This is a genomic window from Legionella moravica DSM 19234, from assembly GCF_000423305.1.
In the GTDB taxonomy this organism is placed as follows: domain Bacteria; phylum Pseudomonadota; class Gammaproteobacteria; order Legionellales; family Legionellaceae; genus Legionella; species Legionella moravica.
This window is the reverse complement of record NZ_AUHS01000014.1, coordinates 1-57,671: the sequence shown is the minus strand read 5'-3', so window position 1 is coordinate 57,671 and position 57,671 is coordinate 1. Positions and strand designations below refer to the sequence as shown.

The window sequence follows — 57,671 nt, the reverse complement described above, 5'->3', positions numbered from 1 at the left end:
AGAATATCGATACGAACCTTGGCTAATCGAGATTCTGCCCTGGCTAATGCCACTTGATAAGAAGAAGGATCAAGACGATATAAAAGTTGATCTTTAACTACATGCTGGTTCTCATGAGTGAGTGTTTCTTTAACCACTCCTGAAACCTGGGCACTGATTGGAATCTTATCTGCCTTGACGTATGCATTTTCTGTTTCGACATAACGTCCGCTCATGAAATATAAAATCATGGCAATCAGCACTATTAACGAAGGAACCAACACTAAAAGAATAACTCTTTTGGAAAGAACGTGTTCAACGGGTTTTCTTACAGCTGGCAGAGCCGAGTCTTCTTTCTGGGTGTCTTGCAGTTCATTCATAGGTGGTGATCCTTTATTTCGCAGTAGTTCTATATTCCTGACTCACAGTAATCAGCAGTTAAATCTATGGTGAATCTGAGGTATCATTTATGGATTTTATAATAACAGGTTTTTTATGCAATTCATTGATAAATTAAATACCCCGGGCGAGCATTCTTTGGCTCTTGAGGGATTGGCTGGTCAAATTGAAGCAGTATTAACCGTTCCTGAGAACATTAATACCCCTTATGTTGCCTTTTTAGGACATCCCCATTCCTTGCAAGGGGGTACTATGAATAATAAGGTAGTGACTACTTTGGCCCGGGTTTTTAAGGAACTGGGAATACCTTCATTACGTTTTAACTTCCGGGGGGTAGGGCAGTCGGGTGGCGTTTATGATAATGGTTTGGGTGAGAGTAATGACTTGCTTGAATTGGTTCGCTCGTGGCAAAAAGAGCAACCTGAGATGAAATTGATTTTTGCCGGTTTTTCTTTTGGGTCTTATGTTTGTTATCGAGCGGCAGCTCAGTCGAAACCCAATATATTAATTACGATTGCCCCTCCGGTGCATCATTATGATTATCGAGAATTTGATTCTCAGCCAGAGCCATGGCTCATTGTGCAAGGTGATGCTGATGAGGTAGTCCCCAGTTCTTTAGTAATTGATTTTGCAAAACAATCACAGCCTATTCTTCCTGTGATTGAATTTTCTGAAACAGGACATTTTTTTCACGGAAAATTGGTGGAGCTTAAAATCAGATTAATTGACTGGCTTGGAGACTGGATTCAGACATCATGAATTTAATGAAGCAGTATGAAGCAGCGATTCAACGGGGTGAAATAGAGGATGATCTCAATCAGCGAGAGATTTTGATCCACATGCAACTGCTTGCAGATGAATTAACCCAGGACTCTAAGTCCTGGTTTCAATGGCCACGTAAACGATCAATTAAGGGATTGTATCTCTACGGACCTGTCGGGGTTGGAAAAACTTATTTGGTGGATTTGTTTTATCAATACATCGATGAAAAGAAAAAAGCACGATTTCATTTTCATCATTTTATGCAACAAATTGATTATAAATTAAGGCAATTTCAGGGAAGAAGAGATCCTTTACGTCACATTGCCAAAGAGATTGCCCAATCGACTCGCTTATTATGTTTCGATGAATTTTTGGTTCATGATGTGGCTTATGCAATGATTCTTGCTGAATTGTTTCAAGCATTGAATACTCATGGCGTGATACTGGTTATCTCGTCTAATACGAGTCCTGATGATTTATACTTGAATGGAGTGCATCGAGAGCGATTTTTACCTGCTATAGAGATCATTAAAAACAACTGCGAAGTACTTAAAATCCCAGAAAAAAAAGATTACCGTATTGGGCATCAGCCTTTATTAGACGCTTATTTGTATCCCTTAAATGACCAGACAGAACATGCGATGGAACAACAGTTTCGCTTATTGGTCAAGGAATACACGCTCAATGGTTCAATCGTCATACAGAGCAGGGATATTCCTTATCTTAAACACGGTTCTCAAACAATTTGGTTTTCTTTTGACGTCATTTGTAATTTACCACGAAGCCAACTTGATTATCTGGAGTTGGCAGAGCAGTTTAATACCATTTTCGTCAGTGGCATTCCCTGTTTAACAGTGAATCATACCTTGCAAACTATAATGTTTATTCATTTTATTGACGTAATGTATGATAGAGGTATAAATATTATCATGTCAGCTGAGGTTCCTGTTGAGGAACTGTATGTACAAGGCGAAATGAAGGATACTTTTAAACGCACTTTAAGCCGTTTGATGGAGATGCAGTCGGTTGACTATCTTGCCAGGCATCCTCGTCGAATTGTGCAAAATATGATTTAGGCTGTTGCGTGTAATGGAACCAGTTAATGATTAGCAAGACTCAAGGGTTGATGTATATTTTTTCGCTTAATTGAGAATGATTCTCGATATCATTTGTGGTATAATTATTTTATTAAACTATTTTTTAGTAGTGCATGATGAACATTTCTGAATTAGTGGGTGGAGACAGAGTGCGATTGGTTGATTTTGGCGCCACTGATCTGCAATACAGAAGAAGACTGTTATCCTTGGGAATAACTCGAGGCGTAGAATTTTCTGTTGTACGAATCGCTCCCTTGGGATGCCCTGTCCAAGTTGAGGTGAGGGGAACATCCTTGACGCTTCGCAAAGAAGAAGCGAGTCAATTAGTGTTGGAGCGTCTATGACTCAGGTTTTATTAGTAGGAAACCCAAATTGTGGTAAAACCACCTTATTTAATGCTTTAACCGGAGACTGCCAGCAGGTTGGAAATTGGCCAGGCGTTACCGTTGAAAAGAAGACAGGCGAGTGTTCTGTCGGTACTCATTTAATTGAAATTACCGATTTACCCGGTGTGTATTCTTTGGTGGCAAATGCTCAAGGCATGAGCCAGGATGAGCAGATCGCGGCCCAATCCATAGTCAATTTGGAGTCAGATTGCATCATCAATGTGATTGATGCCAGCCATTTAGAACGACATTTATATTTAACCACGCAAATATTGGAGTTGGGAAAGCCTGTAATTGTGGCTTTGAATATGATGGATATCGCCGAGCAGCGTGGTATTACGATTGATATTAAGGCGCTGGAACAGCAATTAGGATGTCCGGTAATTCCCGTTCAGGCGCATAAAAATATTGGCATACCAGAATTACTCAACATGTTATTATCTGCTCCTGCAGAACTGATACCATTATCCTTACCCTTATCACAACCAGCCCAGCAGGCATTAAACAGCTTAGAAACCCGATTAGTCAGTGAAGGATACAGTCAATCTCTTTCCTATTATTATTCACGCAGACTTGCTGAAGGCGATTCATTACCTGGGCATAAATCCTTGCAAATTGACTGGGACCAAGCAAAAAACAACAATCTTGGTATTGATGTACTCTTGGCAGATGCTCGATACCAGGCTATTCACCAGATTGTTTCGGCTGTTCAACAAAAGAAAAGCGATGCCAGTGAGCATTTTACGGCGAAATTGGACAAAATCGTCTTGCATCGCTTTTGGGCTTTGCCAATATTTTTTGCCATGATGTATTTGATGTTTTTGTTTTCTATCAATATTGGCGGGGCATTTCAGGATTTTTTTGACATAGGAACGGATACTGTTTTTGTTCAGGGCAGTGCTTGGCTGTTGCAGCAAATGCATGCACCGAACTGGATCATTGCTTTAATTGCTAATGGAGTGGGTAAGGGGATTAATACGACCTTAACTTTTATTCCTGTTATCGCATCCATGTTTTTCTTTTTATCTTTGTTGGAAACTTCAGGTTACATGGCAAGAGCTGCATTTGTCGTTGATAAAGCGATGCGAGCCATGGGGCTTCCCGGCAAGTCCTTTGTGCCCATGATTGTTGGTTTCGGTTGTAATGTTCCGGCGATTATGGCAGCACGAACCCTTGATTCCGAGCGAGACCGTTTATTGACCGTTATGATGAGCCCCTTTATGTCGTGCAGTGCTCGATTGGCTATCTATGCTGTTTTTGTTGCTGCATTTTTCCCTTCTGGCGGGCAAAACGTCGTATTTTCTTTGTATTTGATTGGTATTTTAATGGCTGTTTTAACGGGCTTTATTTTGCGTAAAACCACATTAAAAGGTCACTCCTCACCGTTAATCCTGGAATTACCCGCTTATCATAAACCTGCAATGAAGCGTTTGTTAAAAGAAACCTTAATGAGGTTAAAATTCTTTGTCTTTCGGGCTGGAAAACTAATTATTCCAATTTGCGTTATTCTGGGAGGATTGAATGCAATTACTCTTGGTGGTGGAATTAATACCGGTGAGGCCAGTACTGAATCATTACTTTCTATAATGGGACAGTGGATAACTCCCCTGTTTGCCCCGATGGGTATTCATCAGGACAACTGGCCAGCAACAGTAGGTTTATTGACTGGCATGTTAGCTAAAGAAGTAGTCGTGGGCACCTTAAATACACTGTATGCCCAGGTAGGCCATCTAGGGGAAGTGGCCGCCGCTCAATTTGATTTTTGGTCTGGAATTAAGGATGCATTTTGGTCCATTCCGGAGAATTTATCTCAGCTCGGTTCTGCTTTATGGAATCCCGTTTTGGCCAGTGCTGCGGATAGTGAGGTATCCAAATCAGTGTACGGTATGATGTCTCAACGTTTTGATGGACAGGCTGGGGCTTATGCTTATTTGCTTTTCGTTCTTCTTTATATCCCTTGTGTTTCCACTATGGCGGTAATCAGGCAGGAAGCAAACCGGCAACTGATGTGGACTTCCGTAATTTGGTCTTTTGTAGTTGCTTATGCGGTAGCTGTTGTGTTTTATCAACTAACACAATTTTTTGAGCATCCCCAACAAAGCGCTTTATGGATAAGTGCCATGATATCGAGCCTGTTTTTGGTGGTCGTTGTATTTAAATACAGTGGAACAAATATGGAGAAGAATGGTGTTGTTGCAAATTCGTGATTATATTCGTCGAGAGGGTGTTGTCAGCACCCAGCAATTGACCAGAGAATTTCGCCTGGATCTTCCTGCTCTGCAACCCATGCTGGATATATGGCTCAATAAAGGCGCTATCAAAAAATGCCAAGAGAAGGGAGCGTGCCAAAGTTCCTGCTTTAAATGCCGCACCCCTCCTGAATATTATCAGTCGGTTATGTGATGCGCTCTTATCTATCTTGTGAACATACGAGCATTTATCAGGCCATCACATAAGTTATTCGGTGGGTTATAACCTAATTTTACGTGATTTTTACCTTTATTCATCACATCGTTCGTGCTCATTATTCAATTTTGGGCTAATATAAACTTATCTCATTTTATACTTGGGTAAATAGATGGCTGACTCTGAGAATATAGAGAACCCCGGTTTTGCGGAAGTCAGTTTCGATGTTCGCAAATTGGAAGTAACAAATGATTTGAATAATCCAATCACCTTGGTGGAACGTGTTTATCAAATATGGTGGCATTGGGCTGATTTTCATCTTTACATTACTTCTCCTCATATTGAGGCTATCTCTCCACCCATCATCATAAAGCCAGAAACTATTCCAGGATCCAATGATCTTGAATTTGTTTATGACATACACGATTCGGGTCACAAATTATCTACTTCTAAAAGTGAAGATATGTATACCGCCGGGATGTCCATGTGTAAATTATTTTATACCATAGAGAAAATGATTAATATCCTTGTCGAGCGTCTGAAGTCTGGTGGCGTGAGTGTGGAAGATGAAGTTCAGGTAGCCTTCGGTGGTCATGAAATTGCGCAAAGAAAGGCTTTTGAATCCATTATCAATTTAAGCTATAACGTTGTCGTTACTAATTTTGATCCGGGTCAATGGGGCGAGCGTTACTTACAAACTGTGAAACGCATAGCAGATAAAGGGTATGGATATCCATCAGAAGCACCGCGTGATACTTACAAGCAATTACCTAATCCAGCTTCGGCAGGGATATCACGTTAATGCTCTATTTAATTTGTGATGAATTCAGTACTGGTCCATTTATTTATCAGGGCATAACTGCTTTTTAAAAATGCAGGGGCAAGGAATAATGCCGGTATAAAATAGATTAATCGCAATACAATTTGTTGATTGGATATTTTTTTCTCATTCACGGAAGTCAGTTTAAATCGCCAAGCCCTCATTCCCAGAGTTTGTCCCCCAAACCTTAGTGAACCTTGGTAATAAAAAAATGCCGTACTAAGTAACGCGAGTTGATACCAAAGGGTAGACGGCGGAATCGCCTGACCATTGTTTACTATCAGCAACAGGGCGGTAAGGCAAACAAACAATACCAGGACTATGATTGCGTCATAACAAAGAGCCCCCAGATAGCGAATCAAAAACATGGTGTACCTTATATTAAATCTCATTCATGCATGGCTTTTGAACTGTCAGTTATCAATGCCAAACTATCGATATATAATTTACTGATATCTACCCCATTATAATTTTCTGCAGGTACTTGTTCCCATTGTCCTTGTTCGTAAGCGATGACTAAAGACAGTAGTGTTCCCAAAGTGCCTTTTTGGCCTATTAAGGCTTTTTTTATGTCCTCGGCCAAGGTGATTTGATCCATCAGCTCTTGCATGGGTTTATTTAACAAGCAATCCAATATGGATAACAATCCCGCCGTATAAGCGCTTTGACCATTGATGTTCGTGCTGGCCTCAGCCAGTTCTCTTGTCATATAAGCTCTGATAAGCGCTGATTCTAATATCTCTACTGGTTTATTGGAAATATTTTTCATGGAAAACAGCATAACCCAATTTTTCAAATTGATTAAACCAAAACGAGCGATAGCCTGGTCAATCGATTCTATAGTTTGTCCGCCTGAGATTCCAATAGAGTTTGCAACTCTGAGGATTTGATAACTTAACAAGGGATCTGACTGAATTAGCGTTGAAATATCATTAAAATCGCAGTCATCTTTTTGAACCGTCTGAATCAGCTGGATGAGATTCAATTTATTTGCTGCGATGTTGTCATGAACTGTATGGCTTAGTTGAAAAAGAAAATCGCCACAATAATAATCCATGTTCATTGCTTTGCATTTATCGAAACTGGCTGGTTGCGCGATGCCGTATCCGATCACTTTTCGATGCTTTGCCTTACAGTATTGAACAACCCTGTTTACGTCAGATTGAGTCATTAGTTGATCCGTCAGGGCAATATAATCGGCAAAATTAAGCCAAGCCAGTTGTTGTGATGTGTTGATGATTAAGGCAATTGAAAAGACAGACTCTTGTAATTCAGTTACTGAATATATTGATTCGATTTCTTCAGCGGACAATTTTAAAATAACTGGATTTTTTAATGGAGGATCTAATGGCTCCAGAAACACTTTAAAGGCAAAAGGCACAAACAGCGGAAGTTGAGTATCCGAATTGGTAATTAACTCTAAAAGATTGTTGGTTAATTCTTCATTTGATTGTAGATTTTGATAAGATAAAATTTCATAAGCGACACATTTTAAGTGCTGATTAAATATTGGCCTTTTGGTGAGCATTAAGACCTCCAAGTAACTGTTTTGTTTAATAATAGTACCAGTTGGGCCAATTAGCCAGTTGGTTCTGAATTTTACTTACCGACTTAACTTTGCGTGATAAAAACAGAGTGCTATACTTGCTTGCGTGTATTGAAATTTAGCCATTCTAAATTGTACTATCGTCACCTGATTTGAGGTTTTGCAAGAAAATCAGCTTGATAATAATGCAATGATCAGGATAGGAATCATCAATATGGATTAGGATGAGAATAGGCTGATTCGAGTTGTATTTGAGAAGGTGCTATATTTACAACATTTTCTAATGAGGAAGAAACCAATAGTGAACAAGAAGAGACCGGTTAATCTTGATTTAGGTACTTTAAAATTTCCTCCTATGGCGATTGCGTCCATATTGCATAGGATTTCTGGGGTACTATTATTTATACTGTTACCCATCATGTTATATATTCTGGGGCTTTCGCTTCAATCAGAAGAAAGTTTTACCCAAATGAAAAGCATGATTGCAAACCCTTTTTATAAATTAGTGCTGTGGGCTTTTAGCGCGTCACTGGCTTATCATATTCTGGCTGGTATCCGACATATTATAATGGATATGGGGTTTGGCGAACATTTGGCAACAGGCCGACGCACTTCCATTTTAGTTATAGTTCTTTCAGTTATTTTGACAATTATTCTAGGAATCTGGATATGGTAACTAATGTCACTAGCTTAACAGGTAATGGGTTAAAAGATTGGTTGATTCAACGAGTTACTGCGATATATTTTGCAGCCTATTCCATTTTTTTATTGTGTTTTTTGATCAATCACCCAGATTTAAATTTTGAACAATGGCACCTATTGTTCACTAATACGCTGTTTCAAATAGCAACCGGAATTGGGTTGCTGGCATTGTCATTGCATGCCTGGATCGGAATTTGGACAGTGACAACGGACTATATGAAATGTACCGCTTTACGTTTGGCAGTACAAATGGTGGTTGTTCTATGGCTTCTGAGTCAGTTTATCTGGGGCTTAATGATTGTTTGGGGACAATAAGCATGACAATTCCACGTAATACATTTGATGCAGTAATTATTGGCGCTGGTGGTGCTGGAATGCGTGCTGCGCTGCAGTTGGCCAATTCAGGATTAAAAGTAGCGCTGTTATCCAAGGTTTTTCCAACCCGCTCTCACACTGTTTCTGCCCAAGGGGGAATTACTGTAGCCCTGGGAAATTCACACGCTGATGACTGGCGTTGGCATATGTACGATACCGTCAAAGGCGCCGATTATATTGGCGATCAGGATTGTATTGAATACCTGTGTAAAACCGGCCCTGAAGCCGTTTATGAATTAGAGCATATGGGCTTACCCTTTTCACGTATGGAGAGTGGTAAAATCTATCAACGCCAATTTGGTGGTCAATCCAAAAATTTTGGCGGAGAACAGGCTGCACGAACAGCCGCAGCAGCTGACAGAACCGGTCATGCACTACTGCACACTCTGTACCAACAAAATATCAAAGCAAAAACACATGTATTCAGCGAATGGTATGCCCTTGATTTCGTCAAGGATGCTCATGGACGTATTTCGGGCGTTACCGCAATGAATATTGAATCCGGCGAAGTCGTGTTTTTCCAGACCAGAGTCTGCATCCTTGCGACTGGTGGAGCAGGACGAATTTATCAGTCGACAACAAATGCATACATCAATACAGGTGATGGATTTGGAATGGCTCTCAGAGCGGGAATTCCATTACAGGATATGGAAATGTGGCAATTTCATCCGACCGGTATTGCGGGTGCGGGTACTCTGGTTACTGAAGGATGTAGAGGTGAGGGCGGTTATCTGATTAATAAAGATGGGGAACGCTTTATGGAGCGCTATGCTCCTCGAGTAAAAGATTTGGCTTCTCGAGATGTCGTGGCACGATCCATGGCTCTGGAAATAAGAGCCGGTAAAGGGTTTGATCCTAAAGGTATCGATCATGTCAAATTGAAACTGGATCATCTCGGCGCCGATCTGATTATGTCGCGCTTACCTGGTATTCGTGAGTTGTCCATGAAGTTTGCCGGAGTAGATCCGATTCTCGAACCCATTCCAGTCGTTCCTACATGCCATTACAGTATGGGGGGCATACCCACCAATATGCACGGTCAAGTGATCACCAAAACCAACGGTGAAGAACATTTGGTCGAGGGGTTATATGCTGTAGGTGAATGTGCCTGCGTATCCGTTCATGGCGCAAACCGTCTGGGCGGTAACTCATTACTGGATCTGGTGGTATTTGGACGGGCAGCTGGCTTGCATGTTGAAGAGTTATGGCAATCCAACCAATTGCCTGACATGCCTTACATCAGTGAAGACGATATTGCCGCATCAATGGTGCGATATAATCGTTGGGATCAATCAAAAGATGGTGAAAGTCCTGCAATCATTCGTGATGAAATGCAACGCGTCATGCAGGAAGATTTCGGTGTGTTTCGTACTGGTGACGTTATGGCTTCAGGATTAAAGCGATTACAGGCGCTTCGCGATCGATTGGCCCATGCTAAACTGGAAGATAAAAGTCATATCTTTAATACCGAACGAGTTACTGCGTTGGAATTGGACAATTTAATGGCAACTGCCTACGCTACTGCTCAATCGGCTATTGCCCGAACTGAGAGCCGAGGAGCGCACAGCAGGGAAGATTTTCCCGCTCGTGACGATGCGAACTGGATTAAACATACGTTGTATTTTGAGGAAGGCGAGGTACTTGATTATCGTCCGGTGAACACATCACCCAAATACGTTGAGCCCTTTGAACCGAAAGAACGCGTTTATTAAAGAGGATATATAATGACTGATAGTAGAAATGTGACCCTGTCGATATATCGTTATAATCCCGAGGTGGATGACAAACCTTATATGAAAGATTATGAGATAGCGATCCCGGTTAAAAGCGATCCAATGATTCTGACCTTGCTTGAGCGCTTGAAAGCAGAGCAGGATCCCTCAATCACTTATAGACGCTCGTGCAGAGAAGGGGTGTGTGGTTCTGATGGTATGAACATTAATGGAACTAATGGTCTGGCATGTATTACGCATTTATCTCAGCTAAATTCGGATAAAGTCGTCATACGTCCTTTACCCGGGTTCCCGGTGATACGCGATTTGGCCGTTGATATGAGTCAATTTTATCAACAATATGAACGTATAGAGCCCTATTTGCAAAATGATCAAGTGGCTCCCGCTCAGGAACGTTTGCAATCTCCGGAAGAGAGAGCTCAACTGGATGGGCTGTATGAGTGCATTTTATGCGCTTGTTGTACCAGCTCTTGTCCATCTTTCTGGTGGAATCCAGAAAAATTTGTTGGCCCTGCAGGGCTTTTACAGGCAAGACGCTTTTTAGCTGATAGCCGTGACACAGCGACGCAACACCGTTTGGATAAATTACAGGATCCATTCAGTGTATTTCGTTGTAGAACTATTATGAATTGCACGAATGTGTGCCCGAAGGGACTCAATCCATCGCAAGCGATTGCTAAAATTCGCACGCAAATGTTGACACAGGAAACTTGATATAAGAATCATCCCGGAATCGTTTAACCCGTACTGTTTCATTTGGAAACAGTACTTGCCGCTTTGAATGCAGTCAGAACGCTTGGCAACATGGCACAAAATAAATATTTGACCAAGTTGCTAATTCTTTGATTTGTATCAAATAAGCGGGTTAAAAATGACCGGGTAAACCCTTTGGAGAGAACAATGAGCAGTTCCAATCTGCAAAATGAATGGGCTTCTTCCTATTTGTCTGGTGGAAGTATGGCTTACGTAGATAGCCTTTATGAGGATTATCTTGCTGATCCGAATTCGGTATCGGACGATTGGAGGGCAATCTTTAGTGCATTGCCTAAAACCAATGGTGCGGATACTGATGTATCTCATAGAGAAATACGAGAGTACTTTTTGCAGAATGCTGATAAGAAAGTAAGTCATGTCGTTCAGTCCGCTGATAGCCAACAATATCAGGTAGCCAATCTGATCAATGATTTTAGAGCTTTAGGCCATTTGGCTGCGGATCTCGATCCTCTTGGGATGGCAGAACGAACTCATGTTCCTCGGTTGGAACTAGCCTATCACCATCTTGCTGATGTAGATAAAAATCGCTCCTTTTTCGCAGGCACCAGTTTTAACGGGCCAGAAATGCCACTAGCAGAGCTGTACAAAGCACTTCGAGAAACTTATTGCCGTAGTATTGGTATTGAGTACATGCATATTTCCGATACGGAAGAAATTGAGTGGTTGCAACAGCGTATGGAGTCTGTTCGCGGGCGTCCTGTTTATAATTCTGAGAAAAAAGTAACAATTTTAAAAGACTTAATTGCTGCAGATGGTTTAGAGCGCTACTTGGGAACCCGATATGTGGGGCAAAAACGCTTTTCACTCGAAGGTGGTGATTCTTTAATTCCCATGATGAAAGAAATCATTAATAAAGCCGGCACAGATGGGGTTAAGGAAGTTGTGATTGGAATGGCTCACCGAGGCCGTCTAAACGTACTGGTTAACGTTCTGGGTAAAGAACCAGGCCAATTATTTCAGGAGTTTGAAGGAAAAGTTAAGTACGACCGAACTGGTGATGTGAAATACCATCTTGGTTATTCTTCTGATATTAAGACTGAATCAGGAGCTGTTCTGCATTTGGCTTTGGCGTTTAATCCTTCTCATTTGGAAATTATCGGTCCTGTTGTTGAAGGTTCCGTTCGTTCGCGACTGGAGCGACGTAACGATTTATTGAAAAAAGATTCTGTTGTTCCTGTAGTTCTTCATGGTGATGCTGCTTTTGCTGGTCAGGGTGTCGTGATGGAAACCTTTAACTTTTCTCAAGCCAGAGGGTACTCAACCGGTGGAACAATTCACATCGTTATTAATAACCAGATTGGATTTACCACAAGTAATCCATTGGACGCGCGGTCTACTTTATACTGTACTGATGTAGCGAAAATGGTCCAGGCTCCTGTGCTGCATGTTAATGGAGATGATCCTGAAGCGGTGGTATTTGCAACTCAAATCGCATTTGACTTTAGAATGAAGTTCAAGCGAGATGTCGTTATTGATTTAGTCTGTTATAGACGCAACGGCCACAATGAAGCAGATGAACCTGCGGTTACCCAGCCAATGATGTATAAAAAAATTAAATCCATGCGTCCGCTGCGCGAACTGTATGCTGAACGATTAATCAATGCAGGCATACTGACCCAAACTGATGTCAATCAATTTGTTGATTCATACAGAGACATTCTGGATCAAGGTAAAGCAGTAGTTGATGTCGTTCATGAAGATTATGAAGGGAAATATTCCATAGACTGGTCAGCTTATATGAATGCCAAGTGGACGGATAAAGCAGATACCACAATCAGCAAAACCGAGTTACAGACGCTGACAAAGAAGCTTAATGTGATTCCTGAAGGATTTGAGGTGCATCAGGTGGTTCAGCGCTTACTCGCTGAGCGTGAAAAGATGGCCAATGGAGAAATTCCCATGAACTGGGGTTATGCTGAAACCATGGCATACGCCAGCTTATTGCAAGAAGGTTATGGCGTTCGATTATCAGGACAGGATTGCGGTAGAGGTACCTTTGCTCATCGACATGCGGTCTTGCATGATGCGGCAACAGGTGATTCTTTTGTTCCATTGGAACAGATATCTACCGATCCCAAGCGGTCTTTCACTGTAATTGATTCTGTATTATCTGAAGAAGCCGTTTTGGCCTTTGAATACGGTTTTGCCTCATCTGAACCGAACCATTTGGTCATTTGGGAGGCTCAATTTGGTGATTTTGCTAATGGAGCGCAGGTAGTTATAGACCAGTTTATCAGTTCTGGTGAGCAAAAATGGGGACGTTTATGTGGTCTCGTGATGATGTTACCTCATGGTTATGAAGGACAGGGACCTGAGCATTCATCTGCACGTTTAGAGCGCTATATGCAACTATGTGCCCAGCATAATATTCAAGTATGCACTCCAACGACTCCGGCTCAAATATTTCATTTGTTACGCCGGCAGGTAATTCGTAATTTTAGAAAGCCTTTGATTATCATGACTCCAAAGAGTTTATTACGCCATAAATTGGCTGTTTCTCCTTTGGACGATTTAACAACAGGCAAATTTTATACGGTTATTCCTGAAATTGATGATTTGACTGCCTCTAAAGTAACAAAAGTGGTGTTATGTTGCGGTAAGGTCTATTATGATTTATTGCAAATGCGGCGTGAAAAGAAGTTGAATCATATTGCCATAGTACGCATTGAGCAACTGTATCCATTTCCCAAAAAAGCATTATTGGCCGAACTGGACAAATACCCACAAGCCAATGAGGTCGTTTGGTGTCAGGAAGAGCCTCAAAATCAGGGCGTTTGGTTTTCATCTCAGCACAATATGAGAGATTGCTTACGTCCAGAGCAAACATTGCTTTATGCAGGTCGAGAGTTTGCTGCCGCTCCGGCAGTGGGCAGTCCGGCGTTGCATGCTCAACAACAAATTGCTTTGGTTGAGCAGGCTTTATTAGGTAATAAATAAGTTTAAACACTATAAAACGAGAAGGTATAACCATGTCTATTGAAGTCAAAGTACCTGTTCTACCCGAGTCTGTAGCTGATGCAACGGTAGCTGCATGGCATAAAAAAGTGGGTGATAAAGTAGTCCGCGATGAAAACCTGGTGGATCTGGAAACAGATAAGGTCGTTCTTGAAGTTCCTGCTCCTGCAGATGGCGTACTTACTGAAATATTGTTTCAAGTGGGTGATACTGTTGGTTCAGGTGAGCTGCTTGCTAAAATTGCTTCAGGTACCGCCATAGCAGCTGTATCTCCAGTAAAAGAAGAGAGTGCATCAACAAAAGAACCTGTTGCAGCACACGAAGATAAATCGACCAGTCCAGTAGTTCGTCGCATGATGGCGGAACATGATTTGCAGCCAGGCCAAATTCAAGGTACTGGTAAAGAAGGACGGATAACTAAAGAGGATGTCCTATCTTACATAGAGTCCAACAGAGGAAAATCGGTACAAGCTGCTGAACCTAAAAAAGCGCAACCTGCAGTTGCAGCTCCTATGGGGGCTCGCGAAGAACGTCGTGTTCCTATGACTCGATTGAGAGCCAAAATTGCCGAGCGTTTATTAGAAGCACAGCATAATGCCGCAATGCTTACTACATTTAACGAAGTAAATTTGAAAGCGGTTATGGACATGCGTGCTCAATATAAAGACAATTTTGAGAAGAAGCATGGAGTGAAACTGGGTTTCATGTCATTTTTTACTAAAGCAGTAGTAGAATCTCTGAAGAGATTTCCTGCTGTAAATGCTTCTATAGATGGTCAGGATGTTGTTTATCATGGATTTTATGATATAGGAATCGCTGTATCTACTGAAAGAGGATTAGTAGTTCCAGTGATTAGAGATGCTGATCAGATGAGTATGGCTGAGATTGAACTGGCTATTAATGATGCAGCAACCAAGGCCAGACAAGGTAAATTGTCGATGGAAGAGATGCAGGGAGGTACATTTACTATAACTAATGGTGGTGTATTCGGCTCATTGCTTGCAACACCAATCATCAATCCACCCCAGACGGGAATTTTAGGTATGCATAAAATTGAAGACCGTCCTGTGGTAGAAAAAGGACAAATTGTCATTCGTCCTATGATGTATGTTGCGTTGTCCTACGATCATCGTCTGATTGATGGCAAGGATTCGGTACAGTTTTTAGTAAGTGTTAAAGAGTTGTTGGAAGATCCTGCTCGTCTTTTACTTAATGTTTAACAAGCGCATTTAACAGCATGACCCGTGTTAACGGGTTTTGCTTTTTTAGAAAGGTAATCACTATGAATTTACATGAATATCAAGCCAAGCAATTATTCGCAAGTTATAATTTACCGACTCCTCGTGGTGAAGTGGCTTATAATGTTGAAGATGCGTTGCAGGTAGCATCACAATTATCTACCCCCAGATGGGTTGTTAAAGCCCAGGTTCATGCTGGCGGACGAGGTAAAGCCGGAGGTGTAAAACTGGTTTCCACTAAAGAAGAGCTTGCAGCAGTAGCGAAGTCATTATTGGGAACTCATTTGGTGACTTATCAGACAGATGCTAAAGGTCAGCCAGTAAATTCAGTATTAGTTGAAGAAACCTGCGATATCGCCAGAGAGCTGTATCTTGGTGCTGTAGTCGATAGAGCGACTCGTCGTGTTGTGATTATGGCTTCTACTGAGGGTGGTGTTGAGATTGAAAAAGTAGCTGAAGAGACACCTGAAAAAATATTCAAGGTTATTGTCGATCCTTTAGTCGGAGTGATGCCGTTCCAATGCCGCGACACAGCGTTTAAATTAGGTTTGGAAGACGACCAAATTAAACAATTTACCCACCTGATGATGGGATTAGGTAAAATGTTTGTCGAGTGCGATTTAAGTTTGCTTGAGATCAATCCATTAGTTGTCACCAAAACAGGGCAGTTAATCTGTTTGGATGGCAAAATTAATATTGATGGTAATGCTTTATACCGTCAACCTAAATTGAAAGGCATGCGGGATACAACTCAGGAAGATGAACGAGAAAATCGTGCCAGCGACTGGGAGTTAAATTACATTCCTTTAGATGGATCGATTGGTTGCATGGTGAACGGTGCTGGATTAGCTATGGCAACCATGGATGTTATTAAATTGCATGGCGGCGAGCCTGCAAATTTCCTTGATGTTGGCGGCGGCGCAACTAAGGAACGTGTTAGTGAAGCGCTGAAAATCATTTTATCTGATGAGCACGTCAAAGGGATATTGGTTAATATCTTTGGTGGTATTGTTCGTTGCGATCTGATTGCGGATGGAATTCTTGCTGCCGTGAAAGAAGTGGATGTGAAAATCCCTGTAGTTGTCCGACTCGAAGGTAATAATGCTCAATTGGGTGCAGATATTTTAAATAAGAGTGATCTGAATGTTATTGCAGCGACAAGTTTGACCGATGCGGCCAAGAAAATAGTCGCGGCTGTGGCGTAATAACATAATTTTTATTGAGATAAATAGACAATTTAGAGTTGCTGGATCAATAGAACTGAATGTGGATTCATTATTCAAAATGAACGACTGATTGTAACAAAGATTAACCAGTCTTATTGATTGGGCAACAACAAAAAATTACGAGGTTAACAATGAGTGTTTTAGTTAATAAGCAAACCAAAGTATTGTGCCAGGGGTTCACGGGCAAACAAGGAACTTATCATTCCGAGCAGGCTTTAGCGTACGGTACGAAAATGGTTGGAGGTGTAACACCAGGAAAAGGTGGGCAGCTTCATTTGGGATTACCTGTATTTAATACTATGCGAGAAGCAGTTGAAGTAACTGGAGCTGATGCTAGTGTTATTTACGTTCCAGCGCCATTTTGCAAAGATTCGATCCTGGAAGCTGCTGATGCCGGCATTAAACTGATCGTCTGCATTACCGAAGGTGTTCCTGTACTGGATATGCTTCAGGTAAAAGTTTATTTGGAAAATAACACCGATGCCCGTTTGATTGGACCAAACTGCCCAGGGATAATCACACCTGGAGAATGTAAAATTGGAATTATGCCGGGATCAATACATTTGCCAGGTAAAGTTGGAATTGTTTCACGCTCCGGGACTTTGACTTATGAAGCAGTAAAACAAACTACAGACAAGGGTTTTGGCCAAAGTACCTGTATTGGTATAGGTGGAGATCCCATTCCCGGAACTAATTTTATCGATGCCTTGGCTCTTTTTGAACAGGATCCACAAACAGAGGCAATCATCATGGTAGGTGAAATTGGTGGATCTGCTGAAGAAGAAGCAGCTGAATACATCAAAGCTCATGTCCGTAAGCCTGTTGTTTCTTACATTGCAGGAGTGACAGCTCCTGCCGGTAAGCGTATGGGGCATGCTGGTGCCATTATATCTGGTGGTAAAGGTACAGCCGCAGAAAAATATGCAGCGCTTGAAGCTGCTGGAGTAAGAACTGTACGTTCTCCTGCTGACTTGGGTGATGCAATTGCCGAAGTAACTGGTTGGTAAACACCTTGGGTAGCAGCTGGATATTCGGCTGCTACCAACCTCTCTAAATGTCCAGGCTATAAATCGGGTAACGGCTCAACAGGTATTATTAGTATGGGGTCTTTACATAAAAGCAGCGTGATCTTTTCTCCTTTTCTCCTCTCGCAAAATAGTGATTCCCAAGCGTATAATTGAAACCAATCTTCATTTGGAATGGTGTGCTATGAGTAATTTTAGAAGTCTTGCGGATATAAGACGAGATTATGGTGAATTAAGTTTGAGTGAAGAGTCTGCTCAACATGATCCTATCGCTCAATTTAAACTTTGGTTTGAAGAAGTGTTACAAAATGAAAAAAATGATCCTACGGCAATGATACTGGCAACTGTTGATGAGAACGGATATCCAGATACTCGAGTAGTTTTATTGAAGGGATTGGAGGATGGAAATTTTGTTTTTTACACGAATTATCAAAGTGCAAAAGCCATGCAATTGAACAAAAAACCTTATGCCGCGCTTAATTTTTATTGGCCTCAAATGGCAAGACAGGTTCGTATTCGAGGACGAGTTAAGAAGGTGAGCAGCGAGCAGTCTGATGCATATTTTTCTTCACGGCCTATTAAAAGCCAGTTTAGCGCTATAGTATCTCCTCAAAGTCAGGAAATTCAGAGTAGAGCCTCGCTAGAAACGGCATTGAATGACTTAATTCAACAGCATGGGCAAGATCCGGTACTCAGGCCTGAAAATTGGGGGGGCTATATGATACTTCCAGATGAAATTGAATTTTGGCAAGGACGTGACAATCGATTACACGACCGAATCCACTATTATCGAGACGGAGCTCAATGGGTGCTGAGAAGGCTTGCCCCCTAACCGGCAGAAATTGCCGGAGGCTGGAAATTTTGAGTTAAGCTCGATCAGGCTTTGAACACGGAATTATAAATGTAGTCTGTTTGCTTGCAACCAGGCTACTTAATATCAACATATTGTTAGAGTAGGTTGGGCCTTGGCCCGACAAAATCCATCTAGTTTTCCTTACGAACCAAATGTATTTGATGCGCCAGAGCAAGCTATATTAATCATAAATCAATTATTATTATTGTGCATTATGGAATTGTTGGGCCAAGGCCCAACCCACACTTAACGTTCCGCACCTAAAGCGCATCATTTGGGTAAGGTAAGCAATTGGCAACAGATCCAGGGTTTTGCCGGATCTTCCGGAACATTTTGGAATCGTTCTAACAGTCTGGGGTAAAAGTGGGGACCAGGTAGTGTTCTCAGGTCCAATAAATCAGTGTCTTCCATTAGTCTTTATAAGGGGTTATTCGGATGATTTGGAAAGTAAATTTGCCATAATGCCAAAATAAACAACAGGTTAGAAAGTTGGCCTGATAGTTGCTTATTATATAGAAAATCAAAGAATAAAAATGGTTATCGTTGATTTTTAATTTCCAGAATAAAAAGAATATTGTCAAGAATATGTAAATAATTTACCTGTGAAAGCATGGGGTTTTAAGAAGACGTAAAATTGATTTAAGTGTGATGATTTCATGTTCGTAGTGCATGTGAAATACTCACATAGTTTTAATGTAAACAACCAGGAGTAGAGTCAGTTGAATATAGGTCACTGTATATCAGATACATAGCTAGGGGATTATTATGAACGACACAACAGCCTTATTACCACATATTAAATTACGATTTAACATTGAACATCCAAGTTATGAAGAGTGTTATATCTTTGGTTATGAATGTGCACTTTCAGAAGTCGAAGAGGAAGATAATCCTTTCCGTGAAGGCTCTCAGGAAGCAGAACAATGGCTGGAAGGTTGGTGGGCCGGTACTTATGGGGAAAAACCTTTATTTGATATGAGTAGCCTGGATAATGAAGAAACTCTTCTAGATAAAGAAATTGCTGCAAATGATCAACAGTATTGCCACAAACACAGTTTTATGTCTTTAGTCTTTGAAATTAGTGGTGCGATAGCTGCTTCAGCCATAGTTGGATACCAATTGCTTGAACTGGTAGCATAATGAATCGCATTCAATTGAAGAGCATGACTTAGTGCTTCTTCAATTGGATAAGGACTGACAAAAAAAAACCTATTCAGGATTAATAATCCCTTTACCTATGCCTAGGTTGTTTATTTGAGGCCTGCTGACTACTGACTTGTTCAATTGTCATCAGACCCTAATCACTGTCTCTTGTGCACAATTCACTGAAAAGCCATATTTGGTGCATCTTGAGCGAAAACCATTCTGAAAAATGCTCACATAGCCATCTATGCTGCGCTTTTTCAGAATGGTTTTCGCTCAACCTGCACGCAAATCTGACTTTTCTCCAAGATTTCATAATTGTGACTAAGAGTCAGACCCTAATCGCGGTGAAATGGATTTAATCTTTAAATAATTTTAGAATCATCGATCTCATTCGTGCAGTTTCAGCAGGAATAAATTCTTTATAATGTTCGCTTCCTATATCAAGGCAAACGATCACATTTTCACCGAGACCTTTGAGTAAGTCGACTCCTGAAAGTTTGAGCAATTTGATGCGTGTACTTATTTCGGCTGCCCAGGCATCCAGATAGATCATTTCAGTGAATACAGGAAGAAAAATCTGGTTATTTTCTTCCAGAAACAAGACTACCGGGCTTTCGTCTTTTGAGTCATACTCTACAGGTATAATAAAATTTGCTTTTATAAATTCGAGATAGGCTTTATTTGCTTCTTTCATATTCCCGGAACTGTGGATCGCCTCTTTAACTGCCAAAATCAGACTGTTCATTGTAAATTTCATAAAAAAGAAACGATTATACCTGAGTCTGGTTTCTATCGCTAATAACAATAAAATGAAATCCAACTATGTGTTGAAATAACTGACAACAACAGTATAATGTACCTTTGTTTTTGTTAATTAATTGCCCATTATTTAAATAATTACGGCATTTGTGTGTCTTGTATTCAAACAAGATGAACCATTCAAACCCTGATTTACCAGGGTAATAATCAGATTTTTGGCTAGCCCTCACGGGCATCAGGAAGAGTATCTCCAGCCGGCTACTTCAATGAAGACAGTCTGAAATGACTTAAGCCCATTGGAAATTGGACTGGACTGTTATAAGTAGAGAGCTTATGAACAAAATGAATGCATCAAAAGTAGAAATGTATAACCGTAAAAACTATTTGGGGTTTGCATGGTTAGTTTGGGGCTTGGCAGCTGCTTTTTATTTTTCTGATTATCTAGCACGAGTTGCTCCCGGTGTAATGCATCGCTATTTGCAGATCGATTTTGGGATCAATGAAGCCGGTTTTGGCATATTGACCGCATCTTTTTACATACCCTACATTTTTATGCAGATTCCCGTTGGACTAACTGTGGATAGGTTAAGTATCCGATGGCTATTAACTATAATGTCGTTGGTAACTGCTTTTGGATGCTGTGTCTTTGGCCTTGCAGACGGATTAATGATGGCATCAATAGGTAGAATGCTCATTGGCTTCAGTGCTGCTTTTGCTTTTGTCTGCTCTCTGCGTTTGGCAACTTCATGGTTTCCTCCTACTATGCTGGGATTATTGGCTGGTTTGACTCAATCTCTAGGTATGCTTGGGGCTGCCGCTGGTGAAGCTCCTGTTTCTTTTCTGGTGAGTAATGTAGGTTGGCGGCACAGCATGTTAATTATTGCCTTTCTATTTATCGCCTTGGCAGGTTTGCTGTATCAGTTTGTGCAGGATAGGCCCGGATCTCAAAGGCATGAAGTGCAAAAAGTGAATAGAATCAGCATCTTACAAAGTTTAAAAATCATCCTTTCGAGCCGTCAAACCTGGTTAAATGCCCTGTATGCAGGATTTTTGTTTGGCCCCACGGCAGTAATAGGAGAAGCGATTGGTCCCGCTTATCTCCAGTTTGGTCGTGGATTGGGCGCACATGCCGCAGCTTTCGCAACGGGCCTGATTTTCATTGGATGGGGTATAAGCGGACCTTTATCCGGTTGGTTATCAGACAAAATGGGACGGCGTAAGCCTTTAATGATTCTTTCAGCTGTATTTGGGGTTATTTTTACAACCCTGTTTGTTTTCTACCCATCAATGAATCAAACTACAGCCTATCTGTTATTTTTTGCTTTCGGATTAACTAACACGGGTGTCGCCATTGCTTATGCAGTATCTACTGAGTTACATGATAGAAATGTAGTAGGAACTTCTATAGCATTTACCAATATGACATCAATCTTTGTTGGCGCTCTGTTGCAGCCTTTGGTAGGTAGATTAGTGGATATGGTATCCGGCTCAAGAGCGTACAATGTAGAATCTTTGTTGCTTTCTGATTTTCAAGCCGGCCTGAAATTATTACCCTTATGCTCATTAGTCGCGTTAATTTTAGCCTTTACAATTAAGGAAACCTATTGTAAGCCGGTACGATAAAAACGAAGGTTACTTTTCAGCTCCTTTGAGTCTGCTGATAATTGATTCAAGGGTTTTTAACGTCGAGCGACGTTGAGGTCGAAAATGATTTATAGTTCACGGAAAGTCTGGTTGGTAATTCAATCAGGTTTGTAGTGGATAGGTAAAATTTCTCGATAGAACACGTAATTTATATTCTCATTTCTGTATATAAAAAACCTGAAGGTGAGATTTAATCTCACTTTTTTCGATAAGTTTCAATCTTCTTTTAACAGATTGTCGCACTCTTATATTATTTACTGCTATACTTTGCCCAGCGCTTTGCTGCAATAAAGTAACGCTGGTCGCAAACTAATCACATGGAGATAATAATGAAAAAACTTACAGGATTAATAATTATCCTGGCTGTTTTAGTCCTGGGCGGATATTATGGCATGGGAGTTCTTACAGAAAGAACCATTAAGAACAACGTACAAGTAATTAATCAATCTAACGGACTTTTAGCTGATATTGAGCAATACAATAGAGGCTGGTTTAGTTCTGATGCCAAAATAAAATGGCGTTTGCATGTTCCAGAGCGCGTTGTTAAAGATGCTGACGGTAAATCCCAAACAGTTGCAGCTCAAGACTATCAAATGGATATGCCGCTTGTTATTCACCACGGCCCATTTATTCTTGCTAATAAAAGTTTACGATTTGGTATGGGTTATGCTGAAACCGTATTTCCCTTTCCTGAGCAATACAATAAACAATTTGATGAGATGTTTTCTAAAGATTCAATTAAACCTCAGTTGGATTTAAGTATATTTGTAAACTACTTAAACCATAGTACGGTTGAATTGGCTTTACCGTCTTTCAAATTAATTTCAAAAGATGGAACCGGTAATTTTGATTGGATGGGTATGGAAAGTACCACCGCAATGTCTTCAAATTTGAATAAAATAGATGGCAATATTGTTGTCTCTGGTTTGAAAATATCCAAAGATGATACTAAAGTCACATTGGGCAAAGTAACCAGTGAATTTGATTTACATCAAACTCCTGCTGGATTGTACCTGGGCGAAGCCAGTTTTTCCTTGCCAGCTTTTGATGTCGTTGTTAAAGATCAAAAAATGTTTGAAATAAATGAGCTTTCGTTGAGTTCTAGCAGTGATATAGAAGATAGTCTCTTTAGCACTCATTTTAGCGCTGAGATAAAGTCTCTATTCGCTAATGGAAAGTCTTATGGTCCAGGACAGCTTGAAGTGTCTTTACGTAATCTGGATGCAGATGTTCTTGCCCGTATTAATCAGCAGGCAACAGCAATGCAAAATGGAACAGATGCTGAGCGTCAACAGGCGATGATGGCTATGCTTCCAGAATTACCTAAATTATTCACTAAGGGAGCTGAGTTTGAAATATCAACATTAAGCCTCAAATTACCAGAGGGTACTGTTGAAGGCAGCATGCTCGTTACTCTACCTAAAGGTGAAAGTACCAATCCTTTTGAATTGATTCAGAAAGTTCAAGGGAATGCTAAATTAAGAGTTCCAACTGCTGTAGTCAAAATGTTAATGCAACAATCAATAATGCAACAAATGGCAAATCAGCCTGAAATGCAACAAGCGCTGATTCAGCAACTGCAAAGCAACAATCCTCAGACCAGTTCAGCAGCTCCAACACCAGAGCAATTGGCTGCGATGCAGACTGAGAAGCAAATTTCATCTCTTGAGCAATCCGGGTTGATTACAGTAGATGGCTCTGATTATGTTGTTGAAGTAAGTCTGGATCAGGGTAAAGTCACAGTAAATGGCAAGCCATTTGACCCATCAATGTTAAAATTTTAAAACCTGATTAGGGGCTATTGGCATTTCATTATATTCGAGCCTACTTTCCGCGACTTGTTCGCGGAATCAATAGGTCTTGCGCAAAACAAGAATATATTGCGCCTATAAAGAGTGAATTGGATCCCGCGAACAAGTCGCGGGACGTCGAAACTTGAATTGTTAACAGACCCTAGTACTGGATAAGCTTTTTACTAAAGCTTATCCCGTTTTATAGTTAGAAAGGATTTTTTGAAAAAGCAATTGTTGATGGCAGACACATTAAATATTGAATTTTAATACAGTTTTTAATGTTCTGCCCTTGTCTCGAATTGCTCATTTCGGTAATATACTGCTTTTAAAAGGAGGAGCTAATAATAATGACAACAATCAGTAATGATGCAGGGGATACCACTGCTTCACTAGCCGAGAGCGTAACTCACTCAGTACAAAAATATTTTTCAGAGCTTAAGGGAACTGATCCTGTTGACTTATACCAGTTTGTACTTGAAGAAATTGAGACCCCTCTATTTCGCGCAGTTATGGAACACTGTAAGTACAATCAGTCCCGTGCTGCTATCATGCTGGGCATTAGTCGTGGAACATTAAGAACAAAATTACGACGATATTTTGATGATAAATATGTTGGAACTCGTGATTAAAATCATTTGAATACAAAATAGGGAGCTTGGCTCCCTTTTTTGTTTCTGGAACACTGATCCTCTCCTAAGTCTCCATCCAAGGTTGGCTCTAAGAGATAATGAAGAACAATATGTGTCATTTAATTCTGTTTTCTGCTATCTCAAATGGTCAATATTATTCAGGTGCGGATATCTTTTGAGATCCTGGATGATGAATGAGTTATTTTAAGGAAAAAGTAATGCAAAACGATCAGAATCGATTATTAATACTATCCAGCTTAGGTGGCGTTTTAGAGTTTTATGATTTTATTATCTTTGCATTATTTGCGAGTTATATTTCAAATGCCTTTTTTCCTGCGACTAATGAGCTTGTCAGCCTGTTAATCACATTTGCCACATTTGCCATAGGCTATTTGGCAAGACCCCTTGGGGGCGTGATTTTCGGTCATTTTGGCGATCGTATCGGAAGAAAGGTAGCTTTCACCATATCCATCCTGATGATGGCTCTAGCTACTTTGGGCATAGGATTGATCCCATCGTATGAGCGAATTGGAATAATTGCTCCGCTGGCTATTATCAGCCTTAGGATCATTCAGGGGATCTCGATTGGCGGGGAAATACCTGGTGCAATAACTTATGTCAGTGAATCATATACTCAAAATAAAGGTTTTGCTTGTGGCGTTATCTTTGGCGCATTAACTTTAGGTATTGTCCTGGGATCATTAGTACACGCATCGACTATTTCGTTATTTTCTAGTGAGCAAATGCAGTTATTTGGGTGGAGAGTTCCCTTTGTTCTTGGTGGTATTTTTGGGTTGTTGAGTTATTTATTGCGTAAAGATCTGCATGAATCAGCACAATTTTTAGAAATTGAGAATACAATTGAAAAATTTCCTATCATTACAGTATTTAAAGAGCAGTTTATTATGGTTCTTGCCGGTACATTTTTGGCAGCAATGTGCGCGGTTATCGTGACTTCGTTATTTTTATTTATTCCTGCTTATTTCACAAAAGTACTTCATTTGCCTGCCGATTCGTTTGTTTGGGAACGCACTTTAGCTATTGCGATGGGTTCAGCCATGAGTGTATTTTTTGGTTATTTAACCGATCGTATACCGGTAAGAAAATTAGTAATGGCTCTTGGAATCCTGACGGCATTATGCGCCTATCCAATATTTTTCATTTATGTCTATTGTACTCAATTGTACCTATTGGCCTTTCTGGCAAGTGCATTTTTACTCGGTATATCAGCGGGAATAATTCCTAGATTACTGAGTGAACTATTTCCTACGACTATTCGATACAGTGGAATAGCAGTGAGTTACAATCTTGGCTTCGCTTTATTTGGGGGGTTAACACCATTTATCTCATTATCTCTGATTTATTATAGCGGCATTGCAACAATCCCCGCTGTTTATTTGATAGCAGTCGCTGTTATGTCAGTTATTTCACTGATGTTGATTAAGAAGAAAGAAAACAGGACTCATCAAATGGGTTCGCAGTGCATCGCTTGAAATGAAACGTGTAGTAGCTTTCTGTTAAAGCGGAATATCATTATTCATTATGTTGAATTAGCCTTTCTGTGCTTCACACTTTCGCGAAGACAGAATTCAATATTGTGCATGGCTAGGGAGCGGAACTGTGTATGCTGTTAGATTATTTGTGATCTGATGTTTCGATCCACAACATTGTCTTCGATTAAATGTTTTAATTTGTAGTAGATCACTCTAGAAATTCAGTATCCCATAACTGATCGCAGTCATTTACGGGATACTATTAAATTTGATCTGTTTATTCTGCAAACATTGAGCTGACGGACTCTTCCACATTCACTCGTTTTATCGCTTGCGCTAGCATATCAGCAAGGCTGACAACGCGAATTTTTTCACAACTTTGAGCTTCGGATGATAATGGAATGGTGTCTGTTACAACCACTTCATCAAGACAGGAATGGCGAATATTTTTCACTGCAGGGCCAGACAATACTGGATGCGTAATATATGCTCGAACGCTTTGAGCTCCATTCTTTTTGAGTTCATGTGCAGCGGAGCACAAGGTTCCAGCAGTATCCACAATATCGTCTACGATGATGCAGTTTTTACCCGCTGGTTCACCAATAATATGCATTACTTCTGATTTATTGGGACCGCTTCGGCGTTTATCTATGATGGATAATTCCGCATCATCAAGTCTTTTAGCGACAGCTCTTGCTCTTACAACACCACCAACATCAGGCGAGACAATCATGATATTATTCAGGTTTTGTTTTGTTATGTCTTCAATCAGTATGGGTGTTGAGTAGACGTTATCAACTGGCATGTAGAAGAAGCCTTGAATTTGATCGGCATGTAAATCAACCGTGAGGACACGACATATTCCTACCGATGCCATCATGTCCGCAACGACCTTTGCTGTAATTGGAACGCGTGCGGAACGAACTCGTCTGTCCTGGCGGGCGTAACCAAAATAAGGAACTACCGCAGTAATACGACCAGCTGAAGAGCGTCTCAGGGCATCTGCCATAGTCAGCAGTTCCATGAGATTATTATTGGATGGCGCGCAGGTTGATTGCAGAACAAAGACATCTTTGCCACGGACATTTTCTAATATTTCGACCATGGTTTCACCATCGCTAAACGTACCAACCGTCGCTTGACCAATAGGTATTTGCAAATGGGAAGAGATTTTAAGCGCCAATTCAGGGTTAGCATTCCCGGTAAAAATCATCATTGTGGACATGTGTAAAAAGCCTTAGATTTAGGTTAATCGCTTAACTTAAACACATAGCAGAAGACAGCCAGAAAGATATTATTATTATTTGAGCGATACGAAGTACGCATCCTTCCAGGGTATCTTCTGCCGTCTGTTTACTTGTACCTAGATTCAACTTCTTATTCTAGGTTGAATCAACAAGAAAGTGGCAGGGGTGCTAGGATTCGAACCTAGGTATGCAGGGATCAAAACCCTGTGCCTTACCGCTTGGCGACACCCCTAAAATTTGTAGATTCTCACATCATCCATGAGATAATTTGTAACTGTTATCATCCCTGCAATGTGCTGCGTATTTTGCAGTGGTTTTTCAATGATGTCAACTTCAGAAAGCAAATAATTTATTAAATTTGAATTCAAGTGACTTTTTAAGCTGTTTATCGCAGCATTTATGTGTCGTACTGACCGATAGTTACCCACAAAGTAGATTGTTCTTTGCGGGTAATTAAAAATTTTATGCTGTTACAGTCCAGTTTTTTATTACAACTTTAATCATAACACCATTTCCTTCCAGGCGTATCATGCTGGGCAGATCAATGCCTTTCACAGAAGTATATTTCGTAAAATCAATGGTGTATCCACTTTGTCTTAATTGAACCAGGTGATTGTATTGGTCATGTTTCTCAGATTGAATCCCTCCAGGAGCAGGTAGTCCTCTAACCCAGTAGTACAGGTTATTTACTGGTAGACGAATTCCAGTTTGTTTCAGGAGTAATTCATCTGCATTGCTGGAGCTTGATGTTTTAGGTCCATCCTGGAAGGTAACTGTGCTGCCATTTTTGTTAATCAGCACCGTACCACCGCCTAAAGGTCCCATTAATCGAATCTGGTATGATCCTGGTCCATGCTGTACCCAATTCATGGTTGCTGACCATCCTTTTGTTTTGCTTTTGGCCGCTAAAGCACCTTTGATGTCCCAGGAAGAAACGGTTGCGGTTTCTGCTTTACGCTCTGCAAGAGGAATCACTTTATTTGTTGGCAGTTCTTCAGCAGGACGTGGGGGGGCGCATGCGGTCAGTAAACAAATAGACACAATCGCACAACGTTTTAATGCATTCATTGCTCACCTCAATTCCATTTCTATAGTTTTTCAATTAACAATACGCTAGACTGCATTTATATGCAATCGGTGTAAAAAAATATGAAACAAAAAGCAATATACCCCGGCACATTTGATCCTGTAACTAATGGCCACATTGATATAATTTCTCGTGCCGCACGTATTTTTCCTGAACTTACAGTAGCAGTGGCCAGCAATAAAACGAAACGTCCTTACCTGGCTCTTGAAACACGAATTCGGTTATTGGAGGAAGCTGTTGGCCATTTATCTGGTGTTCAAGTCGTAGGCTTTGATAGTTTGTTAATTGATTTTGTTCTTGAACAAAACGCTGGAATTATTTTACGCGGTTTACGTGCTGTATCTGATTTTGAATATGAATTTCAATTGGCCGGTATGAATAGAAAGCTTTCTAAAGAGGTGGAGACTTTATTTTTAACCCCTTCTGAAAATTTGATGTTTATTTCATCAACTTTGGTACGAGAAATCGCTGCCTTAAATGGTGACGTGTCTCAATTTGTGCCTCCCGGCGTCGTTAAAGAATTAAATAAGAGGCGTAATGAAACTCCGATCTAAATATTTTAATGGCTTACTTCTTTTAATTTTTAGTGCAACACCCGTATCCTCCAATACCTTAGTCACTCAACCACCTGGTTATGCGGTAGCCAGCGCTCATCCTTTAGCCACTAACGCTGGTCTGGAGATTCTGGCTGCAGGCGGAAATGCGTTCGATGCCGCTGTTGCAGTGACTGCAGCTTTGGCGGTGGTCGAGCCTTATCATTCAGGTCTAGGTGGCGGTGGATTCTGGTTATTACATCAGGAACGTACTCATAAAAATCTGTTTATCGATGGTCGAGAAGTTGCTCCAAGAGCCGCGTCAAAGAATATGTTTCTGGATCATAATGGCAATGTTAAACCTGGCTTATCATTAAATGGGGGGCTCTCAGCAGCAATACCAGGTGAGCCTGCTGCCATGGTTTATATCGCCAGGAATTTTGGGCGCCTTCCACTAAGTCAAACATTGGCACCTGCTATTAAATTAGCTAAAGAAGGATTTCCCGTTGATGAGCAATTTATCCAGTTCTCAACGATGTTTGATCGCATGGATCAATTAAAAAAATATCCAGCGAGTGCCGCTATTTTCTTAAAGAACGGTCAACCTTATGCTCTTGGCGACAAGCTGGTGCAAACTGATTTGGCCAATACACTAAAACTTATAGCAGAGCATGGCGAAAAGGGATTTTATCAAGGAGAAACGGCACAGCGATTGGTTAAGGGCGTTAATGCCGCAGGGGGAATCTGGACTCTTGAGGACTTGGCTCAATATCAAATAAAAGTAAGAGAGCCTTTAGTGGGCGCCTATCATAATATGCTCATTATTACGGCCCCTCCGCCATCAGCAGGAGGCGTTGCATTATTAACCATGCTCAATGTTTTATCCCATTTTCCCTTGGCGACCTACACCAAAATCCAGTGGATACATTATGTTGTTGAAGCAATGCGATTGGCCTATTGGCAACGAGATCAGTTTTTAGGGGATCCGGATTTTGTAACCATTCCTGTCGATAAATTAATCGGCGCTGAAAATGCGAAGTCATTAAGTACTTTAATTTCACCTGATAAGCCGATATCGAGCAAAGCATTAAAAGGAGAAACCCCATCGCAGTCAAATACAACGACCACTCATTTCTCTATTATCGATGCTGAAGGCAACCGTGTTGCAGCAACAATGACCGTGAATTTTATTTTTGGTTCCAGTGTGGTTGCTGAAGGAACGGGAGTGTTGCTTAATGATGAAATGGATGATTTTTCAACTAAAACAGGAGTTGAAAATGTTTTTGGGATTGTGGGCAGCGATAAAAACGACATCATGCCTGGTAAAAAACCCTTATCCAACATGACACCTACATTTCTTGAATTACCAGGACGTGTTGCTATTTTAGGTACTCCTGGCGGAAGTAGAATCCCTACTATGGTATTAATTGCCTCATTACTGTTTAACGATGGATATGGGGCGATTAGTATGGTTTCCGCGATGCGTTTTCATCATCAATATTTACCTGATTTGGTTCAATTTGAGCCGGAAACGTTCCCGAAAGTTATCCAGGAAGGTTTGAAGGCAATGGGCTATCAATTAAAACCGCTGGATCAAAATTATGGTGATATGCAAGCGATTACCTGGGATAAAGAAAAAAATGTTTTGATTGCCGCATCGGATCCCAGAGGCATTGGTTTATCAGCGAAAGTCGCAACTACTCCCAAAGGTTATGGCGTGAACTACTAATTTGCTTTTTCTCCGATCAGCTCTTGAATAGCAAGGTAGGTTTGTTGAATTAGTTCGTCTTTATTCTCAATGCTAAAATCTGAAGCCTTGATAGGTTTTCCGATATGAATTTCTGCTTTCTGATTCAGATTAATCTGAAATGAGCGGGCTGGTAGAATATCAAAAGCGCCTCTGATGCCAATAGGGATTATCGTCGCTTTTGCTTGTATGGCAGTAATGAACGCCCCTTTTTTAAACGGAGCCAGTTTGCCGTCTTTTGAGCGTGTTCCCTCAGGAGCAATCCAGATTATAATTCCACTTTCCATGAGTTGTTGTGCATAGGCCAGATCTTTAATCGCCTGATATCTGTTTTTTCTATCGACAAAAGGAAATTCAGCGGCTTTCATTCCTTTCCCGAGCAAGGGAATCCTGGACAATTCTTTTTTGGCCAGCATACGGATGGAGCTGTTAGGAAAGGCTTTGAACCCCAGAGGGATGTCGTACGCACTGGAGTGATTGCACATCAGAATAGTTGCTTCTCCAGCGTTGGGTTGTACATTAAAGTGATTGATGACCTTGTAATCTACTTTTACTTTATTTAATAACTGATCTATCCAATGATGAATGGTTTTATCTACCCAGGGGCGCGTTGGTGTGCTGAAGTAGTATTTAAATATAGAACGCAGACTCACTACTGTTGTGTAAAAAAATAACGTAATGACTATCCAGGCGGTTCTTAATCGGCTTATTTTCATTATCATGGTTTTTGGTTTATTGATGGGCAATCATACAGCAAGCCAATTAAAATGCCTAGATGAATTATGGACACTGATTGTGTCCAATAACCGCGTGCAATCAAGATGTAAATAAACGTCCTAATCGTGATAACACATTCTGATCTTCTGCTTCTATGTTATGGATATCAAATCCTTCTGACATGACGCGTTTATCATGCCATCGTTCTTCCATCCACATACTGTATTTTTCAGTATTTAAAAAAGCCATATTCTCTATTTCATCCCGAACAGCGTGACGTCTTTCATCGTTAGCTAGTTCATAATAGCGTAAACGATAGTAAGGATTTTCTGGCATGAACTCTGCCGCTTTTTTAAAGTAGGGAAGAGCATCCTGACTGCTGCGAGTATAAAAATGGAAGAGATCTCCCTTGATATAACAGATTTTACCCAGAACAGCTCTAATCTCTTTTTGGGGTTTCTGTTCATTACGCTTAATGAATAAAGAGAGGTTTTTATGCAATAACCGGAGCTCTTGCTGAATGGTGGGAAGGAATTCCCTGCGAACAGATGCTGTATCATTAAAATTGATGGGTACCCGGATTTTTTCAATCAGGCAGCCAATTTTACGGAGTAACAGCTCATTAAATCGTTGCTTATGCTGAGGTACATCTTTCGATAAATTGCAGTTCATTAATATTTTTTGAGCTTCATTTAGTGAATCGAGATTTGCATCTTGAACATCAGGATGCATTTTTTTATCGATTTCAATCAGAGTGCCTGCATAGTCAATCGTTACAGCGACTAATGGGTTATCCTGGGGGGTGATTCGGGCTATTTGCTTAGCAAGATGAACGGATTTTTGGGCTGCTGCTTTTGCCGCAGGAAAATTCATCAGGTCTAATTCTGCTCTGACTCTTTCCTGATTTTCTGTCAATTCGGATAGTAAATAATTTTTTAATCGATTCAGATTATTTTTATCGAATGTAATCGTGTCATGAGACTCGAATAATCTTCTTGCCTCTTTGAAGTTTCGATCTTTAATGGCTTCATTAAACAGATAGGTATTCCATTCTTCCTTTAAAATAATTTCCTGCATTGAATTATCTTGATCCAGGATATCCGGTGCAAGTTTCATTGCCTGTGCCAAGTGGTTTATAAAATGTGTTCCGAACAGTAATCTGGTGATGGGAGATCTGCTTTTTTCTTTTTTAGCATCCCCCAAATAGGATTGGGCTACAGACCGTCTTAATTCGGAATCAGGTTCCAGATGAGTTAACTGCTCGGAAGGATTTAAATAATCTTTAATGTAAGCTACTGATTTATTTTTATCTTCACTTTGTGGTGACAGAAACAAAATGTTCAGGAGTTCAATTGCGTTGTGTAAGGCGTTATATGTGGTGTGTTTTGTAGATAAATAGAAGTTAATATACTGTTCTGGAAATTGATATTTGATGTCTTTGTGCCAGTTTAATGCATCAATATAATGCTCTTGAGTCACCAGATAGGTTGCATAATATTCTGCAAAACGACTATCGGTTAAGCACTCCCTGATTGTAAGACGTTGATGGCGATCATGTAATCCATTGATTGCACTAGAAATCACATGTTCATCCTGAGCATCAATACCAGGAACTAACTGGTACAACTCATCGTTCATAAAGCTGGTAAATGTTTGGCCAAAGGAGTGATCTGCATGGAGAGGTGAACCCCATCGAGTGATTTGATCTGAGTGAGTGATGTAATAACTTAAGAGCAGTTCCTGCAACTCTGCCGAATTTTTGTTCTCTCTTCGTGTATTCAGTAATGATTCAAATCGTTCAGACAGGATGGGAGGATCAAAGTTAAATTGATTCTTTGTGTGAAAGCCTTTCAGATAACCCTGGTAGGCAATCTTGGCCAGAGTCATTTCTACTTTATTTGCCTGGCAATGATTTTCAAAACCCAGCCAACCTTTAATGGTCTGAAATAAAGACTGTAACCAATTGACTCGAAACACCTGTATTCCATCAGTGTATAACTGGCTTATAGGGTGTTTTTTTATATTCTTCCAAAAAGTCCAATATTCTGCCTCATCAATGTCATAAATTATGAAATCAGGGCGATATACGACCCCTCTGTCTTTATAACGTCTGACAATAGGGCTTCCTAATCTGATACGCAGCATTAAGTACCTTTATGAGTTTTTAAAAGAGCTGCATTTTATAGGAAATTGACTTTTTGTTCAAATTGTTTGTAATTTGGGTTTGATTTATTCATTTCAAATGGTTATGCGAAGCGATGTTCCGGTTGGCAGTTAGGACAGAATGCTGAATGACGTCCAGCAATCACGATGCTCTCGATGATCGAGGCGCATTGATAACAAGGCTGCTTTTTTCGACCGTATACTTGCAGTGCTATGCTGAAATAGCCTGGTTTGCCATCGAAGGTATAAAAATCTTTTAAAGTGGTCCCACCTGCTGCTATAGCTGCTTCCAATGTTTTTTTAATATGGGCAGTCAACAAGTTTAAGGTGTTTTCTGGTATGTTTTTGACTGGGGTTAAAGGATGCAATCCAGTCAGATACAGGCTTTCAGTCGCATAAATATTACCAACACCAACTACTATTTCATTGTTCATTATGAACGATTTTACCGGTTGATTTTTATTCTGAGCTCTTTGATGTAAATAGTTGGGGTTAAAATCCGCAGAGAGGGGCTCAGGTCCTAAATGACTCAAGAGTGGGTGTTGATGCGGATTATCTTCTATGTACAAGAACAAACCAAAACGTCTGGGATCACAGTATCTCAGCATCAAACCATTCCCTAGGAGCATGTCAATATGATCATGTTTTTCTGCTTTTGTTCCATCGGGCACTATTCTTAAGTGACCCGACATCCCAAGATGCACCAGTAAATAGCCTTCGTTAAGATGAATCAATAGATATTTAGCTCTTCGTGTGATGGCAATTATTTTTTTACCGACACAGAGTTCGTTCATGTCCGCAGGTACTGGCAATCTGAGAGAGACATTGCGAACGTGAACATTATTTATCGTTTGACCATCCAGATGGGGTTTTATTCCTTGTTTTGTGGTTTCAACTTCGGGTAATTCAGGCATTATTTTTTATCATCATGCTCAATGATTCGTCCTTCTTCCTTTTTAGATGATTCACTGGGGAAAAAATACTGTTTTGCCACGGCTACAAGATATAAAACTCCACCGATTACCACGCCCCAGATAGCAACATAGAAAAACATAAATAACAATCCAACAACAATAGCGATGCCAACTCCAATCGCTATAAATGGGATAAAATTTTCAAAAACCTGTTTTAATTTATCGCTCATGACTTCATCCAGAAGAAAGTTATGTGTTAATTATCGACTACTTAATCAAATCATGCAACGATATCAATTAAAATGTGTTATCATTACACTATATGGATATAATGTTTTTAAACTATTACTTCCAGATTGTGGATGTATTATTATTTTGTTACCAATTTTTATCTAAAGCGGGGTTCCTATGGTTTTCGGATATTTAAACCTGTCCTTTTGGGGGTATGCTCTTGCAACTTTAGTTTTAACGCAAATAACTATAGCTGCAGTAACCATATATCTCCATCGCAACCAGACGCATCGAGCGTTGACATTGCATCCAATCATCAGTCATTTCTTTCGTTTCTGGTTGTGGTTAACTACAGGTATGGTTACCGCTGATTGGGTTGCTATACATCGTAAACATCATGCCACTACGGATGTTGAGGGTGACCCTCATAGTCCTGTAGTTTTAGGCATTAAGAAAGTATTTTGGCAAGGGGCTGAACTGTATCGAGCCGCACGAAAAGATCGGGATATGGTTGCGAAATATTCACACGGTACCCCTGACGATTGGCTGGAGCGTCGTGTTTATTCCCGTCATTCCGCCAAAGGCATTATGTTGATGTTGTTCATCGATTTATTTTTATTTGGTGTTCCTGGATTAACCGTCTGGGCAATTCAAATGATTTGGATCCCATTGTTTGCCGCTGGAGTCATTAACGGTATAGGACATCATTGGGGATATAGAAATTTTGAGTGTCTGGATGCCGCAACCAATATAATTCCCTGGGGATTTTGGATCGGTGGTGAGGAATTGCATAATAATCACCATACTTTTGCTTCATCAGCCAAATTTTCTGTTAAGTGGTGGGAATTTGATATTGGTTGGATGTATATACGCATACTGTCATTTTTAGGTTTGGCTAAAGTTAAAAAATTGCCACCAAAACTGGCTATGGAAGAAGGCAAGCTGCAAGTGGATATAGATACAGTTAAAGCCGTAATTTCCAATCGCTTCCAGGTCATGTCCAATTACTATAAAGCAGTAATCAGACCGATACTCAAGCAAGAAAAGAGTCAAAGTATCGAGACTAAAGAAGATAAAAAATTGTTTCAACGTGCTGGTCGATTACTCCGTCGTGAAGATAAGTTATTGACAACCAAGGCAAAAACACGATTGAATCGGCTTTTGGAAGCTCGTGAGCAATTGCGAGTTGTTTATAGCTACAAACAATCCTTACAGAATGTATGGATGAAAACTGCTACTTCACAAAAAGAATTGATCGATGCGCTACAGCAATGGTGTCGTCAGGCTGAAGAGTCTGGGCTTGAAGTATTAAGCCAGTTTGCTCAACAGTTAAAGGGTTATGTTCCCGCTTACGCTAAGTAGTATTTAATTAAGAGTGTGGTGTTATAAACCACACTCTTTTTCAGATCCAGAGACTATCTCATTGAGTTATGAAACTCATCATCAAATTTAGTTATTACAAATAAAATCATTTGGAAACACTACTGATATACTGTTATTGGAACCATTCAAAACAACAGTACCGGCTTTTAATATGCATTGACCAATTTGAGGGCTGTTTTTAGCGTTCATATTCGGGAGTGTATAGAACTGGGTAGCGCTAATGGTATAAGGCGCAGGAGAGCAGGTTAGTTTTCCTATGGTTTTAGGAGTGCTTCCTCCTTGAAGAATGATTGACTTGCTCAGACCGTTGTCATTCGTCACATTAAATGCAACACTCTGATCGGGTTGAATCGGGGGGCTGGATACAGCAACCTGGATTTCGCAAGAATCATCATTTGCATGGACATAGTGTGGGATGGTCATTGCAACGAGTGATAGTGTTGTAGCCAGTAATTTATTCATCAAAGCTCCCTCATTAAGTGAAAATTATGGTTCAATAGATGGAACTGCTCAATAAGTCCAGAATGCGCCATCTCAAGCGTAGTATGAGAATTTCTGCTCCCGACCCGTTGCCCGTGTCTGAAGACTTCTCACTGGACTATGGATTGACGAAATTCTTGGGAATGCTGAGAAGTTACCAATTCGTAAAGTAACTGCTTGAAAAAAAAGATTTCAAGGCTTCGACAGGGTACATTTAATCTAATTTTAATGCAAGAATAGCGGGATTATAAAAAAATCGCTTCATTTTAAAGTGTGAAATTAACTGATTAATGGAATTTAATATGCTGATGCTTAAATCATTTCAGTGCTTTTTTTTATTTTGTATTCTTGTTGTATTCCCTTACCAGTTGGCCCTGGCTATTGATTCGGATCAAATACCTACTGTACTAAATAAAGACATATCGGCATTAGTCACAAAATATGATATTCCTGGAGCGTCCATTGCGGTGGTGCGAAACGGCAAAATCATTTGGATAAAAACTTACGGTTATGCTGATTTAGATACAAAACGACCTGTTAATCAGGACACCTTATTCCAGGCGTGCTCCATTACTAAAACCTTAACTTCTGCAGAGGTTATGAAAGTGCTTAAAGCCTATAATATTCCTCTGGATGCTCAGGTTAATCACTATTTAAAAAGATGGAAAATACCCTCAAATTCCTTTACGAAAAAACACCCGGTGACGCTGCGAACATTACTCAATCATACGGCAGCGATTAGTAATCCTTATCCCGATGGGGGTTATCGCTATAACGATACTTTGCCGACACTGACCCAGTTATTTCTTGGCGTTCCACCGGCAACTAATCCACCCTTGACAGTCACAGGGATTCCTGGGCAAAAATACAGTTATTGCAACGGATGCTATTCCATACTGCAGATGTTTTTGGAAGACGTAACCTCAAAAACTTATTCTGAACTGATGAGTGCCCAAATATTGAAGCCAGCAGGTATGACGAATAGTTTCTTTGATAATCACTTATTTATTAAATCACCAGAGAAAGTCGCCTTACCCTATGATCCCGAACGCCATCGATTCCCTCAAGCCCCAACAACTAGTCCTATTTATGCCACGGGATTACTGTGGAGCACTCCAACGGATTTGGCTCGATTTCTCATTGCCATACAGCAAAGCCTCACTTCGTCACATGGTTTATTAACTCGCTCACAAGCACTCGCTTTGATCACTCCCAGCAGTACTCCTACTCGTGGGCTGGGATTTTTTATCAGTGATCAATACGGAAATGAATATAGAAAAGGCCGCTATTTCATGCATTCGGGTAATAATATTGGTTATTTAACTTTGATGATTGGTAGTATGGATGGGACGAATGGAGCCGTTATTATGATTAACATTTCTCCTGAATGGAATGCAAAAGACTACCCGCAGTATGAATTCATAAAAGACAGTTTGAAGTTGATTGCAACTTATTATCATTGGTCATAGGGCGAATTAAATAACCGCATGCCTGCACGCAAATCTGACTTTTCTCCAAGATTCCATATTTGTGACCAAGAGTCAGAAGCAAGAAACCATCTATCCAGATAAACCAATACTTAAGTCAAGCCCCTTAAGATTGGTATGCTTTCTCACGCTTGGCGTTTTTTATTATTCAGCAATCAATTGAATTGCGGGTTGTTGTAAAGACTCTGCCAAATCCATAATGCTTTTAGATAAACCTGAACGTGTTGAACCATAAGCAAAGAATCCTGAACCTGAAAGGGCGCTGGTCACGCCAGCAACCGCAATACTGATGCCCAATGGCGCGGTAATTCCCAAGGTGCCTGCAAGAAGGGTAATACCTGATATTGCGGCGATTGCCATGCCCAGGCTCATCATAATGCTACCCATGGTTCTCCATAATTTTGAAGGGTGCCCTCTTGCGCTATATCCTGCTGCGATGAGTTCGTCTATATGCATTTTTGAGGGTTGGTAACTCTCAGTAGGCAATGCCTTGTCTATGATTGCAATGGTGTGGAGGAATATTCGTGGGTCGAACAGCGTTTCGCCTGATTTTCTTAAGGCACATAGGTTTTTAAAAACAGCTAATGCCTGATTCCGAATGGATAAGGTATACTGATTTTTCGTATCCTCTTCAGCGCCAATTGTAATTAAGTTGATTTTTGTTTTCAAATCCTTCAGTTTGAGATCACAAATAGGGAACAGGCTTTCATTAAATTCCCTTTGAGTGCCTATGCTGAGTCCGTTACGAATCGAGTGAACCGAAATTCCACAGTCTATTAAAGCCTGGCAGTTGGCGGGAGTGTTCAATCTCTTTTCATAAAGTTTTTGCATGTAAATAAAAACGTCATCTTCACGACAGGTGCTGCGCATCATCAGGGTAAAGTCAGCTTGCCGTAACCAATGGCAAGCAGTAAGCCATTGGCTTAGTGTTTCTGCACAGCCTGGTTCATGACGATCTGCGCTACATAGAGAGTCAGTGTGTCCAGGCTCACTGAGTTCCAAGGTCTGAGCATTTGTTTTCAGTCGCCGGGGAGCATTAATGACTTTTTCAACTAAATCCTGAATGTTTTTTTTGGAAAGAAGTTGTTTTCTATTCATCTGAATGAAACATTGGGCTACAAATTCAATGTCTGTTTGCTGACGATTTGCTGTGATGATTTGGTATATACCATTAAAAGTGTTTTGGTTTAATGCTGAAGGATTTTCTGAAGCCAATCGATTGATAGCTAATTGAAACGTTATCATTCTATGCGATAGTTCCTGACTGTTATCAAGGTCAGCTAACAATGGTGCGTCTTGAGCCACATTCATCAGCGCGTCAAGATTGTTCAGATAACCGGGTTTTAACAAGGAAGGCTGGGCCAGGATTAATTGCTCGCAAACAGCTCGAATGGAGTGGAATCGGATGTCGTCACCGTTTATCTCAGCAGGTATTTCATAGCGAATGTGATGTGTTTTTAACAATTGAGATAATTGATGTCGCGCATTCACTGATTACTCCAAAAATAAAACTAAAACGCATTATATCATCCTATTTGTTTAAATAAAGATCAAAGGTGATTTTTAATGGATTATTTATGGCTTAAAAGAATGATGGAATTTATTATATTGTATCGGCCGCAATAATTATTAAGAAAGGTGCATGCATGATTATTAAGGAAATTTATATTGCGCAATTGACCATTCCGTTGAGTCGCCCATTTATTACGGCTGTACGACGTACAGAGTGCGTGGATGATGTTGTGGTAATGATCAAAACAGATTGTGGCAAAACAGGTTATGGTTCAGCCGCATCAACTCCCGCAATTACAGGCGATAGTACGGCATCTATAGTTACTGCAATTAAAGACATTTTGGGGCCGCAATTAATTGGTCGAACTATTTCCGAGTTGAATTTGTTATTGCAGATGAATAACCAGAACCTGGTAGGGAATTCTTCTGCTAAAGCCGCGATTGATATTGCTCTGCATGATTTATTTGCTCAATATTGTGGCTTGCCACTATATAAAGTATTGGGTGGTAACAGCAACAGTATTCGCTCCTGTATTACCATAAGCGTTAAAGCGGTTAATGAGATGGTAAGCGATGCGATTGATTTGGTGAAACAAGGGCATCGTACTCTAAAAATAAAATTAGGCTTAAACCCAGTTGATGATATTCATCGTGTGAAAGCAATTCGTAAGGCTTTAGGCAATGACATTTCCTTGCTTGTTGACGCGAATCAAGGATGGTCTTTTGAAGATGCGCTGGAGGTTATTGATTCGTTCAAAAAACTTCAGCTGGATATTCCTTTGGTTGAGCAACCGGTTGCTGCTGGAGACATTGCACATTTAAAGGCAATTAGTGAAAGGGTTGATTGCTCCATTATTGCTGATGAAGCCTGTTTTTCTCCAAACGATGTTCTAAATTTAGCTAAGAATAATGCATGTGATGGCGTCAATATCAAATTAATGAAATCGGGTGGCATAGAGCGCGCTCAAGCCATATATCACATTGCTCAATCAGCAGGAATGAACATTATGGTTGGTTGTATGCTGGAGTCGCCTATTGGCGTTGCAGCTATTGCCAGTTTTGCTTTAAGTAAACCGGATATTTTTTATGCTGATCTCGATCCACTCTATTTGATTCGTGATAATTACGTTCTCGGCGGTGCGCAGTGCCTTGGTACACAAATTTTTCTTTCAGACAAACCGGGTTTAGGTATTGAAGGAATATCGCAGGGATTAAATCTTGTTGGAGCGATATGCTGATGTCTTATTACATTCAATTAGCCAGTTTATCGATTATTATTCTTTATGCTTTGATGTTGTTTCGCAATGTAGATCCTCTGGTTGCTACCGGTCTTTGTGTTGGATTGGGTTTTGTGTGGAATTTGAGCAGCCCAATTGCCATAGGCAATACGATGGCTGAAGCTTTAGGCTCGTTTATGGCTTTAGTCGGGTTTATTATCATGCTGGGTCGTGGGTTAGGGGAGGTGTTAACGCACACTCAAGTCAGTCATACTTTGGTTCATCAAATTGTTCATGGTATTGGTATTAACACGCAACGACGTGCCAAAGTGGGTATTGTGCTCTCTTCTTTTCTCATTGTCAGTTTGCTTGGAACATTGGCTGGCGGGTTGGCTATTCTTGCACCCAGCTTACGTCCGGTTGCTGGTTCTGTAGGATTATCACGCCCAAGCCTGGCCGTATTAATGCAGGCCTCTGCTGAAGAAGCTTTAATCCTGGGGCCTTTTGCTCCTCCGGTAGTTGCACTATTGGGTGTAACCGGTCTAAGTTATGGGACTGTGTTTTTCTATGCTGCTCTACCGGTGGCTTTAGTTACATTAATTACTACCTGGTTGATGGCCTCCCGATTACAAAGACAATACGCGCATGAACTCTGTGAAGATAAAGACAGTTCTGAGCCGTTTATACCTAATCGGCAACAAAAGCGCGCAACTCTAATTTTTTTATTCGCTTTTTTAACGTGTGTAGTCTATGGTTTATTGGCTCAGGCCAAAACATCCTACGTTATTTTTGTGATGATATCCTTAGCCTTTATTACAGGATTGATGAATCAATTAAGTACGAAAAAAATTTTTAGCCTGGTATATACCGGGATGCAAAAAAGTCTGCATCTATTTTTTTTATTTATATTATTCGATCCTTTTATGTCCTTGATTCATCAAGCAGGGGGATTTAATGCGTTGACCCAATTACTGATTCCTTTGATTCATTGGGGGGGTAAACCGGTATTATCCATGTTAATAGGATTTACTGGCGCTTTTGGAATGCCCGGAGCTGCTGAAGCAACGATAAAAATGTTGCACCAGCTATTTTCTCCTGCCGTGACTTTGTTGCAATTACCTATGATTTCATTTGCCTTATGTATGCTATTTGCCACTCGCGTGACGAATTATGCATATCCAGGAGCGAATATGTTTGCCGCCATGGGCTTTGCAGGCAGTGAAAACGTCAAAGCAATGATCCAAAATGGACTTACAGTGACTGCAGTACAGGTTGTATTTTTAATTGTATACAGTTTATTTATATAAAATAAACTGAGGTCTCAGCCATTGACAAGTGGCCGAATTTACTTTGTAGTAATGTCATTCAGTAATCATTTCAAAACAGGGAGTTGTTATGGAACAAATGATAGCTGTTGTTACCGGAGGAACCGGGGGTATTGGATCTGCTATAAGCCAACGTTTATCGACGGATTTTAAGGTTGTTGCATGTTATTTTAAGGATGGACGCCATGAGGAAGCAAAGCAATGGCAAGCCGAACAAAAACAACTGGGTTATGATATTGATATAGTTTATGGTGATATTGCCCAGTACAGTGATTGTGAAAAAATAACCAATCTAATTATGGAGCGATACGGTCGTATCGATGTGCTGGTAAATAATGCAGGTATTACTCAGGACAGTAGTCTGCGAAAAATGACGCCTCAGCAATGGCAACATGTGCTCGATGCGAATCTGACCAGCGTATTCAACATGACTCGTAATGTCATACCTGTCATGCTTGATAAAGGCTATGGACGAATAATTAGTATATCCTCAATTAATGGTCGAAAAGGACAATTTGGCCAATGCAATTATGCTTCAACCAAGGCTGCTCTGTTTGGATTTACCAAAAGTCTTGCATTAGAAGTAGCAAGCAAGGGCATTACGGTCAACACGATTTCTCCCGGTTATATAGAAACCCCAATGCTGGCTGCTGTCAAGGAAGACGTACTCAATTCAATCATAGCCAATATACCCGTTGGTCGATTAGGCTATCCTCGAGAAGTCGCGGATGCAGTTGCATTTCTGTCTTCATCTGAAAGTGGATTCATTACTGGTGCTAATCTTGATGTAAATGGTGGCCAATACATGTAAATTGGTTCTGGCAAGCAACAAGGGATAATCTTGCGCCTTGCCAGAATTACTTGAAACTTTTGAGCCTATTGTGACAAATTAAAAAGAGAAATTCATGCAGAATAATAATGTAGTATTGATTACAGGTGGAACAGGCGATATAGGTACTGCGGTCGCAAAAGAATTGGATGGGAGTTATAAGCATGTTATTGCTCTTGATCTGATTTCGGACGAAAAGGGAAATGCCTGGAAAAAGGAACTGCAGGATCAGGGTTTTAAAAATATATCATTCCGGCACATGGATGTTACGGACTTTGATCAATGCCAGGAAGTTATTAGCGTCATCATTAAAGAATTGGGTTCTATCGATGCCTTGATTAATAACGCAGGTATTACACGCGATGCGGTATTTACTAAAATGACCAAACAGCAGTGGGATGAGGTCTTACGGGTCAATCTTGATGGTATGTTTAACGTGACACGACAGGTTGTTGATAGCATGAAAGCGCAGGCCTCAGGCCGGATCGTCAATGTCTCTTCAGTGAATGCCCAAAAAGGACAATTTTCCCAGGCAAATTATGCTGCATCAAAAGCGGGTGTCTATGGTTTTACAAAAAGTCTGGCTCAAGAATTAATGAGCAAAAACATTACTGTTAACAGCATCTCGCCAGGATATGTCAATACACGTTTAATGCAAGGGATTAGACCCGATATTCTAGAGAGTATCATTCAGTTAATACCGGCTAAACGATTGGCTGAACCTCAGGAAATCGCGTGGGCAATTGAGTTTTTAATCAGTGAAAAAAGTCGCTATATAACCGGTGCAAACCTGAGCATTAACGGTGGATTACATATGTATTAAACTGTGGTGAATTTAACTTTTGAGATTTCATATGACCCGTTTAATTAAAAAATATAAAAATCGTAGACTTTATGATACTGAAACCAGTCAATACATTACTCTTGAACAGTTACAGCGTTATGTAGTGGAAGGAATTGCGTTTAAAATAGAGGATTCCGAAACAGGAAAGGATCTGACTAATTCAGTGTTGCTGCAGATTATTGTGGAAATGGAAGCGGGTCCTACTCAATTTTTATCTCCTGAGATTTTGCGGCAGATTATTTCTTTGGCCAATCATCCCATGCATGTTTCATTAAAAAGTATGATGGAACACATGTTTCAGGCTATGGATAAGCCACTACAAAATAATCCCTATCAACAGGCAACTGAAACCTGGAATAAACAAATGCAGGAAATGATGCAGCAGTGGCAAAAGCTGTTTAAAGGATAAAAAATGGTGCAGTGCAAAATTTTTTTGAATATCTATTGACAGTTTCTAAAATTAGGGTCTATTATTAAATTGTGCAGTGCAACATATTGGAGAACATCATGAATCAGGCAAATTTTGAAAAATGGAGTGAAATGGCTAAAAAATTACAAGAGCCTTTTCAAGCTATTGCAGAACTGAATGTTAAGACGTTACAAGGTTTGACTTATTTAAAGCCTGATGAGCTTGCCCATGTTAAAAAACCTGAGGAAGTTCTTGAAAAGCAAATTAATCTGGCGGTTGAAAATGGCCACAAAGCTTTAGATTATATGCAACAGTCTTTTCAGATCATAGAAAAAGCAATGTTAGGATTAGTTAAAGAAGCTAAAAAAACAGCTGGTGAAAATAAATAATATTCCAATTCTTGATAAGATCATCATAAAGGTTTATTGAAAATTCAATAAACCTTTATTAATTAAAAATACAGCTTATATCCCATGATGATCATCCTAATGATAGCTGAGATCATGGCCGAATTGGACCGTTTAATCGAGAAACTTAGATCTTGCCCCGTTTATTTTTATATGAATGCTCCCTTTTCCCTTTTAAACAGGGAGAAGGGTTGGGGATGAGGGTTTCTTATTCCTTGACAAGATCTGCCCCCTTTTTATGTGCTTCCTTTTATGGACCTGTTATCACGAAGCAAATAATGCGCCCTGCCTCATTTTGAAACTAAATGTCTCGATTATGCTATATTTATAAAATGACCTTTTGGGGGGCTAGAATGGCATATACAGCCGCAGAAATGCGTAACACATTCTGGAGACTGGGCGATAACTGGTGGAAGCAAATTTACGATGGCAAGTATCACTCATTTGGTGCCGATGTTTTTGATCTTGGGTTACACGGTAGCGGAAGAAGAAGAGAGATAGCAGAACCAGGCTATTATGCCAGTGTTAAAAAAGCAGCAGAATTTGCATCCATGGAATTAGGAAAACAACTGACAAAAGAGATGTATGTACGGATACATTCATTAGCTTGTGAACATTTTTCTGATGTTGATCAAAAAGTCATTAATGTCGAAAAAGACAAGATTCACCAATTCAGAGCTGTACATTGTGGCTGCTCCCAAAATCTTGTTACAGATTCCAATGTAGCGGAAGATAAATTTCAGGCCAAAATGAAAAAATACAGTTTCATTTTTATCCATAGTTTGCGACTGAAACTTCAAAGTAAATACCAGATCACTACTGAATCAGGATCAAAGCAAGAACTGGATAAAATCCCTGTCGAAATAAAATCAGGAATATGCAACGAATTAACTCGGAATGGTTTTTTTGCAGCTAAGGGAGTCAATGCCGTTGACATTTTAGATAATGGTTATGCACTTTATGAAAACGCATTTACCTCCATAAAACAGATCAATATTGAACTTGCAAATTTGCAACAGAAATTGCACCACTCCAAACCTTTAGCGACTCTAAGTTTGAATTCCTCTTTGGACATCCCATTTATTACGATTAATTATAATTTTATGAATCCGGTTGAAATTGAAGAAATAGTGGGTCAATTAATCGCTAATTATAACGATATAATAAACTCACTTCCTGAAGATACTACTTTAAGAAATGAAGAACAAAATCAGCAGGCACTACGAGCTATCGCTGAGTTGTTCCAACATCTGGAATGGTTGCATCCTTTTTATGACGGACAGGGAAGAACAGATCTGGTTCTTTTGGCAAAATTACTTACTGAAAACGGATTCAATCCATCCATACTGTATCAGCCCTATTTCTCAACTTTTGGACCATTAGATGAATGGACTCACTATCTTGAAAAAGGCATAGAGGCATGGAAAATAGAGGCATTAAAAATTGAATCATCAATCGCCATTGATCCATTAAAATCGATTAGCATGCTTTAAATATATAACATAAACAAGCAAGTTAGAGAGGGGCAGATTTTTCCTAATATTCGGAAGCATCAGTGATTTTCCCTCTCCCCAGCCCTCTTCCCGCGAACCGGCATGATCTTTTTATTCCAGTTTCTTACGCGGGAGAGGGAGTGTGTTGAATGCAAGATGAATGTTTGGTTCATGAATTGCTCTTACTTCTCAAATGAAAATTAGTTTTTTAAATGATGAAGAGAAAGTGTAAAAGGCTCGATACAAAAAACTTTAGAAAAGATCCTAACTTAATTAGACCACTTAATATTGATATCAACCCGAACAGCCCCCTCTCCCGTGTAATAAACTGGAATAAAAAGATCATGTCGGTTCGCGGGAAGAGGGTTGGGGAGAGAGGAGTGAACCATAGCTAAATCAAAAAACATTGCAAAACTTTATAAGCCAGGTTTTAGGCAAGATGAATTATTTAATAATAAAGAAAGATTAATTAATGGGTAGAGAGAGGCAGATCTTGCCTTTTGACGTTCAAGATACAAACGGCAAGATCTGACCCCTTATACGTTTTAAAATATGAATACCAGCGGATCCTGTATTAGAAATTTAAAAAATTATTAATGATTAGATCTCATTGGCTTTTATCTCAAATTGGACACATTATCTTTTAACCAGACTGTCCAAGTCAATTAAACCACATCATGTTTAATTGTCGACCAATTCCGATCCGTGATATAATAATTTTCATATTGATCAATTGGTGAGCTTTGTTATGCCCGATAATAACGATATCAAAATCCAATCAGCACAAGCGGATGAAGTCTATTCTGATAGCCAGGACTACCTCAATGCCGTCCCAAATGAGACGTTTGATGCAAATAAGCTTGGTGAAGATGATGATAATGAACTCCTCACCAATGCCTCCCCACTTCAAAATGAAGTAATTGATAGTGATGCCCTGAAGCAAAGTGATTATCCCGCCTTAAAAGCTGTAGGAGCAAGCTTGCCTGACTGTCAATCCATTTTTGAACGATTGATGCATCAAGCTTCTTTCGCTCAACCGCTCGAAGACCTCTATGCTGTGATGTACGAAATAGGCGCGAGCCTCCCTGCAGATGAGTCCCTTTTTCGGGCACTTATTCGAAAGACGCTGCTCGCAGACCAGCTGAAAAGCGCTTTACGGGCATTATACGACGCAGGGGCCCGCTTTCCTCAAGAGCGGTCGCTTTTTGAACTGTTTATCGTTCAAGCACAATATACGGACAAATTGAAAGCCGGGGTTGATTTGTTATATGGTATGCGGGTTCAGCTTCCTGAAAACCGGATACTTTTTGAGTTAATAAGCCAACAAGCAGTCGCTTCAGCCAGTTGGCAGGAATTTGGGTATCATTATCCCCTCGCATATGCAGAGGCATTGAAAGTCGCGTTTGCAGGACTAGAGAGGGCAGGGGCAAGCCTTGCAACTCACCAGGAGCTTTTTCAAAAAGTTATCCAGCAGGCAAGATATGCATCGGGACTTGAATCCTTATTTCAGGCACTGCTGGATGCAGGCGCCACATTGCATGAACACCCGTCCCTTTTTGAACGTGTTATCCATCATGCACAATATGGCCGCGGGCTTCAGACGGCATTAGCTGCTTTAATGCAGGCAGGTGCCAGCGCTCTCTCACACAGGGCACTATTTGAAGCGCTTATCGAGCAGTCAAAATATGCAGACAAGCTGGTTGTCGCGTTTGCTTCATTGCGTAGCGCAGGCGCAAGTGTATTAGAAAACAGCCCTCTTTTTGAAGCAGTTATCATTGAGGCCGAATATGCTGAGAGGCTGGCTGTCGCATTTGCTTCATTGCGTAGCGCAGGCGCAAGCGTATTAGAAAACAGCCTCCTTTTTGAAGCGGTTATTAATGAGGCAGAATATGCAGACAAGTTGGTTGTCGCTTTTGCTTCATTAGGTAGCGCAGGCGCGAGTGTATTAGAAACCAGCTCCCTTTTTGAAGCGGTTATCAATCAGGCAGAATATGCTGAGGGGCTGCAGGCACTTATTAATGTATTGATTACTGCGGGAGCCATCCTGCCCGCAGACGAGACTCTGTTTGCGTCGCTTATTCCCAAGGCTGCGCATGCAGTGAACCTCACGTCTCGGATTTACGCCTTGATAATTGCAGGCGCTACCTTGCCTGAAGACCAGGCACTTTTTGAAGTGGTTATTCAACAGACAATCGATACAGAAAGCCTTGAAGCGCCCTGTATTCCCCTGACCGAAGCAGATAGTTATTTAACTGAAAAAAAGGAATTTTTTCAACCTATTCTAAACCAGGCCCGAGATGTTATGCTCCTGAAACCCGGGATGTGGGCATTAATCACTGCCGGTGCTCGTCTGCCTGAAGACCAGGCTCTTTTTGAGGCGATTATCAACAAGGAAGCGCATGCTCTCAATTTATCCGCACCACTTCGCGGATTAATTGCTGCAGGTGCTCGTTTGCCTGAAGATCGGCGACTTTTTGAACGGGTTGTCGAGCAGGCTGAAGATACATACAGACTGCAGGTGCATCTTCGCCTGCTATCGGCCTCAGGTGCCAAGCTCCCCGAACACCGTGGTTTTTGGGAAATGATAATGGACATGCCTGACAAAGTTACCTCCTTACTGCATTGGTTTCGTGTCTGTGGGGCAAGTATTGTCTATCATCATTACTTGTTCGAGGCATTTTTTTCAGGGAACAAGCCCTTGGTATGCTCTCACTATCTCATGACAAAAGTGATGATGGCTCTTCGTAACCTTATTTCTGACGCTCATCCTCTTCTTCTGCCTGAGCATGAAGGATACAGCGCTCAACGTGAACAAATTCTTGCGCGGATATCGGATGCAATGGATGCTGAATTTTGTATTACCGAGGGACCCTTGAACAAATCTCCCGCCACACGGTCACTTGAGTCTATTTTGGTTCGCTTAAGCACGTTAGAGGACATTGAGCTGGCCCAAATGCGTTACGATGACTCACTTGGCTATGTTTTACAATTTGGTGAAGAACCCGATATTTATCTTAGTGGCTTGCTGCGAGAGGCTAACTTTAATCACATCGAACTCACTGACGCGCAAGTTATGCGCCTTGGTGAAACTATTCAACGAATGAGCAACGATTTCAGCCGGAAACCTGGCGATTGCGTTTTAAACTTTATCGTCGAGAGGCTTCCAAAATCGGCACAGAATGCACTGGCAATGTATGTCACTCAAAAATATAAAAACATGAATCGTCTGTTTCGTGGGGAGCATCAAGATGCAGATTCGCGTTATGTATGGATAAGTCCGGCTGACAGCCACGCAAACCTGATGGCTAACTTTCTGTGTGGTAGTTTAGTCAACTGGTCAGCCGCCCAGTTACCCAAATTGCTAATCAGCTCAGAGGAGCGTCAGATACTGGAGCGGGTTCTTTTGGCGCGTGGCGAATTGAATGCCGAGGCCATTGAAACATTGAAGAAAGATCAGGCATTCTACAATACTATACTGCTATCCGCTGTTGAAGGGGCGGTGATTGACCGCAATGAATATTACAAGGTTATACCGATATTTAACAACTTGCAGTTACTGTTTCCAAGGTATGGGCTGGTTGATAGGGGCGAAGATTTAAAAGCTGTCGGTGCACGAGGAGATGCAAATATTGCTACGCGTCGTTTGGCCAATCCGAGTTTCATGCCTTCTGTGACGAGCTTTAGTGTTTTCAGCGAGGGCTCCTCGTATTTTCATAGTCCCGGTACCGTGCGGACAAAGCTCGAAACGGATTGCTCGTTAAGACCTGTTATGAATAGTAACGAAGGAGAGATTCTCATTCCTGCGGGAACCACGTTTCTCTACACCAGGGATGCAGCCGGGCGTTTTTTTGCAAGGGAAATCAATAGCCCTGGTGTACAGCCTGGGGGAAGCTACTGGTCGTCATTTGCACTTGCTGAAGCGTATCGCAACCATTTGCGCCATCCCTATCAGGATGCAGAGCATCAGATAATTCTTGATGGTGTTGCTGTGGAAAGGCCAAATCATGGTCTGGCTCATACGTACCGCATGATGTTATTGGTCGATGTCGTGATTGATTATTTCGCACACCACGCCTGTGAAGCTGTATTTCAGCATTACTGCCAAAGTGTGACTCCAGAGGAATGTGAGTGGATACGTGTTGCAGCTGCCTACAGCATTACCGGTCGGGAAAGCGAAATTGCAGCACGGGAAAATCTTTCTCGCTATGATGAGTTCAGGGTAGCGAGTATGCAGAGTCTTAACGCCTTTTTAAACAAATATGCCCCGCGTACGCTCGATGAACGTATGCATGAACGCTTGTTGCACGTCGTGCGTTGGATGGGAAACCCTCACTATGAACAGGGGCCTGATATCAAGAACGACCATCCTGACATTAATGAAAGACACCACCGCAATTTTATCCATCGTATCCTGACGGCGGCACACAAGCTCGATTTGCCTCGGTGCTACACACCGCAGGAATTTGAGCGTGCGATGGAGATGTGTCGCGCTCTATCTTCTCCCAATGAGTCTCAACAAGCATGTTATTTCCAAATGATTTCTTATGCTATTGACCTCATTCGTGCACACGGTGGTGCGTTGTCGACGGATATTTCTCCGGAGGGAGCTTTTCGCCAATGTTCAGAGCGATACCGTCCACCTTTTCAAAAAGTTAGCACCAGTCTGCGTATGCTTTATGAATTTTCGGAAACCGTGCCACGCCCGAAAATCACCGAAAAATATCAGTTGACGATGTATTGAATCATCGAGAAATGCTAAAAGACAAGCCCTCTTCGCTCGTTACTGGAGGGGGGGCTTATTAAATCCATTAAGACTAGTAATCGTAACAATAGACTTTAAACTAAAAACGGTTATCGTAATATAAACTTTAAAACCTTGTTTCTTTTCTTCACTCCTTGGCTATTACGATATGTTGTTCCTTGTTGTATAATGTATCTTTTTAGAGCAATTAAGTTTGCATGTATATAAGAGTTGTCTTGTGGAATTTGAATTGGAACAGAATCGGAAATTGGAATTGGGTAAGAAATCGGATTATGAGGCACATTATAATGCCGATAAATTATTTCCTATACCTCGAGAGGGTAAGCGCCTTGAGATAGGGATTAATCCTGAACAGCTACCATTTTGGGGATTTGATGCCTGGAACCATTATGAAGTGTCCTGGCTTAATTCTAAAGGCAAGCCTGTGGTTGCTGTGGCAGAAATTGTTTATGATTGTCATTCTCCAAATATTATAGAGTCCAAATCATTAAAACTGTATTTTAATACGTTTAATAATACTCGCTTTGATTCAATAGCTGATGTCGAACACACTGTCATTAACGATCTGAGTCACAGTTTAAAATCAGACGTACATGTAAGAATTAATCAGCTCGGAAATGCTCATACAACCGGTCTGCAGAATGCCTTCAATGGCGAAACTATTGATTCATTGGATATTTCCTGCTCTGTATACTCGGTAGACCCTTCCTTCCTGACCGTTGAAGAGGAACAGGTGGAAGAGGTTTTATATTCCGATTTATTAAAATCCAATTGTCTGGTGACCTACCAACCGGATTGGGGAAGTGTGCAAATTAACTATAAAGGCCCCAAGATAAACCGGGAAGGCTTATTAAGATATATAGTTTCTTTTCGAAATCATAATGAATTTCATGAACAATGCATTGAGCGAATCTTTGTCGATATTATGGCTCAGTGCGCCCCACAGGAGCTAACCGTATATGGACGTTATACCCGCCGAGGCGGTTTGGATATCAATCCCTATCGTTCAACAATCAAACCCGATTTAAATGCTAAAAATATCCGGCTTGTAAGGCAATAGAGACTGAGATTTTCTGCACGGCTGTCCCATTAAAAATGTGACGTCTTTCCGAGCGTAGCGAGGAATCTCCTGCAAATTGGCATAATCTGAATTAATGCATTAATTATCATTACCTTTTAAACTCTCTGTTTTTACAAGGAATTTAATGATGTCATCAGAAGATGTATCTGGATTTTTATATCATTTCGACACGCTCGAAGATCCAGAAATTGATAGAAAGAAATTGTATCCTTTAACGGAACTATTATTTGTTGTTATCTGCGCTAACAGATGTGGAGCTCAGAGTTGGGGTGATTTAAAAACCGTTATTATGCTTGAATCACGTGTTTCTTCCGGTGGACATATAGCCATAGAACAGCGCTATTTTATCAGCAGCTTGGCTGCAAATGCTAAACAAATTGCTCAGACTATTCGTAGTCACTGGGCTGTCGAGAACAGTCTACATTGGGTCTTGGACGTTACATCATGTGAAGATGATTCTCGCATACGCAACGATCATGCTCCTGAAAATAGGGCGATGGTTCGGCATATTATTTTGAACAGGTTACAAAATACCAAAAAGAAATTTAAGGATATGAGCATTAGGCGCCTGCAGAAAAAGGCTGGCTGGGGAGACTCAACTCTTGATATGATTTTAATGGCCGCATTGTAATGGGATCGTGCAACCTTGCAGGAGATTCCTCGCTACGCTCGGAAAGACGTCATATTTTTAATGGGACAGCCGTGAGATTTTCTGGTCAAATTATTGAGGTTGTTAGTGGATTAATTATGAAATGAATTAATCCACCATTAAACCTGTTACGTTCTCTAATATGGAGTTAATGAGCGATAAAGGTGCGACATCCTTGTGTCGTGGGTTTTTTAGGTACCACTATTTGAATATTAATCCCTTTGATCGTAGGACTTTTTAAAGCTCCTTTGAGGTAATCAATTAAAGGCACGTCCACAACCTTTCCATATTGAGATGAGGCTTGTCTGAAATATAATTGGTTATTTATCTTTATTGCAAATCCCAAGTGGGAAATGTTGAGTGATGTACCTATTATTTTTCTTAAATCCCAGTTGGGTCGGACTATTTCGATGATGGAACCAGATGGAATTTGGTTAAACAGATACAGATTGGGTTCACCACCTTCGGAAAACAATGCACTTAATGGGATGTAAGGAATTGTTGACTGTGTGGTCTGTAGTGCACTGCCTTTCTGTTTCAATTCGGCTAAACGTTTCGCCTGTTCTGCTTTATTCTCATTCACTAATCTGATGGTATCCAGATTTTTATGTGCGTACCAACCTGGCTTGTTAATCATTGCCTTGGCATATAGAGCTACCGATTTTTTTTGTTTGTCTCTGATGTTTAAAGTAATGTCTTTAAGTAAACCCCGTCGCTGATTGTTGCGATTCCAATCTATGGAAGTAAAGTGATTGCGATTGATGTAAGATATTTTACCTTCATAATAACGAGTGTATTTTAAGCATTGTTGAAAGGTTTCCAGTGAGTTGGCTGTTGCTAATGCAAGAACGGTATTGACGTAGGTGTCACAATCAAAACCATCAATACGATATCGTGGAAACTGATCATAGCGTGCACTGGCTCCCTCACCTAATGAGCCCAGGACGTATGGAGTCCCTTTGAATTGGCTGCTGATCCAATCAATTCGCTCCGTCATGGAGGAGTTCGGCATGGTGTTCAGGGTATGATATAGTTCTCTAATTGAAGAGTTGGCCTGTTGTTCGAGTGCATTAGAGTCAATTGCATAACAGGAGCTACCGGATATTAAATAAAAAATAATAAACAAGTAGGCAAAGGGAGCAGGCGTGTATTTCATAATGAGTTTTAGAAGGTTTCGATTGAGTTTAGGTTACATGCTACTCCGTTTTAAGTCCTGGAGGCAAGAATGCTTAATATAATCTGGCTAGGTATGATCTTGATTGCTGTGGTGGTAGGTATTATTGAAGGGCGAATTGATGAGGTCGTACGAGCAGTAACTGATTCAGCCAAGCTCGGTTTTGAAGTGGCAATTGGACTGACAGGAATCATGGCTTTATGGCTTGGAATCATGTCTATTGCGACTGAGTCAGGTTTGGTTTCTTTATTAGGAAAAGGTCTTAAACCTATATTAAGACGTCTGTTTCCAGATATTCCAGTGGAACATCCCGCTATGGGTGCTATGGTAATGAACATCGCAGCAAATATGCTTGGTTTGGCAAATGCAGCGACTCCTTTTGGTTTACAAGCCATGAAGGAATTGCAAACCTTGAATAAACAAATGACTGTTGCCACTAATTCCATGTGTACTTTTTTAGCCATTAATACCTCGAGTGTTCAATTGATTCCTGCCACCGCTATTGCGTTTTTGGCAGCTAATGGCAGTTCCAATCCAAGCAGTGTCATTTTTAGCTCTTTGATTGCGACATCAGTTTCCACACTGGTAGCAATCATTGCGGTTCGGCAATTTGCTACATTTAAACGATTTCAAATTGAAAGGGCGGATAGCTTATGAGTGGATTAGCCAATCAATTTTCTAATTGGATGTTTTTAACTTTTATAGTGGGCATTCCGTTATATGCAGCATTCAAGAAGGTTAATGTATTTGATGCTTTTGTAATAGGTGCAAAAAAGGGATTTGATACGAGTATTAGTATCATCCCTTATTTAATTGCCATGATGGTAGCTATTGGTATGTTGAGGGCATCAGGTTTTTTTGACCTGCTCAATCGACTATTAGCTCCTTTGATGGCCATGATTGGCATGCCTCCAGAGGTGCTTCCTTTAGCTCTGATTCGGCCATTTTCCGGAAGTGCATCTACCGGTGTTATGGCCGAATTGATTCATCAATATGGTGGAGATTCTCTAATTGCCAAAACTGCAGCAACCATGATGGGGAGTACTGAAACAACATTTTATGTTATTGCGGTATACTTTGGTTCGGTTGGGATCAGACGAACTCGTCATGCAATTCCGGTTGGGTTATTAGCTGATTTTGCCGGTGTTATTGCTTCTGTATTAATATGCCGGTACTTATTTGGATAAGCTGGTTAATAACCTGGAATATTATTAAGGTTCACTGGCTTTACCGAACCCCTTTGACGACAAAATTAACCTAAATTAGCGTTCTTTTTGCCCGATGCAGCAATATTCGCTTGTTCCATTAATTTCAAACGAGCTAGCAAAGTACCCGCTCTGGCTCGGAATGAAGCCAATTCGCGTCCAGATATTGGAGAGGCTGTAGGCAACGAAGTGGTTGTCGGATTTCTTGGTTGATTATTAACATGTAGCTCATAATGGCAGTGAGGACCGGTAGCCAAGCCGGTTTGCCCTACGTATCCTATTACCTGTCCGCGTTTTACCTTGCTTCCCTTTGATAGTCCTTTTTGGAACTTGAGCATATGACCATATATTGAGCTGTAGGTTTTATCATGTTTGATTTTAATCATGTTGCCGTAGCCATTATGTCGATCAATAATTTGAATGACTCCATCTCCAGTAGCCTGGATAGGGGTGCCAATAGGTGCTGCCAGATCTATCCCTTTATGTGCTCTTTTATAATGCAAAATTGGGTGATTTCTCGATAGAGCAAAGGTTGAGCTGATGTGGCTGAATTTTATAGGGTATCTGGAAAATGCTTTCTTAAAGCTTTTACCCTGGGGGGTGTAGTAATCATGATCTCCATTGGCTTTGTTATGCCGAACAGCTTGAGCTGTTTTGCCACGATTAGTGTAGGATACTGCTTGAATATCGCCAATCTGGACCATTTTATCGTCAATGTAATAAGCATTATATACCATAGAGAATTGATCTCCGGCACGTACCGCTCTTTTGAAATCAATTTCTTTATTTAGGATCTCTGTCATTTGACGAACCAGCTTATATGGGATGTTTAATCGTTGCGCGGTGGTAAATAAAGAGCCTTTGACTGTTGCGGTGATATAAAGATCCCGGCTGATCATTTTTTTAGAATCAACTTTGTTTTGGTATTTTTGTCCCGCTCTATAGACCGTTAGTGTTTGAATGTTGTTGATAGGTATGATCAATTTTTCGAGTTTATTCTTATTAATTAAAAATTTAATTTCTTGATTGAGTTTGATATTGGTGAGGGTTTTGGCATGGGGATTTTTATCCAGTACGGCATGCAAATTTTGTGCGCTTAAACCTAGTCTGCTAAAAATGGCGCCCATGGTATCGCCTTGGCGTGGCTTTATAGTTTGCCATACATTATCTTTTATAACGGCAACTTTTGGTGGTGCTTTTTCTACTGTCTGAGGCGCTTTTTCTGCTGTCTTTGGTGTCTCCACGGGGTTTGATTCAGCAATTTCCTGCGGTTGTTCGATGATTTTTTTATCAGGAAGTTTGGGCAGTGATAAAGTTCTGCTGGTAAAATCCGGGCTTTGTTTACGATGTGAAAAATTTTTAACTAAATAATAGGGTAAAGAAAAGGCAATAACTAACGCAAAAGCAGTTAATAGCTTGGATGGTTTACCAGAGTTTCGTTTTGAGATATTTGGTCTTTTTGCCATTGGTTGCCTATACTGCTGTCATTCCCATGAATGCTGTAGTTTTGTCATTCTCTAATATATCACACACAATCACATGCACGTGATCATTGACTAAAGTGCATTAACATAACCACATATTTAGATAGTTTGTATTATTTTTTTCAATATCGTGTAACAAGTTAACTTTAATTACATAATTGGTATAGCAGGAATTTGCTAACCGGGCTAAGATACTCGGAGTGAGAAGATTGGTCAATCATTTATAAAGGTTTTAATGTATGTTAGAAACAATTTCAGAGTGTCAATTAGAATTAATGCGGGGTTGCGAGGAAGTACTACCGCAGCATGAATTAGCCAAAAAATTACAAAAGGAAGTCCCCTTAAAGATTAAAGCGGGTTTCGATCCTACTGCACCTGATTTACATTTAGGACATACTGTATTACTTAATAAATTAAGACAGTTTCAGCAATACGGTCATGAGGTGATTTTCTTAATTGGTGATTTTACCGCCATGATTGGTGATCCAACTGGAAAAAATGTGACTCGCATGCCCTTGAGTGAAGAAACAGTTATTGAGAACGCGAAGACGTATCAACATCAGGTTTTTAAAATACTAGATCCTGACAAAACGACAGTCGCATTTAATTCGCAATGGCTAAATAAATTTAATGCAGTGGATTTAATCCGTTTGGCATCGACACATACGGTTGCGCGGATGTTAGAGCGTGATGACTTTAATAAACGTTATACAACAGGACAGCCCATAGCCATACATGAGTTTCTTTACCCTCTGCTACAAGGTTATGATTCAGTAGCATTGAAAGCTGATATAGAGCTTGGGGGTACTGATCAAAAATTCAATCTGCTTATGGGCCGAGAGTTGCAGAAGCATTATGGATTTGAACCACAGGTTGTAATGATGACACCACTTATTGAAGGCTTGGATGGTGTGAAGAAAATGTCTAAATCATTAGACAACTATATAGGTATTAATGAACCGGCTGTTGATATGTTCGGTAAGATAATGTCTGTATCTGATGAATTGATGTGGCGTTACATCGATCTTTTAAGCTTTAAAACAGGCAAGGAAATTCAAAGCTTGAAAACAGCAGTGAACGAGGGATTAAATCCGCGTGATGTAAAAATTGACTTTGCCAAGGAAATTGTCGCACGCTTTCACGATCAAAATCAGGCTGAAACAGTACACAAGGAATTTATTGAACGTTTTCAAAAAGGCGTAATCCCTGAGAATTTGGAAGAGTTCTCTTTAATAGGTGATGATTCTGTTCATCTGGCACAATTATTAAAACAACTGGATTTGACAGTAAGTACGTCAGAGTCTATTAGAATGGTGAAGCAAGGTGCGGTTAAGATTAATGGGGATAAGGTTTCTGACCCCTCTCTAATATTGCCTTCAGGACATACTTATATAATACAAGTTGGCAAGCGTAGAATTGCCAAGCTGCGTTTACAAAAAGCAGATTGAAATAATTTTTAAAAAAAATGCAAAAAGTGTTTGACACTGGAGCTGAAATCAGTAGAATACGCAGCACGCCTTCGGGGCAGGTTCATTAAGAATTGAGAAGACA

At 40.5% G+C, this 57,671-nt stretch carries 51 protein-coding genes and 1 tRNA gene (1 of these 52 running past the window's edge); 37 read left to right on the top strand and 15 right to left on the bottom strand.

Annotated elements, in window-relative coordinates:
• Positions 1 to 359: the start of an HlyD family secretion protein gene (locus G543_RS0103530; protein WP_028383304.1), read on the bottom strand. The gene continues 730 nt to the left of window position 1, outside the view; the window shows 359 of its 1,089 coding nt (coding positions 1–359); its start codon is at positions 357 to 359; the stop codon falls past the left edge of the window.
• Between the two features lie 115 nt (positions 360 to 474).
• On the opposite strand from G543_RS0103530, the gene G543_RS0103525 reads away from it, so the two are divergent.
• The 6 genes from G543_RS0103525 to G543_RS0103500 all read left to right on the top strand — a co-directional run bounded on the left by G543_RS0103525 (position 475) and on the right by G543_RS0103500 (position 5,831).
• A complete protein-coding gene (locus G543_RS0103525) occupies positions 475 to 1,137 on the top strand; it encodes an alpha/beta hydrolase (protein ID WP_028383303.1) in 663 nt (220 codons plus the stop codon).
• Entirely contained in the window at positions 1,134 to 2,216 is a 1,083-nt protein-coding gene (gene zapE, locus G543_RS0103520; RefSeq protein ID WP_028383302.1) for a cell division protein ZapE, read from the top strand. Before G543_RS0103525 ends, zapE begins: the two co-directional genes overlap by 4 nt.
• Before the next feature lie 137 nt (positions 2,217 to 2,353).
• A complete protein-coding gene (locus tag G543_RS0103515) occupies positions 2,354 to 2,581 on the top strand; it encodes a FeoA family protein (protein WP_028383301.1) in 228 nt (75 codons plus the stop codon).
• On the top strand, positions 2,578 to 4,830 hold the full coding sequence (feoB, locus tag G543_RS0103510; protein WP_028383300.1) for a Fe(2+) transporter permease subunit FeoB: 2,253 nt from the start codon (positions 2,578 to 2,580) through the stop codon (positions 4,828 to 4,830). The genes G543_RS0103515 and feoB overlap by 4 nt, the downstream gene beginning before the upstream one ends.
• Complete coding sequence (locus tag G543_RS0103505) at positions 4,811 to 5,026, top strand: FeoC-like transcriptional regulator (protein WP_028383299.1); 216 nt, start codon at positions 4,811 to 4,813, stop codon at positions 5,024 to 5,026. Before feoB ends, G543_RS0103505 begins: the two co-directional genes overlap by 20 nt.
• 175 nt (positions 5,027 to 5,201) lie before the next feature.
• Positions 5,202 to 5,831, top strand: a complete 630-nt coding sequence (locus tag G543_RS0103500) for a hypothetical protein (protein ID WP_028383298.1) — start codon at positions 5,202 to 5,204, stop codon at positions 5,829 to 5,831.
• 8 nt (positions 5,832 to 5,839) lie between these two features.
• Here G543_RS0103500 and G543_RS0103495 read toward each other — a convergent pair whose 3' ends face one another.
• Positions 5,840 to 6,217, bottom strand: a complete 378-nt coding sequence (locus tag G543_RS0103495; protein WP_028383297.1) for an RDD family protein — start codon at positions 6,215 to 6,217, stop codon at positions 5,840 to 5,842.
• 20 nt (positions 6,218 to 6,237) lie between these two features.
• Positions 6,238 to 7,377, bottom strand: coding sequence for an EAL and HDOD domain-containing protein (locus G543_RS0103490; RefSeq protein ID WP_028383296.1), 1,140 nt, complete (start codon positions 7,375 to 7,377; stop codon positions 6,238 to 6,240).
• Positions 7,378 to 7,696: 319 nt separating this feature from the next.
• On the opposite strand from G543_RS0103490, the gene sdhC reads away from it, so the two are divergent.
• The 10 genes from sdhC to G543_RS0103440 all read left to right on the top strand — a co-directional run bounded on the left by sdhC (position 7,697) and on the right by G543_RS0103440 (position 19,416).
• Complete coding sequence (sdhC, locus tag G543_RS0103485) at positions 7,697 to 8,071, top strand: succinate dehydrogenase, cytochrome b556 subunit (RefSeq protein ID WP_028383295.1); 375 nt, start codon at positions 7,697 to 7,699, stop codon at positions 8,069 to 8,071.
• On the top strand, positions 8,065 to 8,412 hold the full coding sequence (gene sdhD / locus G543_RS0103480) for a succinate dehydrogenase, hydrophobic membrane anchor protein (RefSeq protein ID WP_028383294.1): 348 nt from the start codon (positions 8,065 to 8,067) through the stop codon (positions 8,410 to 8,412). The genes sdhC and sdhD overlap by 7 nt, the downstream gene beginning before the upstream one ends.
• A gap of 2 nt (positions 8,413 to 8,414) precedes the next feature.
• Positions 8,415 to 10,184 (top strand): succinate dehydrogenase flavoprotein subunit, encoded by a 1,770-nt coding sequence (gene sdhA, locus G543_RS0103475; RefSeq protein ID WP_028383293.1) that lies wholly within the window; start codon positions 8,415 to 8,417, stop codon positions 10,182 to 10,184.
• Positions 10,185 to 10,196: 12 nt separating this feature from the next.
• On the top strand, positions 10,197 to 10,919 hold the full coding sequence (locus G543_RS0103470; protein WP_028383292.1) for a succinate dehydrogenase iron-sulfur subunit: 723 nt from the start codon (positions 10,197 to 10,199) through the stop codon (positions 10,917 to 10,919).
• Between the two features lie 186 nt (positions 10,920 to 11,105).
• Positions 11,106 to 13,916: a 2-oxoglutarate dehydrogenase E1 component gene (locus tag G543_RS0103465; RefSeq protein WP_028383291.1), complete on the top strand. Its 2,811-nt coding sequence runs from the start codon at positions 11,106 to 11,108 to the stop codon at positions 13,914 to 13,916.
• Between the two features lie 32 nt (positions 13,917 to 13,948).
• The gene (gene odhB / locus G543_RS0103460) at positions 13,949 to 15,154 is read left to right on the top strand and encodes a 2-oxoglutarate dehydrogenase complex dihydrolipoyllysine-residue succinyltransferase (protein WP_028383290.1); all 1,206 of its coding nucleotides are present in this window, start codon (positions 13,949 to 13,951) and stop codon (positions 15,152 to 15,154) included.
• Between the two features lie 62 nt (positions 15,155 to 15,216).
• Positions 15,217 to 16,377: an ADP-forming succinate--CoA ligase subunit beta gene (gene sucC / locus G543_RS0103455; RefSeq protein WP_028383289.1), complete on the top strand. Its 1,161-nt coding sequence runs from the start codon at positions 15,217 to 15,219 to the stop codon at positions 16,375 to 16,377.
• Positions 16,378 to 16,529: 152 nt separating this feature from the next.
• Entirely contained in the window at positions 16,530 to 17,405 is an 876-nt protein-coding gene (gene sucD, locus G543_RS0103450; protein ID WP_028383288.1) for a succinate--CoA ligase subunit alpha, read from the top strand.
• A gap of 202 nt (positions 17,406 to 17,607) precedes the next feature.
• Positions 17,608 to 18,255, top strand: a complete 648-nt coding sequence (pdxH, locus tag G543_RS0103445) for a pyridoxamine 5'-phosphate oxidase (protein WP_028383287.1) — start codon at positions 17,608 to 17,610, stop codon at positions 18,253 to 18,255.
• 786 nt (positions 18,256 to 19,041) lie between these two features.
• Positions 19,042 to 19,416: a hypothetical protein gene (locus tag G543_RS0103440; RefSeq protein WP_028383286.1), complete on the top strand. Its 375-nt coding sequence runs from the start codon at positions 19,042 to 19,044 to the stop codon at positions 19,414 to 19,416.
• Between the two features lie 361 nt (positions 19,417 to 19,777).
• On the opposite strand, the gene G543_RS0103435 is transcribed toward G543_RS0103440, so the two are convergent.
• On the bottom strand, positions 19,778 to 20,167 hold the full coding sequence (locus G543_RS0103435; RefSeq protein WP_028383285.1) for an SseB family protein: 390 nt from the start codon (positions 20,165 to 20,167) through the stop codon (positions 19,778 to 19,780).
• A 356-nt stretch (positions 20,168 to 20,523) separates the two neighbouring features.
• Between G543_RS0103435 and G543_RS0103430 the strand changes: the two genes are divergently transcribed.
• The 4 genes from G543_RS0103430 to G543_RS0103415 all read left to right on the top strand — a co-directional run bounded on the left by G543_RS0103430 (position 20,524) and on the right by G543_RS0103415 (position 25,740).
• On the top strand, positions 20,524 to 21,804 hold the full coding sequence (locus G543_RS0103430; RefSeq protein ID WP_028383284.1) for an MFS transporter: 1,281 nt from the start codon (positions 20,524 to 20,526) through the stop codon (positions 21,802 to 21,804).
• Positions 21,805 to 22,154: 350 nt separating this feature from the next.
• Positions 22,155 to 23,609, top strand: coding sequence for a YdgA family protein (locus tag G543_RS0103425; RefSeq protein ID WP_028383283.1), 1,455 nt, complete (start codon positions 22,155 to 22,157; stop codon positions 23,607 to 23,609).
• Positions 23,610 to 23,965: 356 nt separating this feature from the next.
• Positions 23,966 to 24,247, top strand: a complete 282-nt coding sequence (locus G543_RS0103420) for a helix-turn-helix domain-containing protein (RefSeq protein WP_018576070.1) — start codon at positions 23,966 to 23,968, stop codon at positions 24,245 to 24,247.
• A 194-nt stretch (positions 24,248 to 24,441) separates the two neighbouring features.
• On the top strand, positions 24,442 to 25,740 hold the full coding sequence (locus tag G543_RS0103415; protein ID WP_028383282.1) for an MFS transporter: 1,299 nt from the start codon (positions 24,442 to 24,444) through the stop codon (positions 25,738 to 25,740).
• A gap of 277 nt (positions 25,741 to 26,017) precedes the next feature.
• On the opposite strand, the gene G543_RS0103410 is transcribed toward G543_RS0103415, so the two are convergent.
• The 3 genes from G543_RS0103410 to lolB form a co-directional block, all read right to left on the bottom strand.
• Positions 26,018 to 26,965: a ribose-phosphate pyrophosphokinase gene (locus G543_RS0103410; protein WP_028383281.1), complete on the bottom strand. Its 948-nt coding sequence runs from the start codon at positions 26,963 to 26,965 to the stop codon at positions 26,018 to 26,020.
• 179 nt (positions 26,966 to 27,144) lie between these two features.
• A tRNA-Gln gene (locus G543_RS0103405) sits at positions 27,145 to 27,219 on the bottom strand.
• A 230-nt stretch (positions 27,220 to 27,449) separates the two neighbouring features.
• The gene (gene lolB, locus G543_RS0103395) at positions 27,450 to 28,055 is read right to left on the bottom strand and encodes a lipoprotein insertase outer membrane protein LolB (protein WP_028383280.1); all 606 of its coding nucleotides are present in this window, start codon (positions 28,053 to 28,055) and stop codon (positions 27,450 to 27,452) included.
• An 81-nt stretch (positions 28,056 to 28,136) separates the two neighbouring features.
• On the opposite strand from lolB, the gene coaD reads away from it, so the two are divergent.
• Both coaD and ggt read left to right on the top strand, forming a co-directional pair.
• Positions 28,137 to 28,628, top strand: coding sequence for a pantetheine-phosphate adenylyltransferase (gene coaD, locus G543_RS0103390; RefSeq protein ID WP_028383279.1), 492 nt, complete (start codon positions 28,137 to 28,139; stop codon positions 28,626 to 28,628).
• Positions 28,612 to 30,336, top strand: a complete 1,725-nt coding sequence (gene ggt, locus G543_RS0103385; protein WP_028383278.1) for a gamma-glutamyltransferase — start codon at positions 28,612 to 28,614, stop codon at positions 30,334 to 30,336. The genes coaD and ggt overlap by 17 nt, the downstream gene beginning before the upstream one ends.
• On the opposite strand, the gene G543_RS0103380 is transcribed toward ggt, so the two are convergent.
• The 4 genes from G543_RS0103380 to G543_RS0103365 form a co-directional block, all read right to left on the bottom strand.
• Positions 30,333 to 31,070: a lysophospholipid acyltransferase family protein gene (locus tag G543_RS0103380; protein WP_028383277.1), complete on the bottom strand. Its 738-nt coding sequence runs from the start codon at positions 31,068 to 31,070 to the stop codon at positions 30,333 to 30,335. The two genes, ggt and G543_RS0103380, sit on opposite strands and share 4 nt — an antisense overlap.
• 100 nt (positions 31,071 to 31,170) lie before the next feature.
• Positions 31,171 to 33,216, bottom strand: coding sequence for a hypothetical protein (locus G543_RS16980; protein WP_035921322.1), 2,046 nt, complete (start codon positions 33,214 to 33,216; stop codon positions 31,171 to 31,173).
• A gap of 101 nt (positions 33,217 to 33,317) precedes the next feature.
• Positions 33,318 to 34,148 carry a bifunctional DNA-formamidopyrimidine glycosylase/DNA-(apurinic or apyrimidinic site) lyase gene (gene mutM, locus G543_RS0103370; protein WP_028383276.1) on the bottom strand — a complete coding sequence of 277 codons (831 nt, stop codon included), beginning with the start codon at positions 34,146 to 34,148 and terminating at the stop codon, positions 33,318 to 33,320.
• A complete protein-coding gene (locus tag G543_RS0103365; protein WP_028383275.1) occupies positions 34,148 to 34,378 on the bottom strand; it encodes a hypothetical protein in 231 nt (76 codons plus the stop codon). Before G543_RS0103365 ends, mutM begins: the two co-directional genes overlap by 1 nt.
• A gap of 178 nt (positions 34,379 to 34,556) precedes the next feature.
• Here G543_RS0103365 and G543_RS0103360 point away from each other — a divergent pair, with 178 nt between their 5' ends.
• Positions 34,557 to 35,741, top strand: coding sequence for a DesA family fatty acid desaturase (locus G543_RS0103360; RefSeq protein ID WP_028383274.1), 1,185 nt, complete (start codon positions 34,557 to 34,559; stop codon positions 35,739 to 35,741).
• A gap of 87 nt (positions 35,742 to 35,828) precedes the next feature.
• Here the strand turns inward: G543_RS0103360 and G543_RS0103355 are convergent, their stop codons facing one another.
• A complete protein-coding gene (locus tag G543_RS0103355; protein ID WP_028383273.1) occupies positions 35,829 to 36,227 on the bottom strand; it encodes a hypothetical protein in 399 nt (132 codons plus the stop codon).
• A 323-nt stretch (positions 36,228 to 36,550) separates the two neighbouring features.
• Here G543_RS0103355 and G543_RS16975 point away from each other — a divergent pair, with 323 nt between their 5' ends.
• Complete coding sequence (locus G543_RS16975; protein ID WP_162145877.1) at positions 36,551 to 37,711, top strand: serine hydrolase domain-containing protein; 1,161 nt, start codon at positions 36,551 to 36,553, stop codon at positions 37,709 to 37,711.
• Between the two features lie 162 nt (positions 37,712 to 37,873).
• Here the strand turns inward: G543_RS16975 and G543_RS0103345 are convergent, their stop codons facing one another.
• Entirely contained in the window at positions 37,874 to 39,220 is a 1,347-nt protein-coding gene (locus tag G543_RS0103345) for a hypothetical protein (RefSeq protein WP_028383272.1), read from the bottom strand.
• A 155-nt stretch (positions 39,221 to 39,375) separates the two neighbouring features.
• Between G543_RS0103345 and G543_RS0103340 the strand changes: the two genes are divergently transcribed.
• The 10 genes from G543_RS0103340 (at position 39,376) to G543_RS0103295 (ending at position 52,239) form a co-directional block, all read left to right on the top strand.
• Positions 39,376 to 40,479: a dipeptide epimerase gene (locus tag G543_RS0103340; RefSeq protein ID WP_028383271.1), complete on the top strand. Its 1,104-nt coding sequence runs from the start codon at positions 39,376 to 39,378 to the stop codon at positions 40,477 to 40,479.
• On the top strand, positions 40,479 to 41,765 hold the full coding sequence (locus G543_RS0103335) for a Na+/H+ antiporter NhaC family protein (RefSeq protein WP_028383270.1): 1,287 nt from the start codon (positions 40,479 to 40,481) through the stop codon (positions 41,763 to 41,765). Before G543_RS0103340 ends, G543_RS0103335 begins: the two co-directional genes overlap by 1 nt.
• An 88-nt stretch (positions 41,766 to 41,853) precedes the next feature.
• Positions 41,854 to 42,594, top strand: coding sequence for an acetoacetyl-CoA reductase (gene phbB / locus G543_RS0103330; RefSeq protein ID WP_028383269.1), 741 nt, complete (start codon positions 41,854 to 41,856; stop codon positions 42,592 to 42,594).
• 94 nt (positions 42,595 to 42,688) lie between these two features.
• Complete coding sequence (phbB, locus tag G543_RS0103325; RefSeq protein ID WP_028383268.1) at positions 42,689 to 43,435, top strand: acetoacetyl-CoA reductase; 747 nt, start codon at positions 42,689 to 42,691, stop codon at positions 43,433 to 43,435.
• A gap of 31 nt (positions 43,436 to 43,466) precedes the next feature.
• Positions 43,467 to 43,865, top strand: coding sequence for a polyhydroxyalkanoate synthesis regulator DNA-binding domain-containing protein (locus G543_RS0103320; RefSeq protein WP_028383267.1), 399 nt, complete (start codon positions 43,467 to 43,469; stop codon positions 43,863 to 43,865).
• Positions 43,866 to 43,963: 98 nt separating this feature from the next.
• Positions 43,964 to 44,254 (top strand): phasin family protein, encoded by a 291-nt coding sequence (locus tag G543_RS0103315; RefSeq protein ID WP_028383266.1) that lies wholly within the window; start codon positions 43,964 to 43,966, stop codon positions 44,252 to 44,254.
• A gap of 371 nt (positions 44,255 to 44,625) precedes the next feature.
• The gene (locus tag G543_RS0103310; protein ID WP_028383265.1) at positions 44,626 to 45,765 is read left to right on the top strand and encodes a Fic family protein; all 1,140 of its coding nucleotides are present in this window, start codon (positions 44,626 to 44,628) and stop codon (positions 45,763 to 45,765) included.
• A gap of 748 nt (positions 45,766 to 46,513) precedes the next feature.
• On the top strand, positions 46,514 to 50,506 hold the full coding sequence (locus G543_RS0103305) for a SidE phosphodiesterase domain-containing protein (RefSeq protein ID WP_028383264.1): 3,993 nt from the start codon (positions 46,514 to 46,516) through the stop codon (positions 50,504 to 50,506).
• A gap of 238 nt (positions 50,507 to 50,744) precedes the next feature.
• A complete protein-coding gene (gene queF / locus G543_RS0103300) occupies positions 50,745 to 51,587 on the top strand; it encodes an NADPH-dependent 7-cyano-7-deazaguanine reductase QueF (protein ID WP_035921319.1) in 843 nt (280 codons plus the stop codon).
• Positions 51,588 to 51,732: 145 nt separating this feature from the next.
• Positions 51,733 to 52,239 carry an ISAs1 family transposase gene (locus G543_RS0103295; RefSeq protein WP_081675600.1) on the top strand — a complete coding sequence of 169 codons (507 nt, stop codon included), beginning with the start codon at positions 51,733 to 51,735 and terminating at the stop codon, positions 52,237 to 52,239.
• A gap of 166 nt (positions 52,240 to 52,405) precedes the next feature.
• Here G543_RS0103295 and G543_RS0103290 read toward each other — a convergent pair whose 3' ends face one another.
• On the bottom strand, positions 52,406 to 53,413 hold the full coding sequence (locus G543_RS0103290; protein ID WP_028383261.1) for an N-acetylmuramoyl-L-alanine amidase-like domain-containing protein: 1,008 nt from the start codon (positions 53,411 to 53,413) through the stop codon (positions 52,406 to 52,408).
• 69 nt (positions 53,414 to 53,482) lie between these two features.
• Between G543_RS0103290 and G543_RS0103285 the strand changes: the two genes are divergently transcribed.
• The gene (locus G543_RS0103285; protein ID WP_028383260.1) at positions 53,483 to 54,088 is read left to right on the top strand and encodes a nucleoside recognition domain-containing protein; all 606 of its coding nucleotides are present in this window, start codon (positions 53,483 to 53,485) and stop codon (positions 54,086 to 54,088) included.
• Complete coding sequence (locus G543_RS0103280; RefSeq protein ID WP_028383259.1) at positions 54,085 to 54,618, top strand: spore maturation protein; 534 nt, start codon at positions 54,085 to 54,087, stop codon at positions 54,616 to 54,618. Before G543_RS0103285 ends, G543_RS0103280 begins: the two co-directional genes overlap by 4 nt.
• A 65-nt stretch (positions 54,619 to 54,683) precedes the next feature.
• Here the strand turns inward: G543_RS0103280 and G543_RS0103275 are convergent, their stop codons facing one another.
• On the bottom strand, positions 54,684 to 56,102 hold the full coding sequence (locus tag G543_RS0103275) for a peptidoglycan DD-metalloendopeptidase family protein (protein ID WP_028383258.1): 1,419 nt from the start codon (positions 56,100 to 56,102) through the stop codon (positions 54,684 to 54,686).
• A 257-nt stretch (positions 56,103 to 56,359) separates the two neighbouring features.
• Here G543_RS0103275 and tyrS point away from each other — a divergent pair, with 257 nt between their 5' ends.
• Complete coding sequence (gene tyrS / locus G543_RS0103270) at positions 56,360 to 57,568, top strand: tyrosine--tRNA ligase (protein ID WP_028383257.1); 1,209 nt, start codon at positions 56,360 to 56,362, stop codon at positions 57,566 to 57,568.
• Positions 57,569 to 57,671 lie beyond the last annotated feature (103 nt).

Bases quoted from the DNA above. Each gene is read 5' to 3' on its own strand.
- G543_RS0103515 (WP_028383301.1), top strand. From the start codon at position 2,354: ATGAACATTTCTGAATTAGTGGGTGGAGACAGAGTGCGATTGGTTGAT.
- G543_RS0103525 (WP_028383303.1), top strand. From the start codon at position 475: ATGCAATTCATTGATAAATTAAATACCCCGGGCGAGCATTCTTTGGCT.
- coaD (WP_028383279.1), top strand. From the start codon at position 28,137: ATGAAACAAAAAGCAATATACCCCGGCACATTTGATCCTGTAACTAAT.
- G543_RS0103415 (WP_028383282.1), top strand. From the start codon at position 24,442: ATGAGTTATTTTAAGGAAAAAGTAATGCAAAACGATCAGAATCGATTA.
- G543_RS0103275 (WP_028383258.1), bottom strand. From the start codon at position 56,102: ATGGCAAAAAGACCAAATATCTCAAAACGAAACTCTGGTAAACCATCC.
- odhB (WP_028383290.1), top strand. From the start codon at position 13,949: ATGTCTATTGAAGTCAAAGTACCTGTTCTACCCGAGTCTGTAGCTGAT.
- G543_RS0103290 (WP_028383261.1), bottom strand. From the start codon at position 53,413: ATGAAATACACGCCTGCTCCCTTTGCCTACTTGTTTATTATTTTTTAT.
- G543_RS0103335 (WP_028383270.1), top strand. From the start codon at position 40,479: ATGTCTTATTACATTCAATTAGCCAGTTTATCGATTATTATTCTTTAT.
- G543_RS0103490 (WP_028383296.1), bottom strand. From the start codon at position 7,377: ATGCTCACCAAAAGGCCAATATTTAATCAGCACTTAAAATGTGTCGCT.
- G543_RS0103425 (WP_028383283.1), top strand. From the start codon at position 22,155: ATGAAAAAACTTACAGGATTAATAATTATCCTGGCTGTTTTAGTCCTG.
- G543_RS16975 (WP_162145877.1), top strand. From the start codon at position 36,551: ATGCTTAAATCATTTCAGTGCTTTTTTTTATTTTGTATTCTTGTTGTA.
- sucC (WP_028383289.1), top strand. From the start codon at position 15,217: ATGAATTTACATGAATATCAAGCCAAGCAATTATTCGCAAGTTATAAT.
- lolB (WP_028383280.1), bottom strand. From the start codon at position 28,055: ATGAATGCATTAAAACGTTGTGCGATTGTGTCTATTTGTTTACTGACC.
- G543_RS0103465 (WP_028383291.1), top strand. From the start codon at position 11,106: ATGAGCAGTTCCAATCTGCAAAATGAATGGGCTTCTTCCTATTTGTCT.
- G543_RS0103470 (WP_028383292.1), top strand. From the start codon at position 10,197: ATGACTGATAGTAGAAATGTGACCCTGTCGATATATCGTTATAATCCC.
- G543_RS0103500 (WP_028383298.1), top strand. From the start codon at position 5,202: ATGGCTGACTCTGAGAATATAGAGAACCCCGGTTTTGCGGAAGTCAGT.
- G543_RS0103495 (WP_028383297.1), bottom strand. From the start codon at position 6,217: ATGTTTTTGATTCGCTATCTGGGGGCTCTTTGTTATGACGCAATCATA.
- G543_RS0103440 (WP_028383286.1), top strand. From the start codon at position 19,042: ATGAACGACACAACAGCCTTATTACCACATATTAAATTACGATTTAAC.
- sdhD (WP_028383294.1), top strand. From the start codon at position 8,065: ATGGTAACTAATGTCACTAGCTTAACAGGTAATGGGTTAAAAGATTGG.
- G543_RS0103315 (WP_028383266.1), top strand. From the start codon at position 43,964: ATGAATCAGGCAAATTTTGAAAAATGGAGTGAAATGGCTAAAAAATTA.
- G543_RS0103295 (WP_081675600.1), top strand. From the start codon at position 51,733: ATGATGTCATCAGAAGATGTATCTGGATTTTTATATCATTTCGACACG.
- phbB (WP_028383268.1), top strand. From the start codon at position 42,689: ATGCAGAATAATAATGTAGTATTGATTACAGGTGGAACAGGCGATATA.
- G543_RS0103430 (WP_028383284.1), top strand. From the start codon at position 20,524: ATGAATGCATCAAAAGTAGAAATGTATAACCGTAAAAACTATTTGGGG.
- G543_RS0103380 (WP_028383277.1), bottom strand. From the start codon at position 31,070: ATGAAAATAAGCCGATTAAGAACCGCCTGGATAGTCATTACGTTATTT.
- G543_RS0103340 (WP_028383271.1), top strand. From the start codon at position 39,376: ATGATTATTAAGGAAATTTATATTGCGCAATTGACCATTCCGTTGAGT.
- G543_RS0103285 (WP_028383260.1), top strand. From the start codon at position 53,483: ATGCTTAATATAATCTGGCTAGGTATGATCTTGATTGCTGTGGTGGTA.
- ggt (WP_028383278.1), top strand. From the start codon at position 28,612: ATGAAACTCCGATCTAAATATTTTAATGGCTTACTTCTTTTAATTTTT.
- G543_RS16980 (WP_035921322.1), bottom strand. From the start codon at position 33,216: ATGCTGCGTATCAGATTAGGAAGCCCTATTGTCAGACGTTATAAAGAC.
- G543_RS0103410 (WP_028383281.1), bottom strand. From the start codon at position 26,965: ATGTCCACAATGATGATTTTTACCGGGAATGCTAACCCTGAATTGGCG.
- phbB (WP_028383269.1), top strand. From the start codon at position 41,854: ATGGAACAAATGATAGCTGTTGTTACCGGAGGAACCGGGGGTATTGGA.
- G543_RS0103360 (WP_028383274.1), top strand. From the start codon at position 34,557: ATGGTTTTCGGATATTTAAACCTGTCCTTTTGGGGGTATGCTCTTGCA.
- pdxH (WP_028383287.1), top strand. From the start codon at position 17,608: ATGAGTAATTTTAGAAGTCTTGCGGATATAAGACGAGATTATGGTGAA.
- G543_RS0103310 (WP_028383265.1), top strand. From the start codon at position 44,626: ATGGCATATACAGCCGCAGAAATGCGTAACACATTCTGGAGACTGGGC.
- mutM (WP_028383276.1), bottom strand. From the start codon at position 34,148: ATGCCTGAATTACCCGAAGTTGAAACCACAAAACAAGGAATAAAACCC.
- G543_RS0103305 (WP_028383264.1), top strand. From the start codon at position 46,514: ATGCCCGATAATAACGATATCAAAATCCAATCAGCACAAGCGGATGAA.
- sucD (WP_028383288.1), top strand. From the start codon at position 16,530: ATGAGTGTTTTAGTTAATAAGCAAACCAAAGTATTGTGCCAGGGGTTC.
- G543_RS0103320 (WP_028383267.1), top strand. From the start codon at position 43,467: ATGACCCGTTTAATTAAAAAATATAAAAATCGTAGACTTTATGATACT.
- sdhA (WP_028383293.1), top strand. From the start codon at position 8,415: ATGACAATTCCACGTAATACATTTGATGCAGTAATTATTGGCGCTGGT.
- G543_RS0103365 (WP_028383275.1), bottom strand. From the start codon at position 34,378: ATGAGCGATAAATTAAAACAGGTTTTTGAAAATTTTATCCCATTTATA.
- G543_RS0103435 (WP_028383285.1), bottom strand. From the start codon at position 20,167: ATGAACAGTCTGATTTTGGCAGTTAAAGAGGCGATCCACAGTTCCGGG.
- tyrS (WP_028383257.1), top strand. From the start codon at position 56,360: ATGTTAGAAACAATTTCAGAGTGTCAATTAGAATTAATGCGGGGTTGC.
- zapE (WP_028383302.1), top strand. From the start codon at position 1,134: ATGAATTTAATGAAGCAGTATGAAGCAGCGATTCAACGGGGTGAAATA.
- G543_RS0103420 (WP_018576070.1), top strand. From the start codon at position 23,966: ATGACAACAATCAGTAATGATGCAGGGGATACCACTGCTTCACTAGCC.
- G543_RS0103280 (WP_028383259.1), top strand. From the start codon at position 54,085: ATGAGTGGATTAGCCAATCAATTTTCTAATTGGATGTTTTTAACTTTT.
- feoB (WP_028383300.1), top strand. From the start codon at position 2,578: ATGACTCAGGTTTTATTAGTAGGAAACCCAAATTGTGGTAAAACCACC.